Annotated in this window: 51 protein-coding genes and 2 tRNA genes (1 of these 53 only partly in view); 26 read left to right on the forward strand and 27 right to left on the reverse strand. The window is 66.9% G+C overall.

Annotated features, from left to right (window positions below):
- From astB to BMY22_RS09060, 6 genes are all read right to left on the reverse strand, one after another.
- Positions 1–716, reverse strand: partial view of an N-succinylarginine dihydrolase gene (astB, locus tag BMY22_RS09030; protein WP_090621331.1) — the 5' portion only. 631 nt of this gene lie to the left of the window's left edge; only the first 716 of its 1347 coding nucleotides appear in the window; the start codon lies at positions 714–716; its stop codon lies off the left edge, out of view.
- Entirely contained in the window at positions 713–1744 is a 1032-nt protein-coding gene (astA, locus tag BMY22_RS09035) for an arginine N-succinyltransferase (RefSeq protein ID WP_090621333.1), read from the reverse strand. Before astA ends, astB begins: the two co-directional genes overlap by 4 nt.
- A 49-nt stretch (positions 1745–1793) precedes the next feature.
- The gene (gene aruF, locus BMY22_RS09040) at positions 1794–2810 is read right to left on the reverse strand and encodes an arginine/ornithine succinyltransferase subunit alpha (RefSeq protein WP_090621335.1); all 1017 of its coding nucleotides are present in this window, start codon (positions 2808–2810) and stop codon (positions 1794–1796) included.
- A 38-nt stretch (positions 2811–2848) separates the two neighbouring features.
- Positions 2849–4069, reverse strand: a complete 1221-nt coding sequence (locus BMY22_RS09045) for an aspartate aminotransferase family protein (RefSeq protein ID WP_090621337.1) — start codon at positions 4067–4069, stop codon at positions 2849–2851.
- Between the two features lie 225 nt (positions 4070–4294).
- The gene (locus tag BMY22_RS09050) at positions 4295–5269 is read right to left on the reverse strand and encodes a GlxA family transcriptional regulator (protein WP_090621339.1); all 975 of its coding nucleotides are present in this window, start codon (positions 5267–5269) and stop codon (positions 4295–4297) included.
- Between the two features lie 411 nt (positions 5270–5680).
- Positions 5681–6508 carry an HpcH/HpaI aldolase/citrate lyase family protein gene (locus BMY22_RS09060; RefSeq protein ID WP_090621342.1) on the reverse strand — a complete coding sequence of 276 codons (828 nt, stop codon included), beginning with the start codon at positions 6506–6508 and terminating at the stop codon, positions 5681–5683.
- Between the two features lie 509 nt (positions 6509–7017).
- Between BMY22_RS09060 and phhA the strand changes: the two genes are divergently transcribed.
- The 4 genes from phhA to ggpS all read left to right on the forward strand — a co-directional run bounded on the left by phhA (position 7018) and on the right by ggpS (position 12013).
- Positions 7018–7803 carry a phenylalanine 4-monooxygenase gene (phhA, locus tag BMY22_RS09070; protein WP_090621344.1) on the forward strand — a complete coding sequence of 262 codons (786 nt, stop codon included), beginning with the start codon at positions 7018–7020 and terminating at the stop codon, positions 7801–7803.
- Positions 7804–7887: 84 nt separating this feature from the next.
- On the forward strand, positions 7888–8244 hold the full coding sequence (locus BMY22_RS09075) for a 4a-hydroxytetrahydrobiopterin dehydratase (RefSeq protein WP_090621347.1): 357 nt from the start codon (positions 7888–7890) through the stop codon (positions 8242–8244).
- 143 nt (positions 8245–8387) lie between these two features.
- Positions 8388–9668 (forward strand): MFS transporter, encoded by a 1281-nt coding sequence (locus BMY22_RS09080; protein ID WP_090621349.1) that lies wholly within the window; start codon positions 8388–8390, stop codon positions 9666–9668.
- A 92-nt stretch (positions 9669–9760) separates the two neighbouring features.
- Positions 9761–12013, forward strand: coding sequence for a glucosylglycerol-phosphate synthase (gene ggpS / locus BMY22_RS09085; RefSeq protein ID WP_090621350.1), 2253 nt, complete (start codon positions 9761–9763; stop codon positions 12011–12013).
- Between the two features lie 43 nt (positions 12014–12056).
- Here ggpS and arfB read toward each other — a convergent pair whose 3' ends face one another.
- Positions 12057–12470: an alternative ribosome rescue aminoacyl-tRNA hydrolase ArfB gene (arfB, locus tag BMY22_RS09090; protein ID WP_090621352.1), complete on the reverse strand. Its 414-nt coding sequence runs from the start codon at positions 12468–12470 to the stop codon at positions 12057–12059.
- A gap of 715 nt (positions 12471–13185) precedes the next feature.
- Here arfB and BMY22_RS09095 point away from each other — a divergent pair.
- The 3 genes from BMY22_RS09095 (at position 13186) to BMY22_RS09105 (ending at position 16192) form a co-directional block, all read left to right on the forward strand.
- Positions 13186–14280 carry an extracellular catalytic domain type 2 short-chain-length polyhydroxyalkanoate depolymerase gene (locus BMY22_RS09095; RefSeq protein ID WP_090621354.1) on the forward strand — a complete coding sequence of 365 codons (1095 nt, stop codon included), beginning with the start codon at positions 13186–13188 and terminating at the stop codon, positions 14278–14280.
- Between the two features lie 4 nt (positions 14281–14284).
- Positions 14285–14824 (forward strand): hypothetical protein, encoded by a 540-nt coding sequence (locus BMY22_RS09100; protein ID WP_090621356.1) that lies wholly within the window; start codon positions 14285–14287, stop codon positions 14822–14824.
- 240 nt (positions 14825–15064) lie between these two features.
- On the forward strand, positions 15065–16192 hold the full coding sequence (locus tag BMY22_RS09105; protein WP_090621357.1) for a metal-dependent hydrolase: 1128 nt from the start codon (positions 15065–15067) through the stop codon (positions 16190–16192).
- A gap of 54 nt (positions 16193–16246) precedes the next feature.
- Here BMY22_RS09105 and hppD read toward each other — a convergent pair whose 3' ends face one another.
- Positions 16247–17326, reverse strand: a complete 1080-nt coding sequence (gene hppD, locus BMY22_RS09110) for a 4-hydroxyphenylpyruvate dioxygenase (RefSeq protein ID WP_090621359.1) — start codon at positions 17324–17326, stop codon at positions 16247–16249.
- A gap of 260 nt (positions 17327–17586) precedes the next feature.
- Here hppD and BMY22_RS09115 point away from each other — a divergent pair, with 260 nt between their 5' ends.
- The gene (locus BMY22_RS09115) at positions 17587–17946 is read left to right on the forward strand and encodes a BON domain-containing protein (RefSeq protein WP_090621361.1); all 360 of its coding nucleotides are present in this window, start codon (positions 17587–17589) and stop codon (positions 17944–17946) included.
- Between the two features lie 69 nt (positions 17947–18015).
- Here BMY22_RS09115 and BMY22_RS09120 read toward each other — a convergent pair whose 3' ends face one another.
- A complete protein-coding gene (locus tag BMY22_RS09120) occupies positions 18016–18642 on the reverse strand; it encodes a LolA family protein (protein ID WP_244158832.1) in 627 nt (208 codons plus the stop codon).
- A 332-nt stretch (positions 18643–18974) separates the two neighbouring features.
- Between BMY22_RS09120 and BMY22_RS09125 the strand changes: the two genes are divergently transcribed.
- Positions 18975–20480, forward strand: a complete 1506-nt coding sequence (locus BMY22_RS09125) for an extracellular catalytic domain type 1 short-chain-length polyhydroxyalkanoate depolymerase (protein ID WP_090621363.1) — start codon at positions 18975–18977, stop codon at positions 20478–20480.
- Between the two features lie 42 nt (positions 20481–20522).
- Here BMY22_RS09125 and BMY22_RS09130 read toward each other — a convergent pair whose 3' ends face one another.
- The 4 genes from BMY22_RS09130 to BMY22_RS09145 form a co-directional block, all read right to left on the reverse strand.
- Positions 20523–22310 (reverse strand): ABC transporter ATP-binding protein, encoded by a 1788-nt coding sequence (locus BMY22_RS09130; RefSeq protein WP_090621365.1) that lies wholly within the window; start codon positions 22308–22310, stop codon positions 20523–20525.
- A complete protein-coding gene (locus BMY22_RS09135; protein ID WP_167363717.1) occupies positions 22303–22935 on the reverse strand; it encodes a DsbA family protein in 633 nt (210 codons plus the stop codon). Before BMY22_RS09135 ends, BMY22_RS09130 begins: the two co-directional genes overlap by 8 nt.
- Positions 22936–23131: 196 nt before the next feature.
- Entirely contained in the window at positions 23132–23440 is a 309-nt protein-coding gene (locus BMY22_RS09140) for a BolA family protein (RefSeq protein WP_090621367.1), read from the reverse strand.
- On the reverse strand, positions 23437–23937 hold the full coding sequence (locus tag BMY22_RS09145) for a DUF2059 domain-containing protein (protein ID WP_090621368.1): 501 nt from the start codon (positions 23935–23937) through the stop codon (positions 23437–23439). Before BMY22_RS09145 ends, BMY22_RS09140 begins: the two co-directional genes overlap by 4 nt.
- Before the next feature lie 155 nt (positions 23938–24092).
- Here BMY22_RS09145 and BMY22_RS09150 point away from each other — a divergent pair, with 155 nt between their 5' ends.
- Together BMY22_RS09150 and BMY22_RS09155 are read left to right on the forward strand one after the other, a co-directional pair.
- A complete protein-coding gene (locus BMY22_RS09150; RefSeq protein ID WP_090621370.1) occupies positions 24093–25487 on the forward strand; it encodes a class II fumarate hydratase in 1395 nt (464 codons plus the stop codon).
- Between the two features lie 142 nt (positions 25488–25629).
- Positions 25630–25818, forward strand: a complete 189-nt coding sequence (locus BMY22_RS09155; RefSeq protein ID WP_090621372.1) for a DUF6316 family protein — start codon at positions 25630–25632, stop codon at positions 25816–25818.
- A 38-nt stretch (positions 25819–25856) separates the two neighbouring features.
- Here BMY22_RS09155 and BMY22_RS09160 read toward each other — a convergent pair whose 3' ends face one another.
- The gene (locus BMY22_RS09160; RefSeq protein WP_090621373.1) at positions 25857–26696 is read right to left on the reverse strand and encodes an outer membrane protein transport protein; all 840 of its coding nucleotides are present in this window, start codon (positions 26694–26696) and stop codon (positions 25857–25859) included.
- A gap of 329 nt (positions 26697–27025) precedes the next feature.
- Complete coding sequence (gene pap, locus BMY22_RS09165) at positions 27026–28510, reverse strand: polyphosphate:AMP phosphotransferase (protein ID WP_090621375.1); 1485 nt, start codon at positions 28508–28510, stop codon at positions 27026–27028.
- A 114-nt stretch (positions 28511–28624) separates the two neighbouring features.
- Between pap and mnmC the strand changes: the two genes are divergently transcribed.
- The 3 genes from mnmC to BMY22_RS09180 all read left to right on the forward strand — a co-directional run bounded on the left by mnmC (position 28625) and on the right by BMY22_RS09180 (position 33729).
- Positions 28625–30586, forward strand: a complete 1962-nt coding sequence (mnmC, locus tag BMY22_RS09170; RefSeq protein WP_090621376.1) for a bifunctional tRNA (5-methylaminomethyl-2-thiouridine)(34)-methyltransferase MnmC2/FAD-dependent 5-carboxymethylaminomethyl-2-thiouridine(34) oxidoreductase MnmC1 — start codon at positions 28625–28627, stop codon at positions 30584–30586.
- A gap of 133 nt (positions 30587–30719) precedes the next feature.
- The gene (locus BMY22_RS09175) at positions 30720–33461 is read left to right on the forward strand and encodes a hybrid sensor histidine kinase/response regulator (RefSeq protein WP_090621377.1); all 2742 of its coding nucleotides are present in this window, start codon (positions 30720–30722) and stop codon (positions 33459–33461) included.
- A 40-nt stretch (positions 33462–33501) separates the two neighbouring features.
- Positions 33502–33729 (forward strand): YheU family protein, encoded by a 228-nt coding sequence (locus BMY22_RS09180; RefSeq protein WP_090621380.1) that lies wholly within the window; start codon positions 33502–33504, stop codon positions 33727–33729.
- A gap of 9 nt (positions 33730–33738) precedes the next feature.
- On the opposite strand, the gene BMY22_RS09185 is transcribed toward BMY22_RS09180, so the two are convergent.
- From BMY22_RS09185 to BMY22_RS09195, 3 genes are all read right to left on the reverse strand, one after another.
- Positions 33739–34098 (reverse strand): DUF2784 domain-containing protein, encoded by a 360-nt coding sequence (locus BMY22_RS09185; protein WP_090621381.1) that lies wholly within the window; start codon positions 34096–34098, stop codon positions 33739–33741.
- Positions 34099–34255: 157 nt separating this feature from the next.
- Positions 34256–35911, reverse strand: a complete 1656-nt coding sequence (locus tag BMY22_RS09190) for a cation acetate symporter (RefSeq protein ID WP_090621383.1) — start codon at positions 35909–35911, stop codon at positions 34256–34258.
- The gene (locus BMY22_RS09195) at positions 35908–36222 is read right to left on the reverse strand and encodes a DUF485 domain-containing protein (protein WP_090621385.1); all 315 of its coding nucleotides are present in this window, start codon (positions 36220–36222) and stop codon (positions 35908–35910) included. Before BMY22_RS09195 ends, BMY22_RS09190 begins: the two co-directional genes overlap by 4 nt.
- 249 nt (positions 36223–36471) lie before the next feature.
- Between BMY22_RS09195 and BMY22_RS09200 the strand changes: the two genes are divergently transcribed.
- Entirely contained in the window at positions 36472–36687 is a 216-nt protein-coding gene (locus BMY22_RS09200) for a DUF2061 domain-containing protein (RefSeq protein ID WP_090621387.1), read from the forward strand.
- A gap of 33 nt (positions 36688–36720) precedes the next feature.
- Positions 36721–38358: a glycoside hydrolase family 17 protein gene (locus tag BMY22_RS09205; RefSeq protein WP_425265968.1), complete on the forward strand. Its 1638-nt coding sequence runs from the start codon at positions 36721–36723 to the stop codon at positions 38356–38358.
- On the opposite strand, the gene BMY22_RS09210 is transcribed toward BMY22_RS09205, so the two are convergent.
- Complete coding sequence (locus BMY22_RS09210) at positions 38338–38694, reverse strand: hypothetical protein (RefSeq protein ID WP_090621391.1); 357 nt, start codon at positions 38692–38694, stop codon at positions 38338–38340. The two genes, BMY22_RS09205 and BMY22_RS09210, sit on opposite strands and share 21 nt — an antisense overlap.
- A 134-nt stretch (positions 38695–38828) precedes the next feature.
- Between BMY22_RS09210 and BMY22_RS09215 the strand changes: the two genes are divergently transcribed.
- Positions 38829–40127: an alpha/beta fold hydrolase gene (locus BMY22_RS09215; protein ID WP_090621392.1), complete on the forward strand. Its 1299-nt coding sequence runs from the start codon at positions 38829–38831 to the stop codon at positions 40125–40127.
- On the forward strand, positions 40120–40893 hold the full coding sequence (locus tag BMY22_RS09220) for an MlaA family lipoprotein (RefSeq protein ID WP_090621394.1): 774 nt from the start codon (positions 40120–40122) through the stop codon (positions 40891–40893). Before BMY22_RS09215 ends, BMY22_RS09220 begins: the two co-directional genes overlap by 8 nt.
- Positions 40894–40904: 11 nt before the next feature.
- Here BMY22_RS09220 and BMY22_RS09225 read toward each other — a convergent pair whose 3' ends face one another.
- Positions 40905–41828 carry a lipid A biosynthesis lauroyl acyltransferase gene (locus tag BMY22_RS09225; protein ID WP_090621396.1) on the reverse strand — a complete coding sequence of 308 codons (924 nt, stop codon included), beginning with the start codon at positions 41826–41828 and terminating at the stop codon, positions 40905–40907.
- Positions 41829–42050: 222 nt separating this feature from the next.
- Here BMY22_RS09225 and minC point away from each other — a divergent pair, with 222 nt between their 5' ends.
- The 5 genes from minC (at position 42051) to BMY22_RS09250 (ending at position 46074) form a co-directional block, all read left to right on the forward strand.
- The gene (gene minC, locus BMY22_RS09230; RefSeq protein WP_090621397.1) at positions 42051–42797 is read left to right on the forward strand and encodes a septum site-determining protein MinC; all 747 of its coding nucleotides are present in this window, start codon (positions 42051–42053) and stop codon (positions 42795–42797) included.
- A 100-nt stretch (positions 42798–42897) separates the two neighbouring features.
- Positions 42898–43713 (forward strand): septum site-determining protein MinD, encoded by an 816-nt coding sequence (gene minD / locus BMY22_RS09235; RefSeq protein ID WP_090621398.1) that lies wholly within the window; start codon positions 42898–42900, stop codon positions 43711–43713.
- Positions 43710–43964 carry a cell division topological specificity factor MinE gene (gene minE, locus BMY22_RS09240; protein WP_090621400.1) on the forward strand — a complete coding sequence of 85 codons (255 nt, stop codon included), beginning with the start codon at positions 43710–43712 and terminating at the stop codon, positions 43962–43964. The genes minD and minE overlap by 4 nt, the downstream gene beginning before the upstream one ends.
- Before the next feature lie 98 nt (positions 43965–44062).
- Positions 44063–44698 carry an RluA family pseudouridine synthase gene (locus tag BMY22_RS09245; protein WP_090621402.1) on the forward strand — a complete coding sequence of 212 codons (636 nt, stop codon included), beginning with the start codon at positions 44063–44065 and terminating at the stop codon, positions 44696–44698.
- A gap of 86 nt (positions 44699–44784) precedes the next feature.
- A complete protein-coding gene (locus BMY22_RS09250) occupies positions 44785–46074 on the forward strand; it encodes a M18 family aminopeptidase (protein ID WP_090621404.1) in 1290 nt (429 codons plus the stop codon).
- 79 nt (positions 46075–46153) lie between these two features.
- Here BMY22_RS09250 and BMY22_RS09255 read toward each other — a convergent pair whose 3' ends face one another.
- Positions 46154–47116, reverse strand: coding sequence for a zinc-binding dehydrogenase (locus BMY22_RS09255; protein ID WP_090621406.1), 963 nt, complete (start codon positions 47114–47116; stop codon positions 46154–46156).
- 119 nt (positions 47117–47235) lie between these two features.
- Here BMY22_RS09255 and BMY22_RS09260 point away from each other — a divergent pair, with 119 nt between their 5' ends.
- Positions 47236–49317, forward strand: a complete 2082-nt coding sequence (locus BMY22_RS09260; RefSeq protein ID WP_090621408.1) for a carboxy terminal-processing peptidase — start codon at positions 47236–47238, stop codon at positions 49315–49317.
- Positions 49318–49425: 108 nt separating this feature from the next.
- Here the strand turns inward: BMY22_RS09260 and BMY22_RS09265 are convergent, their stop codons facing one another.
- The 6 genes from BMY22_RS09265 to BMY22_RS09290 all read right to left on the reverse strand — a co-directional run bounded on the left by BMY22_RS09265 (position 49426) and on the right by BMY22_RS09290 (position 52147).
- Positions 49426–49788 carry a hypothetical protein gene (locus BMY22_RS09265; protein ID WP_090621409.1) on the reverse strand — a complete coding sequence of 121 codons (363 nt, stop codon included), beginning with the start codon at positions 49786–49788 and terminating at the stop codon, positions 49426–49428.
- Entirely contained in the window at positions 49785–50126 is a 342-nt protein-coding gene (locus BMY22_RS09270; RefSeq protein ID WP_090621411.1) for a helix-turn-helix domain-containing protein, read from the reverse strand. The genes BMY22_RS09265 and BMY22_RS09270 overlap by 4 nt, the downstream gene beginning before the upstream one ends.
- A 44-nt stretch (positions 50127–50170) precedes the next feature.
- On the reverse strand, positions 50171–50611 hold the full coding sequence (locus BMY22_RS09275) for a YkvA family protein (protein ID WP_167363718.1): 441 nt from the start codon (positions 50609–50611) through the stop codon (positions 50171–50173).
- Positions 50612–50975: 364 nt separating this feature from the next.
- Positions 50976–51728: a BamJ family beta-barrel-assembly machinery protein gene (bamJ, locus tag BMY22_RS09280; protein WP_090621413.1), complete on the reverse strand. Its 753-nt coding sequence runs from the start codon at positions 51726–51728 to the stop codon at positions 50976–50978.
- Positions 51729–51982: 254 nt separating this feature from the next.
- Positions 51983–52059 (reverse strand) — tRNA-Asp (locus BMY22_RS09285).
- Between the two features lie 12 nt (positions 52060–52071).
- Positions 52072–52147, reverse strand: a tRNA-Val gene (locus BMY22_RS09290).
- Positions 52148–52303: 156 nt separating this feature from the next.
- Between BMY22_RS09290 and rdgC the strand changes: the two genes are divergently transcribed.
- Together rdgC and tnpB are read left to right on the forward strand one after the other, a co-directional pair.
- Complete coding sequence (rdgC, locus tag BMY22_RS09295; protein ID WP_090621414.1) at positions 52304–53224, forward strand: recombination-associated protein RdgC; 921 nt, start codon at positions 52304–52306, stop codon at positions 53222–53224.
- 589 nt (positions 53225–53813) lie between these two features.
- Positions 53814–54039 (forward strand): IS66 family insertion sequence element accessory protein TnpB (tnpB, locus tag BMY22_RS09300; RefSeq protein WP_244158833.1); only part of this gene is annotated, 226 nt, incomplete at its 3' end.

Genomic DNA, 54039 nt, shown 5'->3' on the forward strand with positions numbered 1-54039 from the left:
TGCTGGGCGAAGACCAGCGCCTCCGCCTCCAGCCCGTGCAGGCGGGCCACCGCCTCGCTGGCCTCCTGGGTCTGCCGCGCCGGCAAGCGGAGCGGCGCCGGATGGCCAGGGTCGAAGGCGCTACGGCCGAAGACGAAGAACTCCACCCCCGGCTCGCCGTGGCTGCGGCAGAAACGCATGTGGTTGGCCGCGCCCTCGTCGCCGAACTGGCTTACCGCCGGCAGCGCCGGATGATGGGCAAAGTGCCGCTCGTCGGCGAACATGGCCCGCAGCAGGCGACCGGTCGTGGGATGTTCGATGGAGCGATGGAAGGTGCCGTTGAGATTGGCCGGCGTGAAATGCACGCGCCCGTCCGCGCTGTCGGCGCTGGGGCTGACGGTGCAGGCATTCGCCGCCCACATCGCGGCGGCGGAGCTGCAGGCCACCAGCAACGGCATGGCGTCCCGGGCGGCCCGGCCAACCACTTCGGCATCGCTGCCGGAAAAGCCCAGGCGGCGCAGGGTTGCCACGTCCGGCCGCTCCTGGGGTGCCAGCACTCCTTGGGGAAAGCCCAGGTCGTGCAGCGCCTTCATCTTCGCCAGGCCCTGGCGGGCGGCCTCCTTCGGGTTGGAGAGCGTCTGCCCGCTGGCCTGGGAAGCCAGGTTACCCCACGACAGCCCGCCGTAGTTGTGGGTCGGCCCGACCAGCCCGTCGAAATTCACCTCCCGCGCGCTCATCGCCCGCCCCCTCGCGGCTGGGCGGCGAGCGGCGTCGCGCGCACCTGGGCACCGGCACAGAGCTGCAGGCGCCGGGCGGTCAGCGGATCGACCACCAGGGTGCCGGCCGCCACCCGCGCCGGGGCGGCGGCGATGCGGCAGTCCTGGCGCTGGCGATTATGGATCAGGTAGGGCTTGGCCTCGTCCCCCGGCGTGCCGACCGCCAGCACCAAGGTCTGGCTGTCGCGCACCGCGCGGATCTTCGCCGTCTCGCATTCGACCACCGGGCCGGCATCGAAGATGTCGACGTAGCCCTGGTAGCTGAAGCCCTCCGCCCGGAGCATCGCCAGCGCCGGTTCGCTGTGCGGATGCACGCGGCCGATCGCCGCGCGTGCCTCTTCGGAGAGGAAGCAGCTGTAGAGCGGGAACCTGGGCATCAGTTGGGCGATGAAGGCGCGGTTGCCGACCCCGGTGAGGTAGTCGGCCTGGCGGAACTCCATGCGGAAGAAGTGCCGGCCGAGGCTTTCCCAGAACGGCGAACGGGCGTTGGCGTCGGACATGCCGCGCAGCTCGGCGATCACCTTGTCGGCGAACAGCGCGCGGAACTCGGCAAGAAACAGCAGGCGCGAACGCGCCAGCAGGCGGCCGCTCAGGCCGCTGCGGTGCTCGGCCTGGAGGAACAGCGAGCAGAGCTCGGAATTGCCGGTCAGGTCGTTGGCGAGAAACAGCGTGGGGATCTCCCGGTACAGCTCCAGCTCCCGCGAGGCGCTGACGGTCAGCCCGACCCGGTAGTTGTACCAGGGCTCGCGCAGGCCCACCGCGGCGGTCAGCCCGGAGACGCCGACGATCCGCCCCTGGTCGGTTTCCAGCACGAAGAGGTAGTCGGCATCGGCCTTCTCGGCCTCGCCGCGAAAGCTTCGCTCCGCCGTGGCGACGCGCTGCGCCAGGCGCTCCTCGTTGGGCGGCAGGGTGGTCAGGCCAGTGCCGGTGCTGCGGGCGAGGTCGATCAGCGCCGGCAGGTCGGCGCTGCGCACGGGACGGACGATCATGTTTCCTCCGCAGGGGCCACGGACACGGGGTAGCCCCGGCCGCGCCCGCTCACAGGGCCACCAGGCGCAGGCTATCGCCCTCGCCGACGCCGAGGGCCGCGGCCGCCTCGGCGCTCAGCGTCAGCGGCTGGCCGGGCGTCCAGTCCAGTTCGACCAGGCTGGCACGAAAATTCTGCAGGCCGCCGTTGCTGAGCAGATAGAGCCGGCCGCCCCCGGCGCCGGCGCCGATGGCCACCGGCGCCACGGCGCTGCGGGCGATCGAGCGGATGCCGGAGGTACGCGCATGGAGGATCGGTCCGCCGTCGAAGATGTCGACGTAGTGCTCGGTATCGAAACCCTCGCGGGTCATGATGTCGAAGCTGATCTGCGCGCGCGGGTGGACCTGGCCCATAGCCTCCTGAGCGGCGTCCGGCAGCAGCGGCACGTAGATCGGATAGTGCGGCATCAGCTCGGCGAGGAAAGTGCGGCTGCGCAGGCTGGACAGGCGCTCGGCCGCCGCGTAGCTCATGTCGAAGAAATGCCGGCCGACCGCGTCCCAGAACGGCGAGTCGCCCTGGTCGTCGCTCGGCCCGACGATCTCCACCACCACGGCGTCGGCGAAGCGCTCCGGATGGCTGGCCATGAACAGCAGGCGGCCGCGGGAGATCAGCTCGGCCCAAGGCGTATGCACCAGCGTCGGCTCGACATGGAAACTGCTCAGCAAACTGTTGCCGGTCAGGTCGTGACAGATCGACAGCACGTGAATCTTGTTGTGGATCTTCAGCTCGCGCGAGGCGTGCACGAAGGTCTCGTTGCGAAAACTATAGAAGGCCTCGGAATAACCGGCCGAGGCGACGATCCCGGAGCAACCGACCAGACGCCCGCCTGTCGGCTCCTCGAGGACGAAGAAGTAGCGCTCCTCGCCGTTAAAGCTGACCTCGGCGGCGAACGAGGACTCGGACACCGCGATCTTCTCGCGCAGCCGCTCGCGGTCGTCGGGCAGCGAGGTGACGCCGACCGGGCTGTCCGCGGCCAGACGCTGAACCTCGGCCAGATCGGCCATTTGCGCGGGGCGCATCACCAGCATGGGGCGTCACTCCTTGGGGACGGGCCGGAATGCGCCGCTCAGCCGCGGACCAGTCGGGCGATGGCCCGCTCGAAACGCTCCAGCCCCTCGTCGATGTCGGCATCCTCGATCACCAGGCTCGGCGCGAAACGCACCACGTCGGCACCGGCCTGAAGCACCATCAGGGCCTCCTGCTCGGCGGCGACCAGCACGTCGCGGGACTTGCCCTTCCAGGGCTCGCTCAGCACGCTGCCGATCAGCATGCCCATGCCGCGCACCTGACTGAAGATGCCGTACTCACGACCGATCGCCTCGAGACGGGTCTTGAAGCGCTGGTGCTTGTCCTTCACGCCCTGCAGCACCTCCGGGGTGTTGACCACGTCGATCACCGCCTCGGCCACCGCGCAGGCCAGCGGGTTGCCGCCGAAGGTGGTGCCGTGCACGCCGGCCGAGAAGTGCTTGGCCAGGTCGGTGCGGGTGAGCATGGCCCCGATCGGGAAGCCGCCGCCCAGTCCCTTGGCGGTGGAGAGAACGTCCGGGACCACGCCGTAGTGCATGTAGGCGAAGAGTTCGCCGGTGCGGCCGACGCCGGTCTGCACCTCGTCGAAGATCAGCAGCGCGTTGTACTGGTCGCACAGCCGGCGCGCACCTTCCAGGTAGGCCTGCTGGGCCGGCAGGATGCCGCTCTCGCCCTGGATCGGCTCCAGCACCACGGCGCAGGTCCGCTCGGAGATCGCCGCCTCCAGGGCGGCCAGGTCGTTGTAGGGGACATGGGTGATGCCTTCGGGCCGAGGCCCGAAGCCGTCGGAATACTTGGGCTGGCCGGCGACGCTGACGGTGAAGAAGGTGCGCCCGTGAAAGCTGTCCAGCGCGGAGATGATCTCGCACTTCTCGGCCCCGAAACGGTCGTGGGCGACACGCCGGGCCAGCTTGAAGGCCGCCTCGTTGGCCTCGGCGCCGGAGTTGCAGAAGAACGCCCGGTCGGCGAAGGTGGCGTCCTCCAGCTTCTTCGCCAGGCGCAGGGTCGGCTCGTTGGTGAAGATGTTCGACACATGCCAGATCTTCCCGGCCTGCTCGGTCAGCGCCGCCACCAACCGCGGATGGCAGTGACCGAGGGAGTTGACCGCGATCCCGCCGGTGAAGTCGATCAGCTCGCGACCGCTCTGATCCCAGACTCGCGAGCCCTGGCCGCGCACCGGAATGAAGGCGGCGGGGGCATAGTTGGGGACCATCAGTTGGTCGAAATCGGCGCGTTGCACCTGAGCATGCTCAACGGACATCGGGAAACTCCTGCCACGGTAGGCTAGCGAAGAAGAATTCTGGGAACGGCCCTGCGGCGGGAATCTCCACCGGGCGACAGGGTGTTGCAACGCCCATCCGCAGGGTTCCCCACGCTCCGGCGACGACGCGGAAAACGTAAGGAAGGCGCAGTTTAAACACTGTGCGGCGCGGGGGAAGCGGCGCGACGAAAAATTCCCCCGAACGGAAGCCCGCCCCGCTCCGGTTCACGACTCGACCGGCGCCGTCGGCTCGAACTGGCCGCCGGCACGGCGCTGGTTGCGATCCTCCCGCGGCGTGGTGCCGAAGAAGCCGCGGTAGGTGCTGGAAAAATGCGGCCCGGAGGAAAAGCCGCAGGACAGGCCGATCTGGATGATCGACTTGCCGGTCTGCAGCAGCAGCTGGCGGGCCTTGTTCAGGCGCAGCTCCAGGTAGTACTGGCTCGGCACCCGGTTCAGGTACTGCTTGAAGATGCGCTCCAGCTGGCGCCGCGAGACGCAGACATGCTGGGCGATCTCGTCGGTGGTCAACGGTTCCTCGATGTTGGCCTCCATCAGCAGCACCGCCTGGGTCAGCTTGGGATGGCTGGAGCCGAGGCGGTTCTGCAGCGGCACGCGCTGGCGTTCGCCGCCCTCGCGGATGCGCTCGACCACCAGCTCCTCGCTGACCGCGCAGGCCAGCTCGGCGCCGTGATCCCGGGCCAGCACCGCCAACAGCAGATCGAGTACGGCCAGGCCGCCGCAGGCGGTGAGGCGGTCGCGGTCCCAGTCGAACAGGTGGCCGGTGGCAATCACCTTGGGGAAGCGCTCGGTGAAATCCTCCTGCCAGCGCCAGTGCACCGCCGCCCGGTAGCCGTCGAGCAGACCGAGCTGGGCCAACGGATAGACGCCGGCGGACAACCCGCCCAGCTGGCAGCCCTCGCGCGCCACCTGGCGGAGCGCCGCGGCCAGCGGCGGCGCCACACGGACGGTCGGCGCATCAGCCAGCAGCAGCAGCTTGTCGAAGCCACCCAAGCGGCCCTCCCACGGTATGCCGGGCAAGCGCCAGCTGCCCTCCTGCAGCACCTCGGCCTGCAGGAAGCACAGTTCGTAACGCGCCTGCGGTTGCAGGTGGGCAGCGAGCTGCAGGGCCTCCTCGGCCAAGGCCAGGGTCAGGGGCCGGACCCCGGGCCAGAGGAGAAAACCGATTCGATGGGCAGTCATGGCGGGCGACGAAGCTTCCGGGTGCCGGGCGTTGGAAAGGCCGCGCCGACAGAACGGGCGCCGGCGAAGGCGAGCGGCATTCTAGCAGGACGAGGCGAACGACCGTGCGGCCCTGCCCACCGCACGCCCCCGCCGCCGCAGGAACCGCCGCCAGTGAAGTACATACCCTTGAAGGTCTTAAAGTAGGTGTCGGCGAAGCGGTCATGGTCGCCGTACAGGCTGAGTGCCCGGCCCAGCCAAGAGTCGATGATCACCACGGATCGATGGCAATGGCGCCCGACTGGGGCTGATCAGGCGCTGCTCGGGTGGAGCATCGCCCCTCCCAGATGATCGCCACACGCGTCGAAGCGACACTGCCGCAGCGGGTCGGCGCGAATCCGATCCATGTAAGGCAGCCGCCGTCGCGCCGACTCAGGCCAGCGCCTGCCCGGCACGCTCGAGCAGGCGCTGGGCACGCCCCACCACCGGCGCATCGATCATCTGTCCGTCGACCACGAACACCCCCTCGCCGGAAGCCGCCCCCGCCATCACTCGCCGCGCCCAGGCCAGTTCCTCGGCGGAGGGCATGAAGGCCTCGTGGACCACCGCGACCTGACCCGGATGGATGCACAGCAGGCCGCCGAACCCCATGTCGCAGGCCATCCGTGCGCGCCGGGCCAGCCCCACCGAGTCTTGGATGGCCGGGAAGATGGTCTCCAGCGGCGGCGCCAGGCGGGCGGTGCGCGACTGCAGCAGCAGTGCGTAGCGCACCTGATCCATGATCCGTTCGCCAGCCTCGCTGCCGGCGGCCAACCCCAGATCCAGCCCCAGATCGAGGCCGCCGTAGGTCAGCCGCTCGACGCCCGGGACGCGGGCGATCGCCGACAGGGCGTGCAGCCCTGTAGCAGTCTCGACGGCCGGCCACACAGGCTTGCCGGCCGCCGCCACCAGGCTGACCTGTACCGCGCTCTCCACCTTGGGCAGCACCACGCCGAGAATGCCCGGCTGGCGGCGGCACAGCTCCAGGTCCGCGGCCTGCTCGGGGTGGACCGAAGCATTGATGCGCACCAGCAGACGAGCCTGCGGGTGGTCGGTCAGAAAGGCGTCCAGATTGGCGCGCGCCTCGACCTTGAGGCCTTCCTCGACGGCATCCTCGAGATCGACGATGACCGCGTCGGCGCCACTGGCCAGCGCCTTGGGAATACGCTCCGGGCGACTCGCCGGAACGAACAGGGCGGAACGGATGGGGGCTGGATGCATGGAGGTCTCTCGCTTGTTCTCGTTATGGGAAATGCATGATGCCCGAAGCCGGGATCGCACCGGACGATCAAAGCGCGCCACCCCGCGCATCGCAAGCGCGGATGCGAGATATCGGCACAAACGGGCAAAGACGAAGGAAAGCGAAGAGGTGAAGCGAAACGGCGGGAGCGGGCAAAAAAAGGGCGACCCGAGGTCGCCCGCCCATCATTCCACTAGGAATGCAAACAAAACACTTGGATCGAATCTCCCGATCCAGGACGTCTTCTTTATACCCGACGGGAACGGCGGCCAGCATTGCACCAAGGTCTAACGGGCCCGCCCTGCTCCCGCCCCAGCCCATGCTGGCGCAGCTTGTTGGCGATGGTGGTGTCCGATTGTGAGACGTTCCTTACCGGACGAGGTACGCGACCTGCACCACGGCATGCCGTTTCCGCCAGGCAGATCCGCCCCATTCGCGCTATGCCTATATAAGAAGATAAGCGGTGCGCAGCAGCGCAGGAGGCACCGAGATGACCGCGACGCCCTATGTGGCCCGGCAACCGGACGAGCGGGGCCTGATCCCGTATTCCGAAGCCGAGCACGCCGTCTGGCAGACGCTGATCGCACGCCAATTGGCCGTGGTGGAGGGACGCGCCTGCCAGGAATACCTGGACGGCATCCAGCGGCTCGCCCTGCCGCACGAACGCATCCCCCAGCTCGGCGAGATCAACCGCGTGCTCGAAGCCGCCACCGGCTGGCGGGTAGCGCGGGTGCCGGCGCTGATCCCCTTCCAGACCTTCTTCGAGCTGCTCGCCGACCGACAGTTTCCGGTGGCCACCTTCATCCGCCGGCCGGAGGAACTCGACTACCTGCAGGAGCCGGACATCTTCCACGAGCTGTTCGGCCACTGCCCCATGCTGACCGACCCCTGGTTCGCCGCCTTCACCCACGCCTACGGCCGGCTGGGGCTGGCGGCCAGCAAGGAAGAGCGCGTCTACCTGGCGCGGCTCTACTGGATGACCGTGGAGTTCGGCCTGGTCGACACCCCGGCGGGCCGGCGCATCTACGGCGGCGGCATCCTCTCCTCGCCGAAGGAAACCCTCTACTGCCTGTCCGCGGCGCCGGAACACCTGCCCTTCGACCCGATCGAGGCGATGCGCACGCCGTACCGCATCGACATCCTGCAGCCGCTCTACTTCGTGCTGCCGGACCTGCGGCGGCTGTTCGAGCTGGCCAACCAGGACATCATGGCGCTGGTGCGCCAAGCCATGCGTCTCGGCCTGCATCCGCCGAAGTTTCCGCCGAAGGCGGCCTGAGCGCCGACAGCAGACGCAGGGCGGAAAACCCGTGCAGCGGTTTTCCGCCCGAACCCTACCTCGACCTTGCACCGGAGCCTGCCCATGACCGCCCTCTCCCAAGCCCACTGCGAAGCCTGCCGCGCCGACGCACCGAAAGTCTCGGAAGCAGAACTCGCCGAGCTGATCGGACAGATCCCCGACTGGAACGTGGAAAACCGCGACGGCATCCTGCAGTTGGAGAAAGTCTTCCCGTTCAGGAACTTCGCCCAGGCCCTGGCCTTCACCAACGCGGTCGGCGCGCTCGCCGAGGCCGAGGGTCATCACCCGGCGCTGCTCACCGAATGGGGCAAGGTCACCGTGACCTGGTGGAGCCACAAGATCCGCGGCCTGCACCGCAACGACTTCATCATGGCGGCGCGCACCGACGCGGTGGCGAACAGTCCGGAAGGCCGCGGCTGACCCTTGGCACCAGCGCGAAACAGCCAGCGACCGTTCGTCTGAAAAAATATCCTTTTTTAAAACAATAACTTGCAGGCAATATCCGATCCACCCTGGGAGCCTTTGGGTTGCCATTCGTCGGCAACCTCCCTAGGGTGGGACGCATGTGGTCCCAGATTGCTCCCATCGGTTCGCTGCTCGGCGGGGTTGCGCTACTCCTGCTCGGCAACGGACTGCTCAACACCCTGCTGACCCTGCGTGGCGTCGCCGAAGGCTACTCCACCGGGCTGCTCGGCCTGCTGATGTCCGGCTATTTCGTCGGCTACCTGCTCGGCACCTGGCTGACGGTACCGCTGATCCGCCGCATCGGGCATATCCGTGCCTTCGCCTGCTGTGCCGCCTCGGGCGCCATCGTCGCGCTGCTCCATCTGATCCTGGTCAACCCCTGGGTGTGGATGGCGCTGCGGGTGGTCTACGGCATCGTCCTGGTCACCCTCTACATGGTCATCGAGAGCTGGCTCAACGCCCGGGTCAGCGGTGACAGCCGCGGCCGGGTGTTCGCCGTCTACATGGCGGTCAACCTCGGCGCCCTGGCCCTCGCCCAGCAGCTGCTGAATCTCGCCAGTCCGCTGGAATTCCTGCTCTTCGCCCTCGCCGGCATCCTCATCTGCGCCGCGCTCTTGCCCGTCACTCTGACCCGCCAGGCCCAGCCGACCCTGCCCGACACCCCACCCACGGAGCTGCGCCAGCTGGCGCGGATCGCCCCACTGTCGGTGATCGCCTCGGGGTTGTCCGGCCTCGCCCTCGGCGCGTTCTGGGGCCTGGCGCCGGTATATGCCAGCCAGAGCGGTTTCGACGCCGCCGGGGTGGGCCTGCTGATGAGCACGACGATCCTCGGCGGCGCCGTGCTGCAGTGGCCGATCGGGCGCTATTCGGATCGTCACGACCGCGCGAAGGTGATGCTCTGCGTGGTGGTCCTCGCCGCGCTGGTCGCGCTGGCGATCAGCCAGCTGCCTGTCGGCAACCTCTTGCTCGGCGCCTTCTTCCTCTGGGGCGGGCTGGCCTTTTCCATCTACTCCATCGCCGTGGCGCGGATGGTCGACCAGTTGCACCCGGACGAGATCCTCTCCGGCTGCAGCGGCCTCTTGCTGGTCAACGGCCTGGGCTCGGCCTGCGGCCCGCTGCTCGCCGGCCTGGCCATGCACCTGCTCGGCCCCCGCGGGCTGCCGCTCTACTGCGCGCTGGTCCTTGGCCTGCTGGCGCTCTACGGCCTCCATCGCCTGCGCCGGGTGAGCGATCTGCTCAGCGAGCCGCACGCCCAGTTCACCCCCATGCTGCGCACCAGCCACACCGTGCTCGAACTGATGCCGGAAAGCGCGGCCGAACCCACCGCCGAGTCCGCCGCGACGGAAGCGGAACACACCAGGGAGGAAACCTGCACCTGACTCCCGGGGCCACGGAGGTCACCGGACACTAAAAGCTCGTCGGCCCAGGTCGGCGCGTCAACTTGCCCCACTCTTGGAGAGGAAGACAGCGCATGCTACTTGCCACCGATCTCGATGGAACCTTTCTTGCCGGCGATCCGCAGGATCGCCTGAGTCTCTATCAGACCATCACCGCCCACCCCGACATCCAGTTGGCCTACGTCACCGGCCGCAGCCTGGAGGCCGTCCTGCCACTGCTGGCCGACCCCACCCTGCCGCAGCCGGACTACATCGTCGCCGACGTCGGCGCCAGCCTCTATCACGGCGACACCCTGCAGCCGATCCAGCCGCTGCAGCACGCCATCGACGCCCGCTGGCCCGGCGAAAGCCAGATCGCCGGCGCCCTCGCCGAGCTTCCCGACCTGCAGCGCCAGGACGTGCCCCAGGCGCGCCGCTGCTCCTACTTCTGCACCCCGGAGCGCGCCGCCGACCCGGCCCTGCAGGCCATTGCCGAGCGCCTCGACTGCGACCTGCTGTACTCGGCGGAGCGCTACCTGGACTTCCTGCCGCGCGGGGTGAACAAGGGCAGCAGCCTGCTGCGGCTGGTCGAGCACCTCGGTCTCGATCCGGAACAGGTGCTGGTCGCCGGCGACACCCTGAACGACCTCAGCATGCTCAGCTGCGGCCTCAAGGGCGTCTGCGTCGGCCGCTCGGAAACCGCCCTGCTGGAGCGTACCCTCAATTGCACCCGCGTCCTGCATGCCGACAGCCCGGGCTGCGGCGGGATCATCCAGGCCTTCTCCCACTTCGGCTTCCTCGGCGAGCACGGCTTCGCCGCCGAGAGCCGCAAGTCCGCCGAGCCGGGCCAGGCCGAGCTGGTCATCGTCTACCACCGCCTACCCTACGAGGAATACCGCGAGCATGGCCGGTTGCAGCGCCGCCGACCGACCTCGCCGAACGGCATCATCCCTACCCTGCTCAGCTTCTTCGCCGACGGCCGCAAGGGCTCCTGGGTCGCCTGGGCCGAGCACGAGGCAGGCGACGGCGAGTTCGAGAGCCACACCACGGTCGACGCCGAACGCTATCCGCGCCTCACCGCCGCCCGCGTGCCGCTGGGCAAGACCGACATCGACACCTTCTACAAGCGCTTCTCCAAGGAAGCCTTCTGGCCGACCCTGCATACCTTCTGGGAACGCGCGGTCTTCAACGAAGACGACTGGCAAGTGTTCCTGCGGGTCAACCGCGCCTTCGCCGAACGCACCGCGCTGGAGGCCGCCGAAGGTGCCACCGTCTGGCTGCACGACTACAACCTGTGGATGGTCCCGGCCTACCTGCGCGAACTGCGCCCGGACCTCAAGCTGGCGTTCTTCCACCACACCTACTTCCCCTCGGCGGACGTCTTCAACGTGGTGCCCTGGCGCCGGCAGATCGTCGGCAGCCTGCTGCAGTGCGACTACGTGGGCTTCCACATCCCCCGCCAAGTGGAAAACTTCGTCGACGTCGCCCGCGGCGTGACCCCGCTGAAAGTCCTCGGCCGGCAGAACTGCGCGCCGCGCTTCGTCACCTACGGCTGCGCGGTCGGCCTGGAGCGCATGACCACCGCGGTCGACACCGGCATGCGCCAAGTCCGTCTCGGCGCCCATCCGGTCGGGCTCGATCTCGACCGGGTGCGCGACGCCCTGGCCCGGGACGCCGTGCAGCAGCAGATGGCCCGCCTGCGCGAGGAACTGGGCGAGGTGCGGCTGATCCTTTCCGTAGAACGCCTGGACTACACCAAGGGCGTGCTGGAAAAGCTCAAGGCCTTCGAGCGGCTGCTGGCGGACAACCCCGAGCTGCAGGGCAAGGTCACCCTGGCCAGCATCTGCGTTCCGGCGGCGCGGGAGATGACCGTCTACGACGAGCTGCAGGGGCAGATCGAACAGGCCGTGGGGCGAATCAACGGGCGCTTCGCGCGGGTCGGCTGGACGCCGGTGCAGTTTTTCTTCCGCAGCCTGCCGTTCGAGGAAGTGGTGGGCTGGTACGCCATGGCCGACGTGATGTGGATCACCCCGCTGCGCGACGGCCTCAACCTGGTGGCCAAGGAATTCGTCGCCACCCAGGGCCTGCTGGACGGCAGCGGCGTGCTGGTGCTTTCCGAATTCGCCGGCGCCGCCGCCGAACTCAAAGGCGCCCTGCTGACCAACCCCCACGACACCGCCGACCTGGTGCACCAGTGCAACCTGGCGCTGAACATGCCCGGGAGCGAGGCCCGGGCGCGACTGCGCGAGCTGTTCGACATCGTCGCCTTCAACGACATCCGCCGCTGGGGCGACGAATTCCTCGGCGCGCTGGAGGAGCCGCAGGTGCCAATCCGCGCCATCGCCTGACGGCCGCGAGCGCCGGCCGCCTACCTCCGGTGCGCCGGCGCCTTCAATAGTCCACCCGGCCCCGCCCCGCCTTGACCGCTCCGCGCTTGCTCTTCCCCTCCAGTCGGCGCTGTTTCGAGCCATAGGTCGGTTGGGTCGGGCGGCGCGCCTTCTCCACCTTGGCCACGCTGCGGATCAGCTCGGCCAGGCGCTCCAGGGCATCCGCGCGGTTCTGCTCCTGGGTGCGGTACTGCTGGGCCTTGATCACCGCCACGCCCTCGCCGCTGATGCGCCGGTCGTGCAGGGCCAGCAGACGCTCCTTGTAGAACTCCGGCAGCGACGAGGCGCGGATGTCGAAGCGCAGATGCACCGCGCTGGATACCTTGTTGACGTTCTGCCCGCCCGCTCCCTGGGCGCGGATCGCGCTCAGTTCGATCTCGTCGTCGGGCAGGCGGACGGTATTGGAGATTTCCAGCATGACGGACTCGGTCGAAGGGGACGGGCAGGATAACCGCTCGCGAGGAGAATGGGTTACCGGAATACATATGCAACACTTATATATATTCCGCATCGCCACTTAACTGATTAAGCGAAGCCGCTACCCGCTTCGCATAGTTTCGCCAAGATCGGAGCATCGGCCGTAAAGTCGACCAACAACTTTCTACAAGAGCTGCACGCCCCCGAGCACAAACTATTCCGGACATCAGTCCGAATACACCACCGACCACACTCACCAGCGACGATCACGCATGACTCATGAATCGCACGACCCTGCAATTTCTCACCGCAACATGTAACGGCGACTTATGGCAGCCGGCCCCTCACGACAACGCAGCGCCTGACTTTTTGTCCGCTCAAAACATCTCGCAACTATCCGCCCGAGAACGAATAAAGTGCAGCCCCATGCAGCATGGCCGTGCATCCGCCGCAATCCCTGGGAACCAGCCGCCCGAGCCAGCGACTCACAGGCCGATAGATCCCGGGGCCGGGGCAGGCTCCATGAGCCATCCCACGGCGACCTTGCACTGTCACACCTTTTGACCATACTCGAAGACGGCCTTCGCCAAACCTTGACGAATCCCACCCTCAATCCAGATAGCATCCACTGAAAGGAGACAGCGAGTACAGGGACGGTCCCGGCCGTCGTGCTATCCCTCCCCGCCATGAACGGCGGGAGTCTCTCGCATGGAACGATGAGAAAAATTCCGACACCTCGTATCAAGGCTGGACTTGCGCTGGCGGCTTTGCTGGCTGTCACCACCGCCCATGCCCAACCGCCAACCACTAAACTGCCATCCTACGGCGCGGACATTCAAAAGACTTCGGTATCGGGACTGTCGTCCGGTGCCTTCATGACCTCCCAGCTCTACGTGGCGTTCTCGGACATCATGGTGGGAGCCGGCATCGTCGCCGGAGGCCCCTATTTGTGCGCGAAGTCATGGTCGGACAATACCCTGATGGAGAACGCCACCACCACCTGCATGGACCCTCTGACGCCCAGCGTCGGTCCCAATACCCCCTCGTTGGTCCGGCAGACAAGTTCGTTGGCCAGTTCCGGCAAGATCGGCACCCTGGACAATCTCAAGAACGACCGGATCTATATATTCAGCGGACAAAATGACGACACGGTCACCACCACGGTGGTGGACCAGACCTACAAGTTCTTCACATCGGTCGGGGTCCCCGAATCGTCCATCAAGTACGACAAGAGCGTCGATGCCGGCCATGCGCTGATCACCAACAGCAATACCGACACCTCATGTTCCCTGACCAAGGCTCCATATATCAACGACTGCAATTTCGAACAATCCGCCGTCATACTCAACCAGATCTATTCGGACTTGAAGCCGGCGGCCGATCAATTGAGCAGCCCAATCATCGCCTTCGACCAGTCGGAGTTCATCGACTCGGATAACACCAGCATGAGCGACACGGCTTATGCCTATGTCCCGGCGGCTTGCCAGAACGGCAAAAGCTGTCCCATCCATGTAGTGTTCCATGGCTGCAAACAGGGTGCGGCAGTCATCGGCGACAAGTATTACGCCCAGACCGGCTACAACCAGATGGCCGAAGCCAACGACTTCATCATGCTCTACCCCCAGGTGCAGCCCTCCAACGCCTCGCCGCTGAATCCGGAAGGGTGCTGGGACTTCTGGGGCTATTCCTCGCCGGGCGATCCGGACCCCGACTATTTCACCAACAATGCCCCCCAGCTGCGCGCCGTCCACAAGATGATCAGCCGCCTTGCCGGGCCCCGATCCGCGTCAGCCTCTCTCACTAAGGAGTAACACCATGGACGCCATCACAGCGGATGCAGCGATCGACCCGAAGTTGTCCGAGGCGCTCAAGCGCTGGAATGACTATGCGAGCGAAAGCGCCCAGAACGTGCAGGTTCTGTTCGAAGCCATCACGCCGGTCAAGGATACGCTCCAGATCGCCCAACAGATCACCGACTCCCTGCAGCGCACCCACTGGACGCCTACCGGTACGAACTGGGTGAACCCCTCGGCCCTGTTCACCGCCTATCAGGAACTGGCGGAGATTCAACTGGCCGCCCTGGAAAAGGAGAGCGATTGCTATATCCGCTTCCTGACCACCACCCTCGGGACCGGCAAGCAGATCACTGAGGCCATGCAGGGCGCTAGCTCCCCACAACAGTTCCTGGCCTCCTACCTGGACGCCAGCCTGAACATCGTCCAGCAGTATCAGGACGATGCCAGCAAACAGGCATCGACCCTTAGCCAGATTCAATCGGCCTACAGCGCTTGGCTGCAAAAGACGCTGGAAAGCCTGAGTGCGAAAACCTCGCCGGAGGACGCAACCGCTCCATAAACGCCGGACAGAAACAGCAGCGCCGGAACGATCCGGCGCTGCACTCCCCGACGGGCGCCGCTGCGCAACACTGCAGCCGACCCGGAATCTGAAGTCCAGAATCCACTGAAACCTCCCAGTGCCTCACTCCTGCGCCGCTCGGCGATAGCCCTCCGCAACAATCCGCCAAACAACCGATTATCCCTCCCACGCCCCGCTCGGCTACCTTATCCGTTCGCTTTCGCCTTACGGAACTCACCGATGGACTCGCTCACCCAGGCCGTGCTCGGCGCCAGCGTGCAGGGCGCGCTGCTCGGGCGCTGGCAGGGACGCAAGGCGCTGCTCTACGGCGCGCTGCTCGGTACCCTGCCCGATCTCGACGTGCTGATCGACTACGGCGACGCCGTCGCCAACATGACCCACCACCGCGGCTTCAGCCATTCCCTGTTCGTCCTCAGCGGCTTTGCGCTGCTGCTGACCTGGCTGCTGCGGCGTTTCAAGCCGCATCCGGGGTACAGTGGCAGCCGCCTGTTCCTTGCCGTCTGGCTGGTGCTGGTCACCCATGTGCTGCTGGACAGCCTGACCAGCTACGGCACCCAGCTGCTCTGGCCGCTGGCCACGCCGCCGGTGGTCTGGTCGAGCGTGTTCATCATCGATCCGCTGTACACCCTGCCGCTGCTCGGCGCGGTGCTGGGCGGCGTCCTGTGCAGCCTGCACGGCCGGGGTCTGCGCTGGCAGTACTGGGCGCTGGGCCTGTCGACCCTCTATCTGGGCCTGACCCTGGCCGGCAAGCAGATGGCCGAAGGGCGCGTGACGGCGGAACTGAAGCGCCAGGGCATTCGCGCCGAAGCGCTGTTCAGTGCGCCGACCCCCTTCAACAGCCTGCTCTGGCGGGTGCTGGTGCACGACGGCGAGGACTACCTCGAGGCGCTGGTCGGCTGGCTCGACCGCCAGCCGCCGGAGCTGGTCCGCCTGCCCCGCGGCAGCGCCCTGATGGCCGGGCTGGACGATTCGCCGCAACTGGCGAGACTGCGCTGGTTCACCCAGGACTGGCTGCGCTACGACAAGATCGACGGGAAGCTGGTAGTCACCGACCTGCGCTTGGGCATGACCGGCGCCCACCCCTTCCGCTTTGCCCTGGCCGCCGAGCACGACGGCCGCTGGCAGCTCCTGCCCCGGCCGGAGCGGCTGCCGATGAACCGCGGCCGCCTCGAGCATCTCGGGCTGCTGTGGCGGCGCATCTGGCACCAAGAGGCGCGCGTCCCCCTAGATGAGTGGGCCCGCGAGTTGCAGAAGTGGCAGTCGCCGCTCACCGCGAGCCCCACGACGCCACCCTCCCCGGCCGCCGGCGCTACGGCCGGTGCGCCTCTCCGACGCGGAGAGAGCTGATCCCGCTCTGCGCTTCGGGGGGAAAGGCCTGTGGCCGTTTCCCACTCTACGCGCCTATCCCTTCAGTACCCCGCGCCGGACCTGATCCTCTTCGATGGATTCGAACAGGGCGCGGAAGTTGCCCTCGCCGAAGCCCTGGTTGCCTTTGCGCTGGATGATCTCGAAGAAGATCGGGCCGATCAGGGCGTGGGTGAAGATCTGCAACAGGATGCCCTCCGCGCCTGCCGCGCCGTCGATCAGGATGTTCAGCTCGCGCAGCGCTTCCAGGGGTTCGCCGTGGCGCGGCACGCGGGCATCGACCTTCTCGTAGTAGGTGTCCGGGGTGTGCATGAACTCCACGCCGTTGGCACGTAGTGCGCGCACCGTGGCGTAGATGTCGTCGGTAGTCAGGGCGATGTGCTGGATGCCCTCGCCGCGGTAGTCGCGGATGAATTCGGCGATCTGCGAGCGGTCGTCGGCCGACTCATTGATGGGAATGCGGATCTTCCCGCAGGGCGCGGTCATCGCCCGCGACAGCAGGCCGGTGTGCCGGCCCTCGATGTCGAAGTAGCGGATCTCGCGAAAGCCGGCGATGCGCGCGTAGAAACCGGCCCAGAAGTCCATCCGCCCGCGCTCGACGTTGTGGGTCAGGTGGTCGATGGCGGTCAGGCCGACGGCGTTGTCCTGCGCGCTGCGCCCCTCGATGAAGTCGAAATCGACGTCATAGATGCTGCGCTCGCCGTAGCGGTCCACCAGGTAGAGCAGCGAGCCGCCGATGCCCTCGACGCAGGGGATGTTCAGCTCGCCGAAGTTGGCATGGCTGCCCAACAGTTTTGCCCCCTGGGCCTGCACGTAGGCGGCGGCCTGGGCCGCATTTTTCACCCGGAAGGCCATGGCGCAGGCGCTCGGCCCGTGGCGCTCGGCGAAGGCATGCACCGGCCCGCCGGGACTGCCGTTGAGGACGAAGTTGATGCCGCTCTGCTGGAACAGGAAGACCTCCTTGGAGCGGTGCCGGGCGGTTTCGGTGAAGCCCATGACGGTGAACAGCCCGCGCAGCTGGGCGATGCCCGCGGCGTTCGGCGCGGTGAACTCGACGAACTCGAAGCCGTCGGTACCGATGGGGTTGTGCGGGGCGATTTCCGGTATGGCGTTCATCTCGCTTCCTCGCGTTCGAAGTCTGTGCCGATACCTTCAGCACAGGCGAAGATCCGCCGCCGGGCAAGCGGCGGCTGCAGCCAGTCCGTCCCGCCAGGCTTTCCTGACGGCCGGTCGCCCGTGTGGCGGTTGCCGGATGCTGCGCAACTATAATCAATAGGAGGTTGTCACCGATGGTTTCCCGGCTGGAGACGACCGATGACAGGCCCTCCCATGACTATCCGAGCCCATGTCCTGTTCGGCTCGAGAGGTTCGCCATCATGAAAACCCATTCGTCCAGCCACACCCCCCACGGCCTCGGCGCCACCATCCACGACACCTGGATCACCGCCAACGTGAAGTCCTCCCTGGCCCTCGCCCGGGATACCCGCGGCCAGGAGATCCACGTCAAGACCCACGGCGGCGAGGTGTTCCTGAGCGGCATGGTCAACAGCCACCGGCAACGCAACGAAGCCCTCCAGCTGGCCCGCGCGGTGCATGGCGTCGTCCGGGTCGACGCCACCGGACTGGCAGTCAGCCTGTCGGCCACCGACCGCCCGTTCGAGGCGTCCAACTCCGAGGAAACCGCCGACTACCAGGCCTACGGAGCGCAGCAGAGCAAGATGGAAGATCGGCATTAGGGACGGTTGCGCGCACCGTGAGGCGCCGGGTCGGGCCAAGACCGGCGGCGCCCCTTCGTACCCTTGGCCTCAGGGCGTGAAAAACCGCCGGGGAAAGGGAACGTCGATCTCCGCGTCTGCCAGGTCGACACGTTCGATGAGCCGTCCGTCGCTGCCGAAGGTTTCGAAGCGCAACGGGAAGAGGCTGTCCTGCGCCAGCCAGATCCGGTAGCGTCGCACGTCCGGCCGGCTCGTCTCCGCCAGCCCGCCGATCTCGAAACCGACGACCGGTCGCGCGGCGACTTCCCCGTCGCCGAGTACGGTCAGCTTGCCGTGGGCCTGTAGCGCCCGGAAATTCGCCAGCTGCGTGCCGACGTCGGTGTGGTCGACGCGCAGGCCGTGCGGACCGCGGATCAACGTATTGTCGGGATCGAAACTGAGCCGCGGCAAGCCGTCCAGACCTAACGGCCAGACCCGTACCCGGTGCTCGCCGGGGTCGTAGATCAGCACCAGCCCCTCGTGCGGCCGGACGAACTCCATGCGGATCCAGCCAGGCTTGCGATAGAAATAGCGCAGCACCTGCCGCTCGCTGCCGCCGGCGATCCGGCGCACCGTGGCCCGGTAGCTGGTCAGCGCCTGGAAACGCTCCTGCGCCGCGGCCAGCGGATCGGCCCGGGACTCGCCGAGCAGGGCGAGGAGCAGCACGATCCAGGGCATGGCTCGTCCCCGCCCACGATCCGTCCTCGCGGAATGAGTGTCACAGGCATGCATCGGTGTCACCGGTTCGGCGCAGGCAATGGACGAAGTATCGACCACAAATCTCCGCCAGCCAGACGCCGGGTGACGGTCGGCCCCGCCGCGAGCGAATCCCGTAGCGCTCGCCGCGCTTTCCGCACGGGAAAACGGCAAGGGCAACGGTGGCAGTCTCAAGCGACCGAACGCTGGACGAGCCCCACCGATCATCCACAGGAGGGACTAGCCAGCGCTGCAGGGGAGTTCTACCCTGCAGCAAGCGAACGCCAGATCCACCCCGAGAAGGAATCGCCGCGATGCCTTGGAAACGGACCTTCCGCCTGCTCGTCCTATCCCTGCTCGTGCTGCCCGGCCTTGCCGCCTGGGCCGGCACCCTCGAGTCCTACAGCCTGCCCGCTGCCGACTATCCCGGCTCGCGCGAGCGCCAGTACAAGGTCTATGTGCCGGACGTGCTGCCCGCAGCGGCGCCCCTGGTGATGGCGCTGCACGGCTGCCGGATGGATCACGACGACGTGCTGCGCGACTGGGGGCTGACCGCCGCCGCCGACCGCTACGGCTTCATCCTGGTCGCGCCCTTCGTCACCGACTACGACGAGCCGCGCACCCCCAACTGCTGGGGCTTCTGGCTCGACGGGCAGCGCCATGCCGGTCGCGGCGAGGCGGAGGACCTGCTGCGCATCGCTCAGGCGGTGGAAGCCCGTCACACGGTCGACCCGGCGCGCCGCTACATCGCCGGACTCTCCTCCGGCGCGGCGATGAGCGTGGCGGAGGCGATCGCCCACAACGAATACTGGGCCGCAGCGGCCAGCGTGGCCGGCCTGCCCTACGGCGAGGACGTGCAGGCGGTGTCCTTCGCCGTCTGCCCGCTGAGCGGCGCCCGCATCCACAGCGTCGAGCAGGTAGCGGCCGACATGCGCGCCGAACTCGACGACCCCTACCCGATCCCGCTGCTGGTCGTGCAGAACGACAACGACTGCACCGTGGTGCAGAGCGCCGGGCGCCGCCTGCGCGACGCCCACCTCAAGGTCTTCGGCAGTGCCCCCTTCGACACCCCGGCCACCACCCTGGCGGCGCAGGGGCGCTGCTTCCCGGTGTTCGGCGGCAACGACTACGGCTGCCGCCGCGAGGTGTTCAGCGCCGACGGCAACAACGCCAGCCGCTCGCTGGTGGAAACGCTGTTCTACCAGGGACCGCTGGAAACCCCCGCGGCGGACGACGAGGACCGCGGCCACTACTGGATCGGCGGCGAACACGGCCGCGACGGCAACTACGCGCTGCGTCAGGGCCCCAGCCACCCGGACATCCTCTGGGAGTTCTTCGCCCGTCATCCCCGCAACGGCGCAACGGCCAGCGACCGGCCGCGAGTGACCATCGAAGGACCGAACCCGCTGCGCCTGGCGCTCGGCGAGCGCTTCGTCGATCCCGGCGCCCGCGCCGCGGACGAGCGGGACGGCGAGCTGGCGGTCGGCGCCGACTGCACGGTCGATACCCGCCGCACCGGGCGCTACGGATGTACCTACAGCACGACCAACCGGCGCGGCAAGCGCAGCGAGAGCATCCGTACGGTACTGGTCGAAGACCCGGAAGTCCCCGCGGCGACCTGCGCGACGGTCACGGCCTCGCCCGGTGGGCACTTTTTCGGGGGCCGAGCGGTGATCGGCGGCAGGCTCTTTCTCCGCGCCCTCGCCAGCGGAGACCGGGTGGACATCGGCTCACTCTTCCAGTGGTTGACCCCGGTGACGCTCCACGAGGGCTCGCCGGGGCAGTGGTTCATCCGCCCGACGCCGCCCTGCAGTTGGTAGGAAAGCCCCTGCGTCAGGCAACGACGTTTCCCGTACGCCGGCTCAGTGCTGCAGATGCCCGTAGAGCTTGGCATAGAGGCCGCCCTCGGCGATCAGTTGATGGTGGTCGCCCTGTTCGGCGATGCGCCCGCCGTCGAATACCAGCACCCGGTCGGCCTGCTTCACCGCGGACAGGCGGTGGGCGATGATCAGGGTGGTGCGGCCGTGGAGGAAGCGCCCCAGGGCCTGGTGCAGGGCGTATTCGGTGGCGGCGTCGAGGGCCGAGGTGGCCTCGTCGAGGATTACCACCTGCGGGTCGGCAAGCACCATGCGGGCGATCGCCAGGCGCTGCCGCTGGCCGCCGGAGAGACGCACGCCGGAGCGCCCGACCACGCTGCCCAGCCCCTGCGGCAGGGCGCGGATGGTCGGCGCCAGCTGGGCGATCTCCAGCGCCTGCCAGCAGGCCTCGTCGCTGCGCTCGCGGCCCAGGGTGAGGTTGGCGCGCACCGTGTCGTTGAACAGCGCCGGCTGCTGCAGGACCACCGCGACATGTTCGCGCACCCGCGCCAGGCCGATCTCCTGGAGGGTCGAGCCGCCGAAGCGGATGGTCCCGGACTGCGGGGTGTAGAGGCCGAGCAGCAGTTGCACCAGGGTGCTCTTGCCGCCGCCCGAAGCGCCGACCACCGCGACCTTCTCTCCCGGCGCGATGGACAGATCGAGGCCGTCCAGCACCGGCTCGTCGCGGTAGGCGAAATGCAGGTCGCGCACCTCGATGCCGACCGTGGTGCGTCCCCGGAAAGGGTCGACGCCGCCGGGATACTGCGGCTCGTCGGCGCGGGCGAGCAGCTCGTTGATCCGCGCCAGGGCGCCGCCGGCGGCGTAGAAGGCGTACTGCAGGCCGAGCAGTTGCTCCACCGGGGCGATCATGAACCACAGGTAGCTGAACACCGCGAGCATCTGCCCGATCGACAGGTCGGAGAACAGCACGGTGAGCATCGCCGCGGCACGGAACACGTCGATGCCGAACTGGAACAGCAGACCGCTGGCGCGGCTCGAGGCATCGGTCTTCCACTGCGAGGCGACCGCGCGGTCGCGCACTTCCTGGGCACGCTGGCCGAGGCGACCGAGGAAGAAGCCCTGGCGGTTGCCGGCGCGAACCTCCTGGATCGCCTCGAGGGTTTCGCTGAGCGCCTGGGTGAAGCGCGCGGTGCTGTCGTTCTCCAGCTTCTTCAGGTGCTTGACGCGCTTGCCGAGCAGCACCGTGGCGTAGATCACCAGGGGGTTGAACAGCAGGATCAGCAGGGCCAGCTGCCAGTGCATCCAGATCAGGATCGCCGAGGTGCCGGCCAGGGTCAGGACGGCGACCAGAAAGCGGCTCAGGGTATCGCCGACGAAGGTGTCGAGGGTATCCAGGTCGGTGACCAGATGGGCGGTCACGGTGCCGCTGCCGAGGCTTTCGTATTCGCCGAGGGAGATGCGCTCGAGGCGATCGATCAGGCGCAGGCGCAGGCGGTAGACGATGTCCTTCGAGAGGCCGGCGAACAGCTTGGCCTGCAGCACGCCGAACAGCAGCGCCGCGCCGCGCAGCAGCAGGGTCGCCAGCAGCATCAGGCCGATGTAGCCGACCGCGTTCTGCCAGACGGCGGGCAGCAGGTGATCCATCAGCCGCAGCGCCGCGTCGCCCTGTTTGAGCAGCACCTCGTCGACCAGCAGCGGCAGCAGGAGCGGAATCGGCACGCTGGCCAGGGCCGCCAGCACGGCGACGCCGTTGGCCAGCAGCAGGGCCTTGCGGTGATGCAGGGCGAGCCGGCGGATCTCCGCCCAGCTCAGGCGATCGGACGGCTCAGGCATGGACGGCACGCTCCAACCAGCGCTCCAGCAACGGCGACAGGCGCTCCAGCGGCTGATGGCCGTTGGTCAAGAGAGCGAGCATGCCGTTGCGCTCGGCCAGCAGGGTCGGGAAGCCGGCGATGCCGAGCCGCTCGACCCAGGCGAAATCGGCGCGGGTGGCGGCCCGCTGCTCGGCGCTGTCGAAGGCCTCGGCGAAGCAGCAGCGGCTGAAGCCGGCGGTTTCGGCCAGCTCCAGCAGGACGCGCGCATGGGTAACATCACGACCCTCCAGGTAGAAGGCCTGCTGGATCAGCCGCGCGAGACGCCCCACCCGTCGCGGCGCGAGGTGGCGCGCCACCACCAGCGCCCGGCAGGCCGGCTCGGTGTCGTAAACCAGGCCCTCCGGCAGCCCCCCGGCGAAGTTGAAAGGCTGGCCGGTTTCGCCGCTCACCGCCCGCCAGTGGGCGAAGATGCGCTCGCGAGCCGGCTCGCTGAGCGGTGCGCACTCCTGGCGCAGGCCGCCGACCACCCAGTCCAGCCTTACGCCCGCCTGCGCTGCCTGACGGGCCAGCTCCTCGACCACCGGGGCGAAGCCCCAGCACCAGGAGCACATCGGATCCATTACATAGAGCAGGCGCTGACTCATACGAACTCCGTAGCGCGTGTGGAGGGTGCGTTTTCTGATCGTAGTCAGCCGGGCCGGGGGGTGTGGCCCTTGGCCGGCAAAAAAGCTGTCGATACCCTGAAAATGGCTGCGCCGGCGTGGGCCGGCGCAGGGCGGAGTTTACCGCAGCGGGAGCAGCCTGACGGACTGCGGCAAACTGCCGCTCGTCCGCGTGGCCTCAGTGATCGTGCTTGCTACCGCCGGCACAGAGCGGCGAATCCGGCGCGACGCCGCGCTCCGCCCACTCCTCGGGGGTGTAGGTGTGCAGGGCCAGGGCATGGATCTGCCCCATCAGTTCGCCGAGGGTGGCGTAGACTTTCTGATGGCGCTTGACCACGCCCAGACCGGCGAACTGCGGGCTGACGATCACCGCCTTGTAGTGGGTCTCCTGACCGCGACTGTGCATGTGGCTTTCGTCGAGCAGCTCCAGGTACTGGGGTTCGAGGGCCGCCAGGGCGGTCTTGATGCGTTCGCTCTTGAGGGTCATTTCTTGGGCTCTCCCAGCTCTTTCTGCATGTCTTCAAGCAGCTTGTTCACTTCCGGCACCGCCGCCTCCAGCGCCGCCTGGGTAATCTGCGCCGACTGCGCGGTCAGCGCCGGCATGCTCTGCAGGACCTTCTGGCCCAGCGGCGACTGGTAGAACTCGAGCAGATCCTTCATCTCGCTTTCGCTGAAGGTGCCGGTGTAGAGCTTGACCAGATCGGGCTTGAGCTTGTCCCAGCCGACCGCCTTGTCCAGCGCGGTATTGGCCCGGGCCTGGTAGCGCTCGAGCAGCGGCTGCTTGCTCTGCGGCGCCTTGGCCTCGGCGAAGCGCCGGGCGAACATCTGCTGCACCTGGGCGTAGACCGGCACGGTCAGCTTGTCGGCCCGCACCACCTGGAGGAACTTCTCCGCGGCGGCGGCATGGCTGGCAGCGTCGGCCAGCGCCTGGCCGCTGGCGCAGAGCAGCAGAGAGGCGGCGCAAAGCACTCGAAAACGGGACATTCGGACATCCTTCTAGGCAAGGCAAAAGGGGAAAAACCTCCGACGAGGCCTTCCCGGCCGGGCCATTCTGCGCCCAAGCCGGAGGGCGCTCAAGGGAGGCCGGCGGAGGCGGCGTCTACACTCCGGTACAGCCCACTCCCGAGGAGAACTGCCGCATGAGCCGCATCGAAACCGACAGCCTGGGGCTGATCGAGGTTCCCGACGAAGTCTACTGGGGCGCCCAGACACAGCGCTCGCTGATCAACTTCGCCATCGGCCAGGAGCGCATGCCGCTGGCCGTTCTGCACGCCCTGGCGCTGATCAAGAAGGCCGCGGCGCGGGTCAACGAGCGCCTCGGCGACCTGCCGCCGGAGGTCGCCCGGCTGATCGAGCGGGCCGCCGACGAGGTGATCGCCGGCCGGCTCGACGACCAGTTCCCGCTGGTGGTCTGGCAGACCGGCAGCGGCACCCAGAGCAACATGAATGTCAACGAGGTGATCGCCGGGCGGGCCAACGAGCTGGCCGGCGGGCCGCGCGGCGGCAAGAGTCCGGTGCATCCCAACGACCACGTCAACCGCGCGCAGAGTTCCAACGACTGCTTCCCCACCGCCATGCACATCGCCGCCGTACGCGCCGTGCGGCTGGACCTGCTGCCGGCCGTCGAGGAACTGGCCGAGGCCCTCGACGTTCAGGCCAAGCGCCATGCCCGGCTGGTCAAGACCGGACGCACCCACCTGATGGACGCCACGCCGGTCACCTTCGGCCAGGAACTCTCGGCCTTCGTCGCCCAGCTGGGCCTGGCCGAACGGGCAATCCGCGCGGCGCTGCCGGCGGTCTGCGAGCTGGCCCAGGGCGGCACCGCGGTCGGCACCGGGCTGAACGCGCCGCGCGGCTTCGCCGAGTCCATCGCCGCGGAACTCGCCGCGCTCTCCGGACTGCCCTTCGTCTCGGCGCCGAACAAGTTCGCCGCCCTCGCCGGCCACGAGCCGCTGGTGAGCCTCTCCGGCGCGCTGAAAACCCTGGCGGTGGCGCTGATGAAGCTCGCCAACGACCTGCGCCTGCTCGGCTCCGGGCCGCGCGCCGGCTTCGCCGAGGTACGCCTGCCGGCCAACGAGCCGGGCAGCTCGATCATGCCCGGCAAGGTCAACCCGACCCAGTGCGAGGCACTGGCCATGCTCGCCTGCCAGGTGCTGGGCAACGACGGCACCATCGCCTTCGCCGCCAGCCAAGGGCACCTGCAGCTCAACGTCTACAAGCCGGTGATCATCCACAACCTGCTGCAGTCGGTGCGCCTGCTCGCCGACGGCTGCCACAACTTCCGCCAGCATTGCATCGAGGGGCTGGAGCCGGACCCGCGGCGGATGACCGAGCACCTCGAGCGCAGCCTGATGCTGGTGACCGCGCTGAACCCGCACATCGGCTACGACAAGGCCGCAGAAATCGCCAAGAAGGCCTACGCCGAGGGCACCACCCTGCGCGAGGCCGCCCTGGCGCTGGGCTACGTCGGCGCCGAGGACTTCGATGCCTGGGTGCGTCCCCAGGACATGCTGGACGCTGGCCGGCACGGCTGAAGGGAACACCGCAGGGAACATCGGCCATACTTTTGTCCGACAGGACCTCGGGTATTGTGGCTCCGGTGGCATGGCCTCCGGGTTCGAGGAGCGGCATGCCACCAATCCCCCCGAGCCATAGAGCAACGCAAGGAGCACTGCCATGTCCGCACACCGCTCGACCGACACGACTCCCACCCCCCACTTCCGCGCCGACCGCATCAGTGTCGTCAACCACGAGTTCTTCTTCGACACCCGCGAGGGCCAACTGATGGGGCCCTACGCCAGCCGCGAGGAAGCCCTGAAGGGCGTCCAGGACTATATCCGCCAGTGCCAGGGAAACCCCGGTTAAGGGCTGCTCCCGGCAGGCCTGGCTCTCCCGGCCGCCCCTCAGAAACGCCAGACCATGCCGCCGCCGACGATGCGCAGGGTGCTGTTGGCTGGCTCGCTAGGCAGGATGTCGGTGCGCCCCCGACTGCTCGAGCGGTCCGGCGATGCGCCGAACCGGATCAGGCTGTAGCCGAACTGCAGCTCCATCCCCTCCTCCATCTGGTAACGCAGCCCGGCGGCCAGGCGCAGATTCTCCGGCAACGGGTCGGTCGGGGTACGCCCCTTGCCGGCCCGCGACGAAGAGCCGTATCTCACCCCGACGCTCCAACTCAACCGCTCGCTGAGCTGCTGCTCCGCCCCCAAGGCGAGGCGCCAGGTGTCCCGGTACTGGTGCTCGGAGGCACCCGAGGTCGCGGCACCGAGGGCCTGCGCCTCGTTGGCGCTCCTGTCGAGTCCGCCCCAGCCCTGCCCCTGCCAGCCCACGCTGGCCGAAAGCATCCACCCGCTGTCGAGCCGATGGGCAACGCTCGCGGTGACGGTGCGCGGTGCCCGCGTGTCGGCGATCAGCCGATTGGCCTCCAGAAACCCCAGGGCGAGGTTCGCCACGGGACTGGCGACGCCGGAGCGCTCGTCGAGATCCTGCTCGTAGCTGCTGGCAGAGGCCACTCCCAGCCAGGTGTTCTTGCCCAGCCGGTACAGCTGGCCCAGGCTGACTCCGGCGATCGTGTCGCTGTCGCGATAGGCCGGCGGTGTCCCGAGCGGCGGAAAGGCCATGCCGGCCGGCGCTCGGGAACCGGCAGCGGCTGGCCCTTCGGCAAGGTTGAACATGGCGTCGTCGGCCCAGCCGGTGCCGGCAGCACCGAGCAGGGCCAAGCCGAACAGAACCTGGCGGGTTGGCATGGTAGCCACCTCTCTAGCATCCATAGGGAGGGTGTACCAGCCGTGAAGACTGATCGGGTCGGAGCATGGCGGCGCAACATCCCACCTGCCCCTCCCGGAAAACATCCAGGACACGGACTGGTAGTCCGTCGACCTCGTGTGGGCTTCGATACCGGCGGAGCGCTATCGCATGGCCATGCCCAGTGTCAGTCAACCTCGACAATCATAGTTGGCGAAACGACGGTCTTCTGCCGAACCAAGCTCCGCCAGCCCCCGCAGCCACAGGAGCCGGGCTGCCCGTTCGTCGGCTGCCCGGCGAGCCGACGAACGGGCAGCAAGGGCGATGCGTTTCAGCCGCGAAACGCCCTCTCCAGCGCCTCGTTGAGAGTGCGCAGGATCTTCACCCGGGCGAAGTACTTGTCGTTGGCCTCGACCAGGGTCCAGGGGGCGATCCCGGTGCTGGTGCGGTCGACCATGTCGCCCACCGCATCGCAGTAGGCGTCCCACTTGTCGCGGTTGCGCCAGTCGTCCGGGGTGATCTTGAAGCGCTTGAAGGGCGTCGCCTCGCGCGCCTTGAAGCGCTCGATCTGGGTCTGCTGGTCGATGGCCAGCCAGAACTTGACCACCACCACCCCGGCACCGGTCAGCTCCTCCTCGAAATCGTTGATCTCGCCGTAGGAGCGCAGCCAGTCGACCTCGCTGCAGAGGCCCTCGACCCGCTCCACCAGTACCCGCCCATACCAGGAGCGGTCGAAGATGGTGAACTTGCCGCGCGCCGGGATGTGCCGCCAGAAACGCCACAGGTAGGGTTGCGCGAGTTCCTCGTCGGTCGGCGAAGCGACCGGCACGATGCGGTACTGGCGCGGGTCCAGCGCCCCGGTGACGCGGCGGATCGCCCCGCCCTTGCCGGCGGCGTCGTTGCCCTCGAACACCGCCAGCAGGGCATGCTGGCGCATCCGCTTGTCGCGCATCAATCCGGCCAGGCGCGCCTGCTCGACGAGCAGCTGCGCCTGATAGTCGGCCTTGTCCAGCGTCTGGGTCATGTCCAGGGCATCCAGCAGGGCGCGGTTGTCGAGGCTGGACACCAGGGGCGCCGCATGGGGGCTGCTGCGCGCCGCCCCCTCGCGCTTCAGGGCCGCCTGCAGGCCCTCGAGGAGGATGCGCCCGACGCTCAGGCTGCGGTAGTTGGCGTCGGTTCCCTCGATCACGTACCAGGGCGCGAAGTCCCGGTTGGTGCGGCGCAGCACCCGCTCGCCATGACGCACGAACTTGTCGTAGGTCTTCGACTGCTGCCAGTCCAGCGAGCTGAGCCGCCAGCTGTGCAGGGGATCGTCGTTGAGGGCCTTGAGACGCTCCTTCATGCGCTTCTTCGACAGGTGGAACCAGAACTTGAAGATCAGCGCCCCCTCGTCGCTGAGCATGCGCTCCAGGCGCCCAGCGATATCGATGGCTTGGTCGAGGCGGGCGTCGTCGATCCGCCCGCCGATCCGCGCCTGTAGCATCTGGCTGTACCAGGTGCCGAAGAAGATGCCGGTCCGCCCCTTCGGCGGCAGCTTCCGCCAGTAGCGCCAGGCCGGCGGACGGGCCAGTTCCTCGTCGGTCGGCTGGTCGAAGGTGCTGACCTCGATCAGCCGCGGGTCCATCCACTCGTTGAGCAGCTTGACCGTCTCGCCCTTGCCCGCCCCCTCGATCCCGCTGATCAGCACCAGCACCGGAAAGCGGCCCTGCTCCTTGAGCTCGAACTGAGCCTCCAGCAGGGCCTCGCGCAGCGCCGGAACCTGGGCGTCGTAGGTCGCATCGTCGATGGTGTGGCCGATTTCCGCGGACTCGAACATGGGAAACTCCTGGAGCAACAGGGATACGTTCAGCGTAACGAATGAATGGCACGCTGTCCGGCACCGCCCGGGGGTTCGGGTAGAATGCGCCGCCGATTTTCCAGGAGAACGCCCATGCCCGACTTCCAGCACGCCCAGCTCGACTGGGACGAGCACGGCCAGCCGCTGTCGCGCGGCTTCGGCGACGTGTACTTCTCCCGCGCCTCGGGGCTGGAGGAAACCCGCCACGTGTTCCTCGCCCACAACGCGCTGCCGCTGCGCTTCGCCGCGCTGCCGGCCGGCGGGCGGCTGACCGTCGGCGAGACCGGTTTCGGCACCGGGCTGAACTTCCTCTGCGCCTGGCAGTTGTTCGAGCGCACGGCGCCGACCGACGCCCGCCTGCACTTCGTCAGCGTCGAGAAGTTTCCCCTGACTCGCGCCGACCTGCGCCAGGCGCTGGCCCTCTGGCCGGAGCTGGCCGCGTATGCCGGGGCGTTGCTGGAGCAGTATGTCGCCGTGCATCCGGGCTTCCAGCGCTTCGTCTTCGCCGAGGGCCGGGTGGTGCTGACCCTGCTGGTCGGCGACGTGCTGGAGCGCCTGCCCGAGCTGGATGCGCGCATCGACGCCTGGTTCCTCGACGGCTTCGCCCCGGCGAAGAACCCGCAGATGTGGACGCCGGAACTGTTCGCCGAACTGGCCCGGCTGTCCGCCCCCGATGCGACCCTGGCGACCTTCACCAGCGCCGGCTTCGTGCGCCGCGGACTGCAGGAAGCGGGCTTCGTCCTGCAGCGGGTCAAGGGCTTCGGCCAGAAGCGCGAGATGCTCGCCGGACGTTTCGAGGGCGCGCCGCAGGATACCGCCAGCCCCTGGTTCGCCCGCCCGCCGCATCCTGCCGGCGCCCGCGAGGCGCTGGTGATCGGCGCCGGCCTGGCCGGCTGCGCCGCGGCCGCCAGCCTGGCCCGGCGCGGCTGGCAGGTGACGATTCTGGAGCGCCGCGACGGGGTCGCCGAGGAAACCTCCGGCAATCCCCAGGGCGTGCTCTACCTCAAGCTGTCGGCCCACGGCACCGCGCTCTCCCGGCTGATCGTCGCCGGCTTCGGCTTCACCCGCCGACTGCTGCAGCGCCTCGAACCGGGTCGCGACTGGGCGCCGTGCGGCGTGCTGCAGTTGGCCTTCGACGCCAAGGAAACGGCACGCCAGGCCGAACTGGCCGCGGCCTTCCCCGCCGACCTGCTGCACCGCCTGAACCGCGAGCAAGCCGAAGCCCTGGCCGGGGTCGCCCTGGACAGCGGCGGGCTGTTCTACCCCGAGGCCGGCTGGGTGCATCCGCCGGCACTCTGCGCGCAACTGGCCGAACACCCGAACATCCGTCTGCTGACCCACCGGGAGGTCCTCGCGCTGCACCGCGAGAGCGGCCGGTGGTGCGCCCGGGCCGGCGAAACGCTGCTCGCCCGGGCGCCGGTCGCGGTGCTCGCCGGCGGCGCGGAGATCGCCCGCTTTCCCGAGGCCGCCGGGCTGCCGCTCAAACGCATCCGCGGGCAGATCAGCCGTTTGCCGGCGACCGCCGCCAGCCAAGACCTGAAGACCGTGCTCTGCGCCGAAGGCTACGTCGCCCCGCCACGCGCCGGCGAGCACACCCTGGGTGCCAGCTTCCGCTTCGACTACGACGAACTGGCACTGACTGCCGAGGAACATGCGGAGAACCTGCAACTGCTGCGGGAAATCTCCACCGACCTGGCGGGAAGCTTGCAGGCCGACCGGCTCGATCCGGCGGAGCTGGCAGGTCGCGCGGGCTTTCGCTGCACCAGCCCGGACTACCTGCCGCTCGTCGGTCCCCTGGCCGACGCCGCGGCCTTCGCCGAGACCTACGCCGTGCTGGGCAAGGATGCCCGTCAGGTGCCGCAGCGCCCCTGCCCCTGGCTGGAGGGCCTGTATGTCAGCAGCGGCCACGGCTCGCGCGGCCTGCTCAGCGCGCCGCTGTCCGGGGAGCTTTTGGCCGCCTGGCTGGACGACGAACCGCTGCCGGTTCCGCGGACGGTGGCCGAGGCCTGCCACCCCAACCGCTTCGCCCTGCGCCGACTGATTCGCGGGGGCTGAGGCGGTACCACCGCCTCGCCCCACACCGGGCGCGCACAGCGGATGCTTGATGCGCCCACGGCATCCGGGCAAAGTTCCTCCTTCTGACCCGAGGTTCCCAACGGGAAAATTCGCGCTCGCTAGAGGATTGGGGATGGTGCGCATCATCTGGATGCTGTTGCTGCTGTCGAGTCTCGCCTCGGCCCGGGCCGCCCAGCCGGCCGTGCTCGCGGACCAGGAGGTCCGCCTGCCCCTGGGACCGCACACCCGCTACCTCGAAGACCGCGATGCCAGCCTCGACGCTGCCCAGGTGCTGGCGCTGCATGACGAGGCCTTCCGGCCGGTCGAGGGCAACCAGGCCAACCTGGGCCACAGCCGCTCGGCCTGGTGGTTCCGGGTCGACCTACAGAACACCCGCGCACAGGCCCTGTCCGGTTTTCTCGAGATCAACTATCCGTTGCTCGACGACGTCCGGCTGACCCTGCTGACCCCGGACGGCCAGCTCCAACACCAGGAAGGCGGCGATGCCCGGCCGTTCCGGCTGCGCCCGGTACAGGTGCGCAACCTCTGGTTCCCCCTGGAGCTGCCGCCAGGCAGCAGCACCCTGTTGATCCGCGTGAAGAGCAACAGCGCGATCAGCGTGCCGTTGTATTTCAGCACCAGCGGGGCCAGCGTGGCCGCCCAGGAACGCCTGGAAGGCCTGAACGGCGCCTTTTATGGCGTGCTGCTGGCCCTGTTCTGCTACCAGCTGTTTCTCTTCCTTTTCCTGCGCGAACCCAGCCAGGGCTGGTACCTGCTCTACAGCCTCAACGCCATCCTGCTCGCGCTCAGCGTCGACGGCTTCCTGCTCCAGTGGTCGCCCGGCCCGCAGCTGGTCGCCGTGTACCTGCTGACCTTCACCTTCTGGCTGGCCGCCACCCAGCTCACCCGGCACTTTCTGAACATCCCCCAGTATTTTCCCCTGCTCGACCGCGCCCTGCGCCTGTGGATGCTCGCTCTCGGCGCCGCGCTGTTCGCCGCCCCGCTGATCGGACTGCAGGCCTGGGGCGTCCTCGCCAGTCTCGCCACCCTGATCGGCGCCCTGCTGCTGCCCGGCTGCGGCGCCCATGTATGGCGCAAGAGCCTGCGCGCCGGCGCCTACCACCTCGCCGCCTGGGCGCTCCTGCTGGTGTCGCTGGGGGGCCTGGCCGGCAGCGCGCTGGGCCTGGAGCTGCTCGGCGACCACTGGATGGCGCTGGCCAAGCTGGGCACCGCCATCAACCTGCTGGTACTCGCCGTCGGTCTGGCCGACCGCTTCCAGCAACTACGCAGGGAAGGGCTGCATTCGTACCAGGCCGCCGAGGAGGCGTTCCTGCAGAATCAGGCTAAGAGCCGCTTCCTGGCCAAGATGAGCCACGAGATCCGCACCCCGCTCAACGGCGTGCTGGGTATGCTGCAGCTGCTCAAGGAAACCCGCCTGGACCACAGCCAACGCTTCTACGTGGACACCATCGCCAGTTCCGGCAGCACCCTGATGGCGGTGATCAACGACATCCTCGACTACGCGCGCATCGAATCCGGCAAGCTCAGCCTGGAGCACATCGAGTTCGATCTCGAGGAGATGCTGTCCGACACCCTCAACCTGTTCACCGCCCAAGCGATGGAAAAGCGCCTGCGCCTGCACATGAGCCTCGACGAGGGCGTGCCGCGCCACATCCAGGGCGATCCGACCCGCCTCAAGCAGGTGCTGACCAACCTGCTGAGCAATGCCCTGAAGTTCACCTCCGAGGGTCAGGTGCGGCTCGACGTCAGCCGCCGGCGCCGGAGCGACGGCTCGGAGCGCCTGTATTTCAGCGTCAGCGACAGCGGCATCGGGATCCGCCAGGAGGCCCAGGCTCGGCTCTTCGAATCCTTCAGCCAGGGCGACTCCAGCACCACTCGCCGCTACGGCGGCAGCGGCCTGGGCTTGGCGATCAGCAAGGAACTGGTGGAAATGATGGGCGGCCACATCGAGGTGCAGAGCACTCCGGGACTCGGCAGCCGCTTCACCTTCGACATGCCGCTGCAGCGCGGCGGCGAGGGCCGCGACGAGCTGTTCCAGTTGCTGGTCGGGCACACTGCGCTGCTCGCCTCGCTGGATGGCTTCGCGTTGGACGCCATCGGCCGCCTGCTCGGCCGCTGGGGCATGCACACCGAGCGCTGCCGGATTCCGGAAAAGCTTCCCGAACAGCTGGCCGGCTTCGACGAACCACCGCTGCTGCTGCTGATCGCGCCCTGGCCGGGCAGCGTCGAGCACTGGCTGGACGCCCTCTATCCGCACCTGGCGCCCGGTCAGCGGCTGCTGCTGGTCTGCCCGCCGGAGCAGTGCCGGCAGCTGCCGGCCAGTCGCAGCAGCCTACAGATGCTCGGCCTGCCCCAGCCGGTCGGCGTCGCGGCGCTGCGCAAAAAGCTCGTGGAACTGCACATGGAGCCCGCCCGTCCGCTGGCACCGATCGAGGACCCCGCCGGCGACAGCCGGGTGCCCTGCATCCTCATCGCCGAGGACAACCCGGTGAACCAGCTGGTGGTCCAGGAACTGCTGAAGAAGCGCGGCTACCATGTGCGCCTGGCCGGCAACGGCGCCGAGGCGGTGGCCGAATACCACCGTTCGCCCGGCTCGATCCAGATGATCCTGATGGACTGCGAGATGCCGGAAATGGACGGCTTCGAGGCCACCCTGCAGATCCGCCTGCTGGAGCGCCTGCGCAAATGGCCGGCGGTGCCGATCATCGCCCTCACCGCGCACACCCTCGACGAGCACCGGGAATACGGACTCGAGGTGGGGATGAACGACTTCCTCGGCAAACCGGTGGACAAGCAGTTGCTGCACGCCACCGTGGAGCGCTACCTGTCGACTCGAACGCTGGTGGACAATTGAGGCCGGGCGGTCCCGCCCGCTTTGCTCCCGGAGAATCCCCATGCTCATCCCCTACCACCTGCTGGAGGCCGACACCCTGACCCGGCTGATCGAGGACTTCGTGACCCGCGAAGGCACCGACAACGGCGACGAAACCCCTCTGGCGACCCGCGTGCAGCGCGTCCGCCAGGCGCTGGAAAGCGGCGAGGCGCTGATCGTCTTCGAGCCGGACAGCCAGCAATGCCAGCTGATGGCGAAACGGGACGTGCCGAAGGAATGGCTGGATTGAACCTGGCAGTCAACGCCGCCGCCCGAGCAGCCAGAGATAGACCAGGGCATTGACCAGCAGCACCGAGGTGCCCAGCCAGACCTGGATGCCCGGCGTCAGACCGGCCGGGTAGATCAGCGGCAGCAGGTAATGCTCGATGAAGCTGCCGTCGTAGCCGGACTCCCCGGCAGCCCGGCGCAGGGCGTTCTCCCAGCCGGTCAGCGGACAGGGCAGGCTGAAGAACTCGGTCGCCGCGCCCCAGGCCATCGCCGGCAGGTGCACCAGGGCCAGGATGCGCCAGCGCAACAGCAACAGGCCGCCCAGCAGCACGAAGAGAATAAACAGCAGGTGTGCCACCAGCAACGCGTCCGCAGCCAACCGGTAAAGCATGGATGCCTCCCCTGTGGCGAAGGGCAGCTGTTTCTACCGCCGGCCCGATGGGACAACCATAGCAGCGCCGGGCAGGCTGCCCCCGGCAGGAAAAAGCCCTGCCCCAGAAACAGGAAAGGCAGCCCGAAGGCTGCCTTTTGACCTGCCGAAGGAAGGGTCAGTGGGCGACGGCGCCACTGGCTCCCAGGCCGGTCTGCGAGCGGACGAACTGCGGCAGGAAGCGCTCACGCTCTTCTGCAGCAGACTTCGACTTGTCGGTGATCGAGAAGAACCACACGCCAACGAAGGCCGCGATCATGGAGAACAGCGCCGGGTACTTGTAGGGGAAGATCGCTGCTTCGTTGTGCAGCACGTCGACCCAGACAGTCGGGCTGAGGATGGTCAGCAACATCGCAGTACCCAGACCCAGAGCACCACCGATCAGCGCACCGCGAGTGGTCAAGTCCTTCCAGTACATGGAGAGGAACAGGACCGGGAAGTTGCAGCTGGCGGCGACGGAGAAGGCCAGACCCACCATGAAGGCGATGTTCTGCTTCTCGAAGATGATGCCGAGCAGGATCGCCACGACGCCCAGGGACAGGGTGGTGATCTTGGTCACGCGCATCTCGTCCTCTTCCTTGGCCTTGCCCTTCTTGATCACGCAGGCGTACAGGTCGTGGGACACGGCCGAGGCGCCAGCGAGGGTCAGACCGGCGACCACCGCCAGGATGGTGGCGAAGGCCACAGCGGAGATGAAGCCGAGGAACAGGTTGCCGCCGACGGCGTTGGCCAGGTGGATAGCCACCATGTTGGTGCCGCCGATGATGGCGCCAGAGGCATCCTTGAACGCCGGATCGGTGCCGACCAACAGGATGGCGCCGAAGCCGATGATGAAGGTCAGGATGTAGAAGTAGCCGATGAAGCCGGTGGCATAGAACACGCTCTTGCGGGCTTCTTTGGCATCACCCACGGTGAAGAAGCGCATCAGGATGTGCGGAAGACCGGCGGTACCGAACATCAGGGCCAGACCCAGGGAGATCGCGGAAATCGGGTCGGAGACCAGGCCGCCGGGACTCATGATCGCCGCGCCCTTGGTGTGGATCTTCACGGCTTCGGTGAACAGGGTGCCGAAGTCGAAGCCCACGTGCTTCATCACCATGAGAGCCATGAAGCTGGCACCGGAGAGCAGCAGGATCGCCTTGATGATCTGTACCCAGGTGGTGGCCAGCATGCCGCCGAACAGCACGTACATGACCATCAGCACACCCACCAGAACTACCGCGACGTAGTAGTCCAGACCGAACAACAGCTGGATCAGCTTGCCGGCACCGACCATCTGGGCGATCAGGTAGAAGGCCACCACGATCAGCGAGCCGAAGGCCGAGAGGATGCGGATCGGCGTCTGCCCGAGGCGATAGGAGGCCACGTCGGAGAAGGTGAACTTGCCGAGGTTGCGCAGGCGCTCCGCCATCAGGAAGAGGATCACCGGCCAGCCGACCAGGAAGCCGATCGAGTAGATCAGGCCATCGTAGCCGGAGGTGAACACCAGGGCCGAAATCCCCAGGAAGGACGCCGCGGACATGAAGTCGCCGGCGATCGCCATGCCGTTCTGGAAGCCGGTAATGCTGCCGCCGGCGGTGTAGTAGTCGGAGGTGGAGGTGTTGCGCTTGGCCGCCCACTTGGTGATCCCCATCGTGAAGACGATGAAGAGCACGAACATGCCGATAGCGGTCCAGTTGGTCGCCTGCTTCTGGACTTCGCCGGTGAGGGCGTCGGCCATCAGCAATGGCGAGGCTGCCAACAAGGCGGCAGCGGTCAGAAAACGCTTCATCATTTCTGCACCTCGTCGAGCAGTTCCTGGTTCAGACGATCGAACTCGCCGTTGGCACGGTAGGTGTAGACACCGGTGAGCACGAAGGCGAGCAGGATCAGGCCAACACCGACGGGCATGCCCAGGGTAGTAGCGGATTCGGCGCTGAGCTTGATCCCCAGGACCTGCGGCACGAAGGCGATGATCAGGATATAGGCGAAATAGAGGCCCAGCATGATGGATGAAAGCAGCCAGGCGAACCTCTCGCGCCTTGCCACCAGTTCTCGGAAGCGCGGATTCTGCTCGATCCGCCTGTAGATACCGTCGTCGTTCATTTCTTTTATTTTCCTCACGGGTTGCGGGGTAAGCACACTCTAGTTGTCCCCCGAACGGACAACAGACGACCTTAGTCTTAGCCCGCCGCCCTATGAACCAAAGTCGATATGTCGAGGTCATTGGCATCGTCCGGGCCGTCCCCCGTGATCGACACCCCCTATCGGTGCGATGGAAAGCGACCATTTCCGCACCGTCCGCCGGATCGTTACCGTGTACTCACCCTGGAACGACTCCCTGCGAGGTGCGCCATGCTCAAGACCCTGACCTTCACGCTGATGCACTTTTGCATCGCCTTCGTCGTCGCCTATGCGCTGACTGGCAGTATCGCGGTGGGCGGCCTGGTGGCAGCGGTCGAGCCCCTGTGCAACTCGGTGGGCTTCTATTTCCACGAGAAGCTCTGGCAGCGCCGGGAAAAAGTTCGCGGCCAGCCGGGCACGCGAGGCTGGCGGCATCGCCACGCCTGAGGCCGGTGCGGTGCGAGGTCGGAAGCGGTTAAGATGCGCGGCCCGGCTGCCAGACGATCTCGAACCATGCCTGTCACTTCTTCGCGCTTTCCGCTACTGCCCTACCTGTTCGCCACCCTTCTCGCCGTGCTGGCCCTGAGCGGCTTCTGGTACGGTGCCGGCCAGCCGGTCGTGCTGGCGGACGTGGTCAGCCCCACACACAAGCTGCAGTGCGTCTCCTACAGCCCGTTCGACAAGGACCAATCGCCCTTCGACAAGCCCTTCGTGCTGCGCGAAGCGCGCATGGATGCCGATCTGGCGCTGCTCGCCGAACGCTTCCACTGCGTGCGCACCTACTCCATGACCGGCATGCAGGCGCTCCCCGCGCTGGCTCGCAAGCACGGCCTGAAACTGATGCTCGGCGCCTGGGTGAACCCCGACCCGGTGGAGACCGAGAGCGAAATCGCGCTGCTGATCGAGGCGGCCAAGGCCAACCCGGACGTGGTCGAGGCGGTGATCGTCGGCAACGAGACCCTGCTGCGCAAGGAAGTCACCGCCACGTATCTGGCTGCGCTGATCGAGCGGGTCAAGGCCAGCATCGACCAGCCGGTCACCTATGCCGATGTCTGGGAGTTCTGGCTGAAGCACCCGGAAGTCGCCCCGGCGGTGGATTTCCTGACCATCCACCTGCTGCCCTACTGGGAGGACGATCCGACCGGGATCGACCAGGCGCTCGCCCAGGTCGCTAGCGTCCGCCAGGAATTCGGCCAGCGCTTCGCGCCCAAGGACATCCTGATCGGCGAAACCGGCTGGCCCAGCGAGGGCCGCCAGCGCGAAACCGCCGTGCCCAGCCGGGTCAACCAGGCCCGCTTCATCCGCGGCTTCGTCGCCATGGCCGAGCAGCATGGCTGGCGCTACAACCTGATCGAGGCCTTCGACCAGCCCTGGAAGCGCCAGAGCGAGGGGGCGATGGGTGGCTACTGGGGGTTGCTGGATGCCGACCGCGAGGACAAGCAAGTCCTCGCCGGGCCGGTCTCCAACCTGCCGTACTGGCCGCTCTGGCTGGGCATCGGCGGGCTGATCATGGCCGGCGCACTGGTCGTTGCCGGGCGTCCGGCCTCCACGACCGCGGCCCTGCTGCTGCCGCCGATGGCCGCGCTCGGCGCCGCCTGCATCGGCCTGTGGAGCGAGCTGGCGAGGGTCACCAGCCGCTACCCCGGCGAGTGGCTGTGGGCCGCCCTGCTGATCGGACTAAACCTGATCGTGCTGCTTCACGGCATGCTGCGGCTGTCGGCCCGCGAGGGCTGCCGCGCCCGCTTGCTCGCCTGGCTGGATGCGCGCGGCGGCTGGTGGCTGGCCGCTGCCGGCTTCGCCGGGGCGGTGATGATGCTGGCACTGGTATTCGATGCCCGCTACCGCAGCTTCCCCAGCGCCGCCCTGTTGCTGCCCGCACTGCTTTACAGCTGCCGCCCGGTGGCCGGACCGCGCCGGGAGATCGCCCTGCTGCTGGCGCTGATCGGTGCCGGCATCCTGCCGCAGCTGTATCAGGAAACCCTGCTCAACCGGCAGGCGCTTGGCTGGGCGCTGGTCAGCCTGCTGCTGGTGGTCGCTCTCGGCCGCAGCCTGCGTCTGCGCAAGCCCGCCCCGGTGCCTGCAGCGATGGAGGCCGCCTCAGCGGCGAACCAGACGTAGCCCGGCAACGACCACGGCGAACACCGCCAGGCTGGCGGTGTAGAGCACCAGCGCCGGAATTCCCAGGCACAGCCCGGCGAGCGCCAGCCACCAGCCGGCGCGCCCGGGCAGCAGGAAACCGGCCAGCGCCGTGGCCAGGGCGCTCCAGGCCAGCAGCCGGAAGTGGATCATCAGGCCCAACCCGGCGCGCAACTGGCACTCCCAGCGCTGCGCCTGCTCGGCGCACAGGCCGACCCACTGGCCATCTTCCATGAAAGCAAAACGCAACCCGTAGCTGGCCGCCACGCAGAGCGGCAGGAGGATCAGCAGGGCAAGCAGGGGCAGGCGCGAGGACATGGGGCACTCCAGGGACAAATGCCCGCCAGCATAACCAGCAGCGGCGCGGAAGCAAGCGCCGGCGCGGGACTATCCTGATTGCACGCGCTGCGTTAAAAGCAGTCCCATGGCCAGATCACCCACGAGGTTGGACCATGCCCCGTCTGCCCCTCATCGCTGCCCTGCTCGGTACTCTGCTGCTCTGTGGCCGCCTGCCGGCGGCCGACATCGACCCGGCGAATTACGGCTTTCCGCTGCACAATCCCTTCGAGGCAACCATCACCACTACGCCGCCGGAACTGCGCCCCCTCCTGCCGTCCGACGACGAGATCGACCAGCAGGACTACAGCCTGCCACTACGCCCCGAACGCCGTTTCGCGCTGCCGGGCAACCTGCGCCAGGTCGAAGACCTGCGCTATCGCCTGGCCCGCCAGGACCATCCTGCGCCGCTGATTTTCGTCATCTCCGGCACCGGCGCGAACTACGCCAGCAGTCTCACCGAGTACCTGAAGCGGCTGTTCTACGGGGCCGGCTTCCATGTGGTGCAGCTGTCCTCGCCGACCAGCTACGACTTCATGACCGCCGCCTCGAGCGCCGCCACGCCCGGTCTCAGCCGCGAGGATGCCGACGACCTGTACCGGGTCATGGAGGCGGTACGGGCGCAGCAGGCGGACCTGCCGGTCACCGCCTACCACCTGACCGGCTATAGCCTCGGTGCCCTCCACGCGGCCTTCGTCAGCCAGCTGGACGAAACCCGCCACAGCTTCGACTTCAAGCGCGTACTGCTACTCAACCCGGCGGTCAACCCCTACAACGCGGTGCGCAACCTCGACCGCCTGGTGCAGACCGAGGTTGCCGGCGTCACCGGCAACCTGACCTTCTACGAGCTGATCCTCGGCAAGCTGACCCGCTACTTCCAGCACCGCGGCTACATCGACCTCAACGAGGCCCTGCTGTACGACCTCCAGCAGTCGAAGGAGCGCCTGACGAACGAGGAAATGGCCATGCTGATCGGCTCGGTCTTCCGCTTCGCCGCCGCCGACATCGCCTATACCTCCGACCTGCTCAACCGCCGCGGGCTGATCACCCCGCCGAACTATCCGATCGACGAGGACACCCCGCTCACGCCCTTCTTCATCCGCGCTCTGCAATGCAACTTCGGCTGCTACCTGACCGAACAGCTGATCCCCCAGTGGCGCGCCCGTCACAGCGGCGGCAGCCTGGCTCAACTGATCGGCCAGATCAGCCTCCAGGCCCTGCAGGACTACCTGGCCGGCAGCCGCAAGATCGCCGTGATGCACAATGCCGACGACCTCATCCTCGGCCCCGGCGACCTTGGCTTCCTGCGCCGCACCTTCGGCGAGCGACTGACCCTCTATCCGTTCGGCGGGCACTGCGGCAACCTCAATTACCGGGTCAACAGCCAGGCCATGCTGGAGTTCTTCCGTGGCTGAACGGCCGTGGCTCATCGCCTCCGCCCTGCTCGCCGGCAGCCTGGCCGTCAACGCCGAACCGGCCGCCGACGGGGATGGCTTCAAGCACCCGCTGGACCGCCTGCACTTCAACCAAAGTCTCGACCAGCGCGAGTTCGAGCGCTCGAGCCTCGCCATTCTCAACGTCCGGGACCCCTGGGAACGCTGGAATCGGCGGGTCTATCACTTCAACTATCGCTTCGACGAGTGGCTGCTGCTGCCGGTGGTGCGTGGCTATCGCTACGTCACTCCTGGATTCGTGCGCAGCGGCGTGCGCAACTTCTTCAGCAACCTCGCCGAGATTCCCAGCCTGCTCAACAGCCTGCTGCAAGGGCGGGGCAAGCGCGCCCTCGACACCGGAGCCCGCCTGCTTTTCAACACCACCCTGGGGGTCGCCGGCCTGTGGGACCCGGCCAGCCGCATGGGGCTGCCCAGACAGAGCGAGGATTTCGGGCAGACCCTCGGCGCCTACGGCGTTTCCGAAGGGCCCTACCTGATGCTGCCGATTCTCGGACCGTCCAACCTGCGCGATGCCGGCGGCCAACTGACGGACTTCCTGACGGCCAACTGGGTCGACTACCTGAACGTTGCCACGGCCAGCGACGCCCATCCGGAAATCTACGCGCTGAAGGGCACCGACCTGCGCGACAGCATTCCCTTCCGCTACGGACAACTCAACTCGCCATTCGAGTACAACCAGATCCGCTACGTCTACACCCGCGCCCGCCGGCTGCAGATCGAGGAATAGCGGCCGGCCCGCTATCGGTAGAGGCTCGGCTCGCCGTCCGGGCGGCTCTTGAAGCGCCGGTGCGCCCACAGGTACTGCTCGGGGTGCCGGCGTACCGCCTGCTCGACCCAGCGGTTGATGCGCCGGCAGTCGGCCTCCTCGCTTTCGCCGGGAAAATCCACCAGCGGCGGATGGATCGTCAGCCGGTAGCCTGAGCCGTCGGCCAGACGGGTCTGAATGAAGGGCATCACCTGCGCCTTGCCCAGGCGGGCGAACTTGGTCGTCGCTGTCACGGTCGCCGCCGGGATGCCGAACAGCGGCACGAAGAGGCTCTGCTTGCGCCCGTAGTCCTGGTCCGGCGCGTACCAGATGGCACGCCCGGCACGCAGCACCTTGAGCATGGCGCGGATGTCCTCGCGCTCGATGGCGGTGGCATCGGCATTGTGCCGCTCGCGGCCGCGCCGCTGGACGTAGTCGAAGACCGGGTTGGCGTGCTCGCGGTACATGCCGTCGATGGTTTGCCGCTGGCCGAGCAGGGCCGCGCCGATCTCCAAGGTGGTGAAGTGCAGGGCCATGAGAATGACCCCCCGGCCCTCGGCCTGCGCCCGCTGCAGATGCTCGAGGCCTTCGATGTGCGCCAAGCGGGACAGCCGCTGGCGCGGCCACCACCAACTGATGGCCATCTCGAAGAAGGCGATGCCCATCGAGGCGAAATTCTCCCTCACCAAGCGCTCGCGCTCGGCGGCGGAGAGGTCGGGGAAGCACAACTCCAGATTGCGTCGGGCAATGCGTCGGCGCGAACCGGCCAGCCGGTAGGTCAGCGCTCCCAGCCCGCGACCAAGCCGCAGCAGCCAGGCGTAGGGTAGCTGGGCCACCAGCCAGAACAGCCCCAGCCCCAGCCAGAGCCCCCAGAAGCGCGGGTGGAAAAAACGGGCACGAAAGCGCGGACGATCCATTGACAGCCCCAAAAACGGCAAAAACCGGCATTCTAGCGGGAAAGCGTCGGCCGGGTCCGTCGCGAAAACACGCCGCCCAAGTCCGCTTCCAGCCCGTGCGGCAACCCGCCACGGGCATGCCAGAAGGCGCGTTGTCGGCCCGCCCGGCGGTTTTTCTTCGTCCGGCTAGCCTGCCGCAGCGTTTCCCGTTATAAGACCGCCATTCATTGCAATGGGTAGATCATGAGCCACGCCGACCTCCTCGACCCAGCCCCCGTGTTCCAGCTCAAGGGCAGCATGCTCGCCATCACCGTGCTGGAACTGGCACACAACGACCTGGCCCGCCTCGACCACCAGTTGAGCGAAAAAGTGGCGCAGGCCCCCAACTTCTTCCAGAACACCCCCCTGGTACTGGCCTTGGACAAGCTCCAGCCCGGCGCGCAGCGGCTCGACCTGCACGCCCTGTTGGCGGTCTGCCGGAGCCACGGCCTGCGCACCCTGGCGATCCGCGCCAACCTGGCGGAACACATCGCCGCCGCCCAGGCGCTGGACCTGCCGGTCCTGCCGCCCTCCAGCGCGCGGGAGCGGCCGATCGGCCCCGGCGCCACTGCCGCGCCGGTGCCGGCGAAGAAGCCCGAGAAGCCCGCCGAGCCGGTGATTCGCCCGACGCGAGTGGTCACCACCCCGGTACGCGGCGGCCAGCAGATCTATGCGCCGGGGGGCGACCTGCTGGTCCTGGCCCCGGTCAGTGCCGGTGCGGAACTGCTCGCCGACGGCAATATCCATGTGTATGCCCCGATGCGGGGGCGTGCCCTGGCAGGCATCAAAGGCAACGGCCAAGCCCGGATTTTCTGCAGAGTGCTGGCCGCCGAGCTACTCTCCATAGCCGGCCGCTACAAAGTTGCCGAAGACCTCAGACGCGATCCGAACTGGGGCGAGGCCGTGCATATCCACCTGGCCGGCGACGTGTTGAACATCACTCGCCTTTAACGGATACTCGCGCGCTTTCAGGGGCTTTACCGGACTGGACTCCAAAAAGCCACCCGCGCGGCTCACCGCTCCCGTTTTTATTTATTTGGGGTGAATCACCTTGGCCAAGATCCTCGTAATCACTTCCGGCAAGGGTGGCGTCGGCAAAACCACGACCAGCGCCGCCATCGGTACCGGCCTTGCCCTGCGCGGGCACAAGACCGTCGTCGTCGACTTTGACGTAGGTCTGCGAAATCTCGACCTGATCATGGGCTGCGAACGCCGGGTCGTATACGACTTCGTCAACGTCATCCAAGGTGATGCCTCGCTCAGCCAGGCCCTGATCAAGGACAAGCGCCTGGAGAACCTCTACGTGCTGGCGGCTAGCCAGACCCGCGACAAAGACGCCCTGAGCACCGAAGGCGTGGGCCGGGTAATGGACGAGTTGCGCGAATCCTTCGAGTACATCATCTGCGACTCGCCAGCGGGGATCGAGAAGGGGGCGCACCTGGCCATGTACTTCGCCGACGAGGCGATCGTGGTGACCAACCCCGAGGTGTCCTCGGTACGCGACTCCGACCGCATGCTCGGCCTGCTCGCCAGCAAGTCGCGGCGCTCCGAGAACGGCGAGGAGCCGATCAAGGAGCACCTGCTGCTGACCCGCTACAGCCCCGACCGCGTGACCAAGGGCGAGATGCTCGGGGTGGAAGACGTCGAGGAGATCCTCGCCATCCGCCTGCTCGGGGTGATTCCCGAATCCCAGTCGGTCCTCAAGGCCTCCAACCAGGGTATCCCGGTGATCCTCGACGAACAGAGCGACGCCGGCCAAGCTTACAGCGATGCCGTGGAGCGCCTGCTGGGCAAGGAAACGCCGCACCGCTTCCTCGATGTGCAGAAGAAGGGATTCCTGCAACGTCTATTTGGAGGACGTGAATGAACATTTTTGACTTCTTTCGCGAACGCAAAAAAGAAACTTCTGCGTCCATCGCGAAAGAGCGTCTGCAGATCATCGTCGCCCACGAGCGTGGCCAACGCAGTACGCCGGACTACCTGCCGGACCTGCAGAAGGAGCTGGTCGAAGTGATCCGCAAGTACGTCAACATCGACAGCGATCAGGTGCAGGTGATCCTGGAAGACCAGGGCAACTGCTCGATCCTCGAACTCAACGTCACTCTGCCGGATCGCTGAGGCGGTTCGCCCTGCAACGGCGGCGGCCCTGCGGCCGGGTGGAGGCATAATAGCTTTCCATCGCCTGTCTGGCCGCCGCCGTCGTTCCCGGATACTCCATGCCCCTGTCGAACATCGAAATCGTCCACCAGGACGACGCCCTGCTGGTGGTCAACAAGCCCACCCTGCTGCTCTCGGTACCAGGCCGCGCCGAAGACAACCGGGACTGTCTGGTCAGCCGCCTGCAGGACAACGGCTATCCCGAGGCACGCATCGTGCATCGCCTCGACTGGGAAACCTCCGGCCTGATCGTGCTGGCCCGCGATGCCGACAGCCACCGCGAGCTGTCCCGCCAGTTCCACGACCGGGAAACCGAGAAGGCCTACACCGCGCTCTGCTGGGGCGAACCGGAAGCCGACAGCGGACGCATCGAGCTGCCGCTGCGCTACGACCCGCCGACCAAGCCGCGCCATGTGGTCGACCATGAGCTGGGCCGCCATGCCCTGACCTTCTGGCGGGTGCTGGAGCGCTGCGGCCACTACAGCCGCGTCGAACTGACCCCGATCACCGGCCGCTCCCATCAGCTGCGCGTGCACATGCTGGCCATCGGTCACCCTCTACTGGGCGACCGTCTCTACGCCCATGACGAGGCGCTGGCCGCTGCCGGGCGCCTGTGTCTGCATGCCAGCCTGCTGGCCCTCGGCCACCCGCAGAGCGGCGAGCGCCTGCGCTTCGAAAACCCCGCACCGTTCTGAACGCCCAGCGCAAGCGCGCCGGACGTCCGACTGCAGCCCATCGCCCTTTTCGATACACTCCGCAGCAACGCTGTCCGGAGTCCACTATGCGTACAGAACTCAACCAGGGCCTGATCGATTTCCTCAAGGCCTCGCCCACCCCCTTCCACGCTTGCACCAGCCTGGCCCAGCGCCTCGAAGCCGCTGGCTACCAGCGCCTGGACGAACGCGAAGCCTGGCCGAGCCAGTCCGGCGGGCGCTACTACATCACCCGCAACGACTCCTCGATCATCGCCATCCAGCTCGGCCGGCGCGCGCCGCTGGAAGGCGGCCTGCGGCTGGTCGGCGCCCACACCGACAGCCCCGGCCTGCGCGTCAAGCCCCAGCCGGAACTGCACCGCCAGGGTTTCTGGCAACTCGGCGTGGAGGTCTACGGCGGCGCCCTGCTCGCTCCCTGGTTCGACCGCGACCTGTCACTGGCCGGACGGGTCACCTTCCGCCGTGCCGGACGGGTCGAAAGCCAACTGATCGACTTCAAACAGCCGATCGCCATCATTCCCAACCTGGCGATCCACCTCAACCGCGAGGCCAACCAAGGCTGGGCGATCAACGCGCAGAACGAACTGCCGCCGATCCTCGCGCAGATCGCCGGCGACGAGCGGGGCGACTTCCGCGCCCTGCTGGCCGAGCAGTTGCAACGCGAACACGAGATCAACGCCGACGTGGTGCTGGATTTCGAACTCTGCTTCTACGACACCCAGGGCGCGGCGCTGATCGGCCTGAGTCAGGACTTCATCGCCGGCGCCCGTCTCGACAACCTGCTGTCCTGCTATGCCGGCCTGCAGGCGCTGCTCGCCGCCGGCGACGAAGAAAGCTGCGTGCTGGTCTGCACCGACCATGAGGAAATCGGCTCCTGTTCCACCTGCGGCGCCGACGGCCCCTTCCTCGAACAGGTACTCGGCCGCCTGCTGCCGGCCGGCGACGATTTCGTGCGAATCATGCAGCAATCCCTGCTGGTTTCCGCGGACAATGCCCACGGCGTGCATCCCAACTATGCCGACCGCCACGATGCCAACCACGGCCCGAAGCTCAACGCCGGCCCGGTGATCAAGGTCAACAGCAACCAGCGCTACGCCACCAACAGCGAAACCGCCGGCTTCTTCCGCCACCTGTGCTTCGACGTCGAGGTACCGGTACAGAACTTCGTGGTGCGCAGCGACCTGGGCTGCGGCTCGACCATCGGCCCGATCACCGCCAGCCGGCTCGGCGTGCGCACTGTCGACATCGGCCTGCCGACCTTCGCCATGCACTCCATCCGTGAACTGGCCGGCAGCCACGACCTGACCCACTTGGTGAAGGTCCTGACGGCCTTCTATTCGAGCCCTACACTGCCCTGACGGAGATCCCGCCCTCGCCTCGCCCTCCCGGCTGGAGCGGCGGCCAACCTCGCATGCACGAGGTCAACCACCGTCCCGCTCACAGCAGGCCGTCGTCGATCACCAGCGCCACCTTGCCGGACACGGTGTTACTGGCCAGCATCTCGAAGGCCGCGCCGACATCCTTGGCGGCGAAACTGTGCTCCAGGCGCGGATCGAGGCGCCCTTCGCCGAACAACGGCCAGACCTGCTGGCGCAGCTCGTCGATCAGCTCGCCCTTGAAACGGTCGTCGCGCGTGCGCAAGGTCGAGCCGATCAGCTGCACCCGCTTGCCCAACAGCTTGGCCAGATCCAGCTGCGCCTCGCGCCCACCCATCAGGCCGATGATCACCCAGCGCCCATCGCGGGCCAGCAGGTCCAGATCGAGCGCCGCGTAACGCGCGCCGATCGGGTCGAGGATCACGTCGAAGGGCGCGAAGTCGCGCAGGCCCTCCAGATCCTGGGTGCGCAGCACCCCGCCCTGGGCGCCCAGCGACTCGCAATAGGCCAGCCGCTCGGGCGAGCCGACGCTGACCCAGCAGGGATTGCCGAATGCCTTGCACAGCTGGATACCCGCCGAGCCGACACCGCTGGCCCCCGCGTGGATCAGCGCCTTCTCGCCCGGCTTGAGAGCACCCAGCTTGAACAGGTTAAGCCAGGCGGTGGCATAGACTTCCGGCAATACCGCCGCCTCGACCAGCGACAGCCCTTCCGGTGCCGACAGGACATGCCGTCCGTCCACCACCACCTCCTCGGCCATGCCGCCGCCGGCCAACAGCGCGCAGACCCGGTCGCCGACCTGCCAGTGGCTGCCCGCTCCGACCTCGCTGACCACGCCGGCGCACTCCAGGCCGAGCACATCGCTGGCGCCGGGTGGCGGCGGATAGAGCCCGGCACGCTGAAGAAGATCGGCCCGGTTCAGTCCGGCCGCCGCCACACGAATCCTGATTTGCCCTACGTCACAGGAAGGTGCAGACCGCTCGACCCACTCCACACTTCCCTCGATGCCTTGCAATGCCTTCATGCTACCTCCATAGTAGGTTTTTGAGTCCGCCGCAGGCTCCGCTCCCTTCGTCAAGAAAGGAACCCGGCACCCCGTCTGACGGCCTAATATGCGTTATCACTCCCCACTAGTCGAATGACATGAAGCGCCTTCTCCCCAGTACTCTCCTCGCCTTCACCCTCGGCCTCAGCGCTTCGCTGCTGGCGCAGACCGCTGCTGCCGGCAACTGGGATGCCCTGCAACCGGACCGCGACCAGGTGATCGCCAGCCTGAACGTGGTGGAGCTCCTCAAGCGCCATCATTACAGCAAGCCGCCACTCAACGATGCGCGCTCGGAAAAGATCTACGAAAGCTACCTCAAGCTGCTCGACCCGACCCGCAGCTACTTCATCGCGGCGGACATCGCCGAATTCGACCGCTGGCGCAACCAGTTCGACGACTTCCTGAAGAGCGGCGACCTGCAGCCCGGTTTCACCATCTACAAGCGCCATCTCACCCGCCTGGAGGAGCGCCTGCACTTCACCCTCGGCCTGCTCGAGAAGGGCGTGGACAGCTTCGACTTCGGCCGCGACGAAAGCCTGCTGATCGATCGCGAGAACGCCCCCTGGGCGAAGGACAAGGCCGCTCTCGACGACCTCTGGCGCAAGCGCCTGAAGGACGAGGTGCTGCGCATGAAGATCGCCGGCAAACAGCCCAAGGCCATCCAGGAGCTGCTCATCAAGCGCTACAACAACCAGTTGTCGCGCCTGGAGCAGACCCGCAGCGAAGATATCTTCCAGACCTACATCAATGCCTTCGCCCAGACCTACGATCCGCACACCAACTATCTATCGCCGGACAACGCGGAAAACTTCGATATCAACATGAGCCTGTCGCTGGAAGGCATCGGTGCGGTGCTGCAAAGCGACAACGAACACGTCAAGGTGGTCCGCCTGGTGCCTGCCGGTCCGGCGGAGAAGAGCAAGCAGCTCGCGCCGGCGGACAAGATTGTCGGCGTCGCCCAGGCCAACGGCGAAATGGTCGACGTGATCGGCTGGCGTCTGGACGAGGTGGTCAAGCTGATTCGCGGCCCGAAGGGCTCGGTGGTGCGCCTGGAGGTCATTCCGGCCAGCAATGCTCCCAACGACGAAACCAGCAAAGTGGTCGCCATCACCCGCGAGGCGGTCAAGCTGGAAGAACAGGCAGCCAAGAAGTCCATACTCGAACTGCCTCACGAAGGACGCACCTACAAGCTCGGCGTGATCGAGATCCCAGCCTTCTATCTGGACTTCAAGGCGTTCCGCTCCGGCGATCCGGACTACAAGAGCACCACCCGCGACGTGAAGCGACTGCTCAGCGAACTGAAGGCGGAGAAGGTCGATGGCGTGGTCATCGACCTACGCAACAATGGCGGCGGCTCGCTACAGGAAGCCACCGAATTGACTGGCCTGTTCATCGACGAGGGGCCCACGGTGTTGGTACGCAACAACGACGGCCGGGTCGACGTGCTCGCCGACGAAAACGGCGGCACCTACTACACCGGTCCGCTGGCAGTGCTGGTCAATCGCCTTTCCGCCTCAGCTTCGGAAATTTTCGCCGGCGCCATGCAGGACTATCATCGCGCCCTGATCATCGGCGGCCAGACCTTCGGCAAAGGCACGGTGCAGACCATCCAGCCCCTCAACCACGGCGAGCTAAAGCTGACCCTGGCCAAGTTCTACCGGGTTTCCGGACAGAGTACCCAGCATCAGGGGGTAATTCCGGACATCAGCTATCCGGACGAGGTGGACACCAAGGAAATCGGCGAAAGCGCCCTGCCGGAAGCCATGCCCTGGGACAGCATCCGCCCGGCGATCCGTCCGGAAGCAGACCCATTCAAGCCACTCTTGAGCGAACTCAAGGCCCGCCACGACCGCCGCACGGCGCAAGATCCCGACTTTGTCTTCACCCGCAACCGCCTCGACCTGAGCCGGCAGTTGATGCTGGAAACCACCGTTAGCCTCAACGAGGGAAAACGGCGCGCCCAGCACGACTCCATCGAGTCCAAACAGTTGGCCATCGAGAACGAGCGGCGCAAGGCCAAGGGTGAGGAACTCCTGACCGAACTGAAGGAAGAGGACGAGAACGCCTTGCCAGTGGCGGACGGCAAGAACAAGAAACCCGAGGACGATGCCTATCTGGCGGAAACCGGGCGTATCCTGCTCGACTATCTGGGCCTCAGCGAGGCCTTGGCCAAGCACTGATCCACATGGTGGAGATACCAAGGGGCCGCTCATGCGGCCCCTTCGTTTTCTGCTGGAAAAGCCCGGCAAGGGCGGTCAGCGGCAAGCCCCGCATCCCGCCCAGTGTCCTCATCGATCCTCGTAACTGAACTCGAAGACCCGTACCACTTCTGCCGCATGCCAGGAGGCAGCAGCCGTGCCATCGGGCGGCCCGGAAAAGCGCCCAAGTCGCACCACGCAGTCGAAGAAACCGGGGCGCGGCAGACGGCTGGCGCCCTGGCTGATGACCAGCGAGCTGCGTAGAGGCCGCTCGGCACGCGCATCGAGAACCGCCAGATGCTCCAGAGCGGCGGTCAGCGTCTGCATGGCCGGTGGCGGCAGTTGCAGACGCTCGATCAGCGCGCGATAGGTCAGCAGATGACGACTCTGACGCGCGTCGTCCAGTTCGCCCAGCAGCGCCTGCCAGTGCTGGCGACTGATGCGAATGATCAAGAGTTCCCCTCCCAGTCCGCAATGCCCAATGCGCGAGCCAAGGCACGCCGGATCGCGGAGTCCGGCTGTCGCTCACCCGTCTCGATCATCTCCAGATAGGACGGGCTGATACCCACGGCTCTGGCCAACTGCTCCTGCGACATGTTTTGAGCTTCGCGCAGGGATACCAATTGCGCAAGGCTGGGGGTAACCGCAGGCCGTTCGGGTGCCTCGAGCGCCTCGCCGCCTTGCCCGGCAGCCCGCAGCAGGGCCTGATAGTCGGCCCAAGGCAGTACCGCATACTCCACCTCCCCCTCACGCATGATCATTTGAACGTTCGTAATTTTTTTCTCGTGCATCGATCCGGTCCAAATATTGACAATCCGTCTGTCGCCAGAATCCCTCAGCGTCCTTCCGAACGGCTTGCGGGAGCCGGCAGGCACTCCAGCTCTGCCTGGTGCTGCGGCGACTGGGCAGCCAGCCAGGCACGGAAGGCCTCCAGCTCGCCGCGCCAGCTGCGCACCACCCAGGCAAGCACCGCAATATCGTCGAGAAACCCCAGGCCGAGCAACCAGTCGGGAAGCGCATCCAGCGGAGACAGGAAATACAGAAGCCCAGCGATCGCCGCGAGCAATGCCTGCTGACTAATCTGCCGGTATTCGCCACGCCACCAGGCCGCACAGAGCGACTGCAGCAGGCGCAGATCCTCCCGGACGCCCCCTAGCCGCCCGCCCTTGCGCTCGCTCTTGCGCGCCACATCCAGCAGAAGCTCGGTCAGCCGCCCATCGGCCAGCAGGGACCGGGCAAGACGAAGGAATCGGGAGAAAATCCAGGGTGCTTTCATGATCGCTACTCCGCAGCATGCGGTCTTCTCGGATTATCCACGAAATCCGTGGACAACATTGATCCCTCGATTTCCGACGTGCCGGGGAACGCTGCGTTGTATCCGATCTTTCCCCCTACTCGATGGAAAGCCTCGGCGCATTAAGCGGCAGACGAAACGCATGCAGCCAAGCGCCCCGGCGCAGCTCGAGGCCCCACATCGATAGAACAGATACGTGAAGGAAATCCAGGTAGCCCTGGAGCAAAGGAGACAGCGAAAACAGGGGGGACTTTGCAGGCGCCACACTATCGAAGAGCGAGGCTTCCCGTGCAACTCAAATGAAAACGCCCCACAAAAGCGGGGCGTTGGCTTACGCTATCAGCGCTCACTCGCCTTTGGCTTCGGCCTGCTCTGCCTCGGACTCAGGCTCGGCCTGCTGCCCGGCCGGTTGATCCTTGATACCCAGCAGCTCCAGTTCAAACACCAGCACCGAGTTGGCCGGAATGGCAGGGCTCGGGCTTTGCTCGCCATAGGCCAGCTCGCTGGGAATGTACAGCTTGAACTTCTCGCCGACATGCATCAACTGTAGACCTTCGACCCAGCCCGGGATGACGCCGCTGACCGGCAGATCGATGGGACTGCCGCGCTCGATGGAGCTGTCGAAGACGGTGCCATCGGTCAGACGGCCTTCATAGTGCACGGTTACCACATCGCTGGGCTTGGGCTGGGCGCCCTCGGCCTTCTTCAGCACTTCATACTGCAGACCGGAAGCGGTGGTGGTCACTCCCTGGCGCTTGGCGTTTTCCTCGAGGAACTTCTTGCCGGCCTTGGCGTTTTCTTCGCCAAGGGCCGCCATACGCTCTTCGGCGCGCTTCTGCAGGGCGGCGAAGGCCTCGATCAGCTCCTCGTCGTTCAGGCGCTGCGCCTTCTTGCCGATGGCATCCTCGATGCCCTGAGCCACGGCCTTGGAGTCCAGATCGTCCATGCCCTCCTGGGCCAGACTCTTGCCCATATTCAGGCCGATACCGTAGGAGGCCTTCTGTGCGGGGGTCTTGAGTTCCACACTGGTTTGCGAATCGCAACCGGCAAGAACCAAACCCACCAAGGCCATCGCAGCGGCCAACCGATGTTGTCTCATGCTGTTTCCTTGTTCGTTCGCCCGAGGGCTATCAGTGAAAGCGAAAGCTTAACAGGCAGCTGCGACCACTGGCTATGGAGAATAGGAGCCCCGCGACGGCGATAAGTTCAAGTTTCCGAAGGGGCCCTAATAGAGCAACTGGAAGCTGCCCGAGGGACTCTAGACCGGGCCGCCGAAGAAACGAAAAAGGCGGCCTCGAGGGCCGCCTTTCTCTTTTCCCGCCAAGCTCTGTCCAGCCTGGCGAACTACTAATGTGGCGCAGCGGACGGGACTCGAACCCGCGACCCCCGGCGTGACAGGCCGGTATTCTAACCGACTGAACTACCGCTGCGCATAACCTCGATGGTGGGTGATGACGGGATCGAACCGCCGACCCTCTGCTTGTAAGGCAGATGCTCTCCCGGCTGAGCTAATCACCCTTCACTCTCGAAGTGGGGCGCATTCTAGACAGCTGTTTTCACCTTGGCAACCCCCCCGATGAAAAAAATTTTCAGACGTTCCAAGGGGTTAGGGTTGGCCCGCAAGGTCACGGGAGAGAATAATGCGCGCTTTGCGCAACGGAGATCGCCAACCCCATGTGGTTCCGCAACCTGCTCGTCTATCGCCTCACCCAGGATATCCCCTTCGCCGTCGAAACGCTGGAAGAGGCGCTGGCAGCCAAGCCGGCCCGCCCCTGCGCCAGCCAGGAACTGGCGACCTACGGTTTCGCTGCCCCCTTCGGCAAGGGCGAGGATGCGCCCCTGGTCCACGCCAGCCCGGACTTCCTGTTGATCGCGGCGCGCAAGGAGGAGCGTATCCTGCCAGGCAGCGTAGTGCGCGACGCGCTTCAGGAGAAGGTCGAGGAAATCGAGGCCGAGCAGATGCGCAAGGTCTACAAGAAGGAGCGCGACCGGATCAAAGAAGAGATCGTCCAGACCTTCCTGCCGCGCGCCTTCATTCGCCGCGCCACCACCTTTGCGGCGATCATGCCCAAACAGGGGCTGATCCTGGTCGATACGTCCAGCGCCAAGAAGGCCGAAGACCTGCTCTCCACCCTGCGCGAGGCCATCGGCTCGTTGCCGGTGCGGCCGCTGGGCGTGAAGATCGCACCGAGCGCCACCCTCACCGGCTGGGTCAAAGCCCAGCAGGCCGCCGCGGACTTCCATGCGCTCGACGAATGCGAACTGCGCGATACCCACGAGGATGGCGGCGTGGTCCGCTGCAAGCGCCAAGACCTGACCGGCGAGGAGATCCAGCTGCACCTTTCCACCGGCAAGCTGGTCACCCAGCTGGCGTTGGCCTGGCAGGACAAGCTGTCCTTCGTCCTCGACGACAAGCTGGCGGTCAAGCGCCTGCGTTTCGAGGATCTGCTGCAGGAGCAGGCCGAGCAGGATGGCGGCGACGACGCCCTCGCCCAGTTGGATGCCAGCTTCACGCTGATGATGATGACCTTCGCTGAATTTCTCCCGGCGCTGTTCGAGGCCCTCGGCGGAGAGGAGATTCCCCAGGGCATCTGACCCCCCAGCAGCCGACGCCGGCGCTCCCGCCGGCCAAGCAGCCAGTCCCGAAAGGGCCGGACGCCGCAGGGAGCGACCGCGAAGTAGCCGCTCATATTTATTTACCGCGACGTTCGGTAGCACGACGGCCAGAGACGACGACAGGATCGACAGTCCAGCCTCGCCAAGCGGGAGAATTGCCAGCAGCGCCGAGGCGATCCTCAACAATGCGTTGGGGATGTTTTGTTCGCAGCGCCTGCCTCTGCTTTGCGGGGCGCGCCAGGACCAAGGCATAAAGCGGTACCCACCCGGCCAGCCCATGGACCAGTGAGCCCCGCCAGCTATCGGCGATCGTGGCTTCGGAGAGGCCGCCGCTCGCGGAGCATCGAGTCCAGCGCGAACCTGCCGAGAACACGTGCCACCAGGCTTTCGTCGCCCGGCAGCCAGCCCTGGGCATGGGCCGGATCTGCATCAGGTAGATCGTCTCGAGAAACCAGAACCAGGAGTTGCCGAGCGCGGTTGCGCAGTAACCGCTCCATAAACCCTACCTTCGAAACCGCGCCCTGAGATCTGATGCTGAGCTCCCGATTCCTTCTGGAACTTGCCCCGCATGATGCGTCCCGCCCCCAACGTCAAAGCTGTTTACCTCTACCCCAAGCCGGTCGATTTCCGTAAATCCATCAATGGCTTGGCAGCCCTGGTCGAGTTGGATATCAAGGTCGCGGTGTTCGACCCTGTGTTGTTCGTCTTCCTCAATCGCACACGCAACCAAGTGAAAATTCTGTACTGGCATCGCAACGGCTTCTGTCTGTGGCTCAAGCGCCTGGAGGCCGAGC

This window comes from Azotobacter beijerinckii (assembly GCF_900110885.1).
GTDB lineage: Bacteria > Pseudomonadota > Gammaproteobacteria > Pseudomonadales > Pseudomonadaceae > Azotobacter > Azotobacter beijerinckii.

Excerpts from the sequence above, each read along its gene's own strand:
- astA (WP_090621333.1), bottom strand. The coding sequence starts at position 1,744 with ATGATCGTCCGTCCCGTGCGCAGCGCCGACCTGCCGGCGCTGATCGAC.
- aruF (WP_090621335.1), bottom strand. The coding sequence starts at position 2,810 with ATGCTGGTGATGCGCCCCGCGCAAATGGCCGATCTGGCCGAGGTTCAG.
- BMY22_RS09045 (WP_090621337.1), bottom strand. The coding sequence starts at position 4,069 with ATGTCCGTTGAGCATGCTCAGGTGCAACGCGCCGATTTCGACCAACTG.
- BMY22_RS09050 (WP_090621339.1), bottom strand. The coding sequence starts at position 5,269 with ATGACTGCCCATCGAATCGGTTTTCTCCTCTGGCCCGGGGTCCGGCCC.
- BMY22_RS09060 (WP_090621342.1), bottom strand. The coding sequence starts at position 6,508 with ATGCATCCAGCCCCCATCCGTTCCGCCCTGTTCGTTCCGGCGAGTCGC.
- phhA (WP_090621344.1), top strand. The coding sequence starts at position 7,018 with ATGACCGCGACGCCCTATGTGGCCCGGCAACCGGACGAGCGGGGCCTG.
- BMY22_RS09075 (WP_090621347.1), top strand. The coding sequence starts at position 7,888 with ATGACCGCCCTCTCCCAAGCCCACTGCGAAGCCTGCCGCGCCGACGCA.
- BMY22_RS09080 (WP_090621349.1), top strand. The coding sequence starts at position 8,388 with ATGTGGTCCCAGATTGCTCCCATCGGTTCGCTGCTCGGCGGGGTTGCG.
- ggpS (WP_090621350.1), top strand. The coding sequence starts at position 9,761 with ATGCTACTTGCCACCGATCTCGATGGAACCTTTCTTGCCGGCGATCCG.
- arfB (WP_090621352.1), bottom strand. The coding sequence starts at position 12,470 with ATGCTGGAAATCTCCAATACCGTCCGCCTGCCCGACGACGAGATCGAA.
- BMY22_RS09095 (WP_090621354.1), top strand. The coding sequence starts at position 13,186 with ATGAGAAAAATTCCGACACCTCGTATCAAGGCTGGACTTGCGCTGGCG.
- BMY22_RS09100 (WP_090621356.1), top strand. The coding sequence starts at position 14,285 with ATGGACGCCATCACAGCGGATGCAGCGATCGACCCGAAGTTGTCCGAG.
- BMY22_RS09105 (WP_090621357.1), top strand. The coding sequence starts at position 15,065 with ATGGACTCGCTCACCCAGGCCGTGCTCGGCGCCAGCGTGCAGGGCGCG.
- hppD (WP_090621359.1), bottom strand. The coding sequence starts at position 17,326 with ATGAACGCCATACCGGAAATCGCCCCGCACAACCCCATCGGTACCGAC.
- BMY22_RS09115 (WP_090621361.1), top strand. The coding sequence starts at position 17,587 with ATGAAAACCCATTCGTCCAGCCACACCCCCCACGGCCTCGGCGCCACC.
- BMY22_RS09120 (WP_244158832.1), bottom strand. The coding sequence starts at position 18,642 with ATGCCCTGGATCGTGCTGCTCCTCGCCCTGCTCGGCGAGTCCCGGGCC.
- BMY22_RS09125 (WP_090621363.1), top strand. The coding sequence starts at position 18,975 with ATGCCTTGGAAACGGACCTTCCGCCTGCTCGTCCTATCCCTGCTCGTG.
- BMY22_RS09130 (WP_090621365.1), bottom strand. The coding sequence starts at position 22,310 with ATGCCTGAGCCGTCCGATCGCCTGAGCTGGGCGGAGATCCGCCGGCTC.
- BMY22_RS09135 (WP_167363717.1), bottom strand. The coding sequence starts at position 22,935 with ATGAGTCAGCGCCTGCTCTATGTAATGGATCCGATGTGCTCCTGGTGC.
- BMY22_RS09140 (WP_090621367.1), bottom strand. The coding sequence starts at position 23,440 with ATGACCCTCAAGAGCGAACGCATCAAGACCGCCCTGGCGGCCCTCGAA.
- BMY22_RS09145 (WP_090621368.1), bottom strand. The coding sequence starts at position 23,937 with ATGTCCCGTTTTCGAGTGCTTTGCGCCGCCTCTCTGCTGCTCTGCGCC.
- BMY22_RS09150 (WP_090621370.1), top strand. The coding sequence starts at position 24,093 with ATGAGCCGCATCGAAACCGACAGCCTGGGGCTGATCGAGGTTCCCGAC.
- BMY22_RS09155 (WP_090621372.1), top strand. The coding sequence starts at position 25,630 with ATGTCCGCACACCGCTCGACCGACACGACTCCCACCCCCCACTTCCGC.
- BMY22_RS09160 (WP_090621373.1), bottom strand. The coding sequence starts at position 26,696 with ATGCCAACCCGCCAGGTTCTGTTCGGCTTGGCCCTGCTCGGTGCTGCC.
- pap (WP_090621375.1), bottom strand. The coding sequence starts at position 28,510 with ATGTTCGAGTCCGCGGAAATCGGCCACACCATCGACGATGCGACCTAC.
- mnmC (WP_090621376.1), top strand. The coding sequence starts at position 28,625 with ATGCCCGACTTCCAGCACGCCCAGCTCGACTGGGACGAGCACGGCCAG.
- BMY22_RS09175 (WP_090621377.1), top strand. The coding sequence starts at position 30,720 with ATGGTGCGCATCATCTGGATGCTGTTGCTGCTGTCGAGTCTCGCCTCG.
- BMY22_RS09180 (WP_090621380.1), top strand. The coding sequence starts at position 33,502 with ATGCTCATCCCCTACCACCTGCTGGAGGCCGACACCCTGACCCGGCTG.
- BMY22_RS09185 (WP_090621381.1), bottom strand. The coding sequence starts at position 34,098 with ATGCTTTACCGGTTGGCTGCGGACGCGTTGCTGGTGGCACACCTGCTG.
- BMY22_RS09190 (WP_090621383.1), bottom strand. The coding sequence starts at position 35,911 with ATGATGAAGCGTTTTCTGACCGCTGCCGCCTTGTTGGCAGCCTCGCCA.
- BMY22_RS09195 (WP_090621385.1), bottom strand. The coding sequence starts at position 36,222 with ATGAACGACGACGGTATCTACAGGCGGATCGAGCAGAATCCGCGCTTC.
- BMY22_RS09200 (WP_090621387.1), top strand. The coding sequence starts at position 36,472 with ATGCTCAAGACCCTGACCTTCACGCTGATGCACTTTTGCATCGCCTTC.
- BMY22_RS09205 (WP_425265968.1), top strand. The coding sequence starts at position 36,721 with ATGCGCGGCCCGGCTGCCAGACGATCTCGAACCATGCCTGTCACTTCT.
- BMY22_RS09210 (WP_090621391.1), bottom strand. The coding sequence starts at position 38,694 with ATGTCCTCGCGCCTGCCCCTGCTTGCCCTGCTGATCCTCCTGCCGCTC.
- BMY22_RS09215 (WP_090621392.1), top strand. The coding sequence starts at position 38,829 with ATGCCCCGTCTGCCCCTCATCGCTGCCCTGCTCGGTACTCTGCTGCTC.
- BMY22_RS09225 (WP_090621396.1), bottom strand. The coding sequence starts at position 41,828 with ATGGATCGTCCGCGCTTTCGTGCCCGTTTTTTCCACCCGCGCTTCTGG.
- minC (WP_090621397.1), top strand. The coding sequence starts at position 42,051 with ATGAGCCACGCCGACCTCCTCGACCCAGCCCCCGTGTTCCAGCTCAAG.
- minE (WP_090621400.1), top strand. The coding sequence starts at position 43,710 with ATGAACATTTTTGACTTCTTTCGCGAACGCAAAAAAGAAACTTCTGCG.
- BMY22_RS09245 (WP_090621402.1), top strand. The coding sequence starts at position 44,063 with ATGCCCCTGTCGAACATCGAAATCGTCCACCAGGACGACGCCCTGCTG.
- BMY22_RS09250 (WP_090621404.1), top strand. The coding sequence starts at position 44,785 with ATGCGTACAGAACTCAACCAGGGCCTGATCGATTTCCTCAAGGCCTCG.
- BMY22_RS09255 (WP_090621406.1), bottom strand. The coding sequence starts at position 47,116 with ATGAAGGCATTGCAAGGCATCGAGGGAAGTGTGGAGTGGGTCGAGCGG.
- BMY22_RS09260 (WP_090621408.1), top strand. The coding sequence starts at position 47,236 with ATGAAGCGCCTTCTCCCCAGTACTCTCCTCGCCTTCACCCTCGGCCTC.
- BMY22_RS09270 (WP_090621411.1), bottom strand. The coding sequence starts at position 50,126 with ATGCACGAGAAAAAAATTACGAACGTTCAAATGATCATGCGTGAGGGG.
- BMY22_RS09275 (WP_167363718.1), bottom strand. The coding sequence starts at position 50,611 with ATGAAAGCACCCTGGATTTTCTCCCGATTCCTTCGTCTTGCCCGGTCC.
- bamJ (WP_090621413.1), bottom strand. The coding sequence starts at position 51,728 with ATGAGACAACATCGGTTGGCCGCTGCGATGGCCTTGGTGGGTTTGGTT.
- rdgC (WP_090621414.1), top strand. The coding sequence starts at position 52,304 with ATGTGGTTCCGCAACCTGCTCGTCTATCGCCTCACCCAGGATATCCCC.